General features: G+C 58.1%; 53 protein-coding genes and 1 tRNA gene. 34 read left to right on the plus strand and 20 right to left on the minus strand.

Translation table 11 applies throughout. The features are described 5' to 3' along the window. Positions 1–343 precede the first annotated feature (343 nt). Complete coding sequence (locus BIS10_RS01660) at positions 344–532, plus strand: hypothetical protein (RefSeq protein ID WP_044630706.1); 189 nt, start codon at positions 344–346, stop codon at positions 530–532. Positions 533–649: 117 nt separating this feature from the next. Here the strand turns inward: BIS10_RS01660 and BIS10_RS01665 are convergent, their stop codons facing one another. Then, entirely contained in the window at positions 650–1,501 is an 852-nt protein-coding gene (locus tag BIS10_RS01665; RefSeq protein WP_083023241.1) for a Tim44 domain-containing protein, read from the minus strand. 142 nt (positions 1,502–1,643) lie between these two features. Between BIS10_RS01665 and BIS10_RS01670 the strand changes: the two genes are divergently transcribed. Beyond that, the gene (locus tag BIS10_RS01670; RefSeq protein WP_083023240.1) at positions 1,644–2,219 is read left to right on the plus strand and encodes an isochorismatase family protein; all 576 of its coding nucleotides are present in this window, start codon (positions 1,644–1,646) and stop codon (positions 2,217–2,219) included. 2 nt (positions 2,220–2,221) lie between these two features. Here BIS10_RS01670 and yaaA read toward each other — a convergent pair whose 3' ends face one another. Continuing rightward, positions 2,222–3,001, minus strand: a complete 780-nt coding sequence (yaaA, locus tag BIS10_RS01675; RefSeq protein ID WP_083023238.1) for a peroxide stress protein YaaA — start codon at positions 2,999–3,001, stop codon at positions 2,222–2,224. A gap of 123 nt (positions 3,002–3,124) precedes the next feature. Next, positions 3,125–4,156 (minus strand): NADP(H)-dependent aldo-keto reductase, encoded by a 1,032-nt coding sequence (locus BIS10_RS01680; protein ID WP_058579722.1) that lies wholly within the window; start codon positions 4,154–4,156, stop codon positions 3,125–3,127. Between the two features lie 249 nt (positions 4,157–4,405). Between BIS10_RS01680 and BIS10_RS01685 the strand changes: the two genes are divergently transcribed. After that, entirely contained in the window at positions 4,406–4,900 is a 495-nt protein-coding gene (locus BIS10_RS01685) for a tetratricopeptide repeat protein (protein WP_058579721.1), read from the plus strand. A 38-nt stretch (positions 4,901–4,938) separates the two neighbouring features. Then, a complete protein-coding gene (locus BIS10_RS01690) occupies positions 4,939–5,445 on the plus strand; it encodes a hypothetical protein (RefSeq protein WP_089674606.1) in 507 nt (168 codons plus the stop codon). 24 nt (positions 5,446–5,469) lie between these two features. Here the strand turns inward: BIS10_RS01690 and BIS10_RS01695 are convergent, their stop codons facing one another. From BIS10_RS01695 to BIS10_RS01715, 5 genes are all read right to left on the minus strand, one after another. Then, complete coding sequence (locus BIS10_RS01695; protein WP_058579720.1) at positions 5,470–6,015, minus strand: TIGR00730 family Rossman fold protein; 546 nt, start codon at positions 6,013–6,015, stop codon at positions 5,470–5,472. A 62-nt stretch (positions 6,016–6,077) separates the two neighbouring features. Beyond that, on the minus strand, positions 6,078–6,599 hold the full coding sequence (locus BIS10_RS01700; protein ID WP_062363181.1) for a DUF501 domain-containing protein: 522 nt from the start codon (positions 6,597–6,599) through the stop codon (positions 6,078–6,080). 12 nt (positions 6,600–6,611) lie between these two features. Then, on the minus strand, positions 6,612–6,914 hold the full coding sequence (locus BIS10_RS01705) for a hypothetical protein (RefSeq protein ID WP_044630715.1): 303 nt from the start codon (positions 6,912–6,914) through the stop codon (positions 6,612–6,614). A 40-nt stretch (positions 6,915–6,954) separates the two neighbouring features. Further along, complete coding sequence (locus tag BIS10_RS01710; protein WP_253501799.1) at positions 6,955–7,362, minus strand: thioesterase family protein; 408 nt, start codon at positions 7,360–7,362, stop codon at positions 6,955–6,957. A 73-nt stretch (positions 7,363–7,435) separates the two neighbouring features. Then, entirely contained in the window at positions 7,436–8,242 is an 807-nt protein-coding gene (locus BIS10_RS01715; RefSeq protein ID WP_044630717.1) for a hypothetical protein, read from the minus strand. 111 nt (positions 8,243–8,353) lie between these two features. Between BIS10_RS01715 and BIS10_RS01720 the strand changes: the two genes are divergently transcribed. Then, positions 8,354–8,713: a hypothetical protein gene (locus BIS10_RS01720; protein WP_253501802.1), complete on the plus strand. Its 360-nt coding sequence runs from the start codon at positions 8,354–8,356 to the stop codon at positions 8,711–8,713. Between the two features lies 1 nt (position 8,714). On the opposite strand, the gene BIS10_RS01725 is transcribed toward BIS10_RS01720, so the two are convergent. Continuing rightward, complete coding sequence (locus BIS10_RS01725) at positions 8,715–9,146, minus strand: hypothetical protein (protein WP_253501805.1); 432 nt, start codon at positions 9,144–9,146, stop codon at positions 8,715–8,717. Between the two features lie 39 nt (positions 9,147–9,185). Here BIS10_RS01725 and BIS10_RS01730 point away from each other — a divergent pair, with 39 nt between their 5' ends. Further along, positions 9,186–10,349, plus strand: a complete 1,164-nt coding sequence (locus BIS10_RS01730) for a MalY/PatB family protein (protein ID WP_083023228.1) — start codon at positions 9,186–9,188, stop codon at positions 10,347–10,349. Positions 10,350–10,370: 21 nt separating this feature from the next. Here BIS10_RS01730 and BIS10_RS01735 read toward each other — a convergent pair whose 3' ends face one another. Next, complete coding sequence (locus BIS10_RS01735; RefSeq protein ID WP_253501808.1) at positions 10,371–11,315, minus strand: tetratricopeptide repeat protein; 945 nt, start codon at positions 11,313–11,315, stop codon at positions 10,371–10,373. A 287-nt stretch (positions 11,316–11,602) separates the two neighbouring features. Beyond that, positions 11,603–11,679 (minus strand) — tRNA-Met (locus tag BIS10_RS01740). A gap of 276 nt (positions 11,680–11,955) precedes the next feature. Here BIS10_RS01740 and phbB point away from each other — a divergent pair. Further along, positions 11,956–12,702 carry an acetoacetyl-CoA reductase gene (gene phbB, locus BIS10_RS01745; RefSeq protein ID WP_083023226.1) on the plus strand — a complete coding sequence of 249 codons (747 nt, stop codon included), beginning with the start codon at positions 11,956–11,958 and terminating at the stop codon, positions 12,700–12,702. Positions 12,703–12,807: 105 nt separating this feature from the next. Here the strand turns inward: phbB and BIS10_RS01750 are convergent, their stop codons facing one another. Next, entirely contained in the window at positions 12,808–15,615 is a 2,808-nt protein-coding gene (locus BIS10_RS01750; protein WP_253501810.1) for a DUF349 domain-containing protein, read from the minus strand. A 181-nt stretch (positions 15,616–15,796) separates the two neighbouring features. Here BIS10_RS01750 and minC point away from each other — a divergent pair, with 181 nt between their 5' ends. From minC to sbcB, 4 genes are all read left to right on the plus strand, one after another. Further along, complete coding sequence (gene minC, locus BIS10_RS01755) at positions 15,797–16,534, plus strand: septum site-determining protein MinC (RefSeq protein ID WP_054640813.1); 738 nt, start codon at positions 15,797–15,799, stop codon at positions 16,532–16,534. Between the two features lie 156 nt (positions 16,535–16,690). Continuing rightward, the gene (minD, locus tag BIS10_RS01760; protein WP_253501812.1) at positions 16,691–17,509 is read left to right on the plus strand and encodes a septum site-determining protein MinD; all 819 of its coding nucleotides are present in this window, start codon (positions 16,691–16,693) and stop codon (positions 17,507–17,509) included. Further along, a complete protein-coding gene (minE, locus tag BIS10_RS01765) occupies positions 17,506–17,757 on the plus strand; it encodes a cell division topological specificity factor MinE (RefSeq protein WP_016915987.1) in 252 nt (83 codons plus the stop codon). Before minD ends, minE begins: the two co-directional genes overlap by 4 nt. A gap of 128 nt (positions 17,758–17,885) precedes the next feature. Continuing rightward, positions 17,886–19,379 (plus strand): exodeoxyribonuclease I, encoded by a 1,494-nt coding sequence (sbcB, locus tag BIS10_RS01770; RefSeq protein ID WP_253501813.1) that lies wholly within the window; start codon positions 17,886–17,888, stop codon positions 19,377–19,379. A gap of 13 nt (positions 19,380–19,392) precedes the next feature. Here sbcB and BIS10_RS01775 read toward each other — a convergent pair whose 3' ends face one another. Together BIS10_RS01775 and BIS10_RS01780 are read right to left on the minus strand one after the other, a co-directional pair. Next, positions 19,393–22,233, minus strand: a complete 2,841-nt coding sequence (locus tag BIS10_RS01775; protein ID WP_253501815.1) for an insulinase family protein — start codon at positions 22,231–22,233, stop codon at positions 19,393–19,395. After that, complete coding sequence (locus BIS10_RS01780; RefSeq protein WP_253501817.1) at positions 22,233–22,919, minus strand: SOS response-associated peptidase; 687 nt, start codon at positions 22,917–22,919, stop codon at positions 22,233–22,235. The genes BIS10_RS01775 and BIS10_RS01780 overlap by 1 nt, the downstream gene beginning before the upstream one ends. A 189-nt stretch (positions 22,920–23,108) precedes the next feature. On the opposite strand from BIS10_RS01780, the gene BIS10_RS01785 reads away from it, so the two are divergent. Next, a complete protein-coding gene (locus BIS10_RS01785) occupies positions 23,109–23,723 on the plus strand; it encodes a TetR/AcrR family transcriptional regulator (RefSeq protein WP_253501819.1) in 615 nt (204 codons plus the stop codon). After that, entirely contained in the window at positions 23,720–24,400 is a 681-nt protein-coding gene (locus BIS10_RS01790; protein WP_253501822.1) for a 1-acyl-sn-glycerol-3-phosphate acyltransferase, read from the plus strand. The genes BIS10_RS01785 and BIS10_RS01790 overlap by 4 nt, the downstream gene beginning before the upstream one ends. Here the strand turns inward: BIS10_RS01790 and BIS10_RS01795 are convergent. Beyond that, positions 24,397–25,671: an HlyC/CorC family transporter gene (locus BIS10_RS01795; RefSeq protein ID WP_253501825.1), complete on the minus strand. Its 1,275-nt coding sequence runs from the start codon at positions 25,669–25,671 to the stop codon at positions 24,397–24,399. The genes BIS10_RS01790 and BIS10_RS01795 overlap by 4 nt on opposite strands. Before the next feature lie 102 nt (positions 25,672–25,773). Further along, a complete protein-coding gene (locus tag BIS10_RS01800; RefSeq protein ID WP_062374909.1) occupies positions 25,774–26,571 on the minus strand; it encodes an inner membrane protein YpjD in 798 nt (265 codons plus the stop codon). A 273-nt stretch (positions 26,572–26,844) separates the two neighbouring features. On the opposite strand from BIS10_RS01800, the gene ffh reads away from it, so the two are divergent. The 11 genes from ffh (at position 26,845) to BIS10_RS01855 (ending at position 37,817) form a co-directional block, all read left to right on the plus strand. Continuing rightward, the gene (ffh, locus tag BIS10_RS01805; protein WP_253501828.1) at positions 26,845–28,257 is read left to right on the plus strand and encodes a signal recognition particle protein; all 1,413 of its coding nucleotides are present in this window, start codon (positions 26,845–26,847) and stop codon (positions 28,255–28,257) included. 294 nt (positions 28,258–28,551) lie between these two features. Further along, positions 28,552–28,800, plus strand: coding sequence for a 30S ribosomal protein S16 (gene rpsP, locus BIS10_RS01810; RefSeq protein ID WP_009098555.1), 249 nt, complete (start codon positions 28,552–28,554; stop codon positions 28,798–28,800). A gap of 58 nt (positions 28,801–28,858) precedes the next feature. Beyond that, positions 28,859–29,404, plus strand: coding sequence for a ribosome maturation factor RimM (gene rimM, locus BIS10_RS01815; protein WP_253501831.1), 546 nt, complete (start codon positions 28,859–28,861; stop codon positions 29,402–29,404). An 89-nt stretch (positions 29,405–29,493) separates the two neighbouring features. Continuing rightward, a complete protein-coding gene (gene trmD / locus BIS10_RS01820) occupies positions 29,494–30,270 on the plus strand; it encodes a tRNA (guanosine(37)-N1)-methyltransferase TrmD (RefSeq protein WP_253501876.1) in 777 nt (258 codons plus the stop codon). A 152-nt stretch (positions 30,271–30,422) separates the two neighbouring features. Further along, on the plus strand, positions 30,423–30,779 hold the full coding sequence (rplS, locus tag BIS10_RS01825) for a 50S ribosomal protein L19 (RefSeq protein ID WP_054640811.1): 357 nt from the start codon (positions 30,423–30,425) through the stop codon (positions 30,777–30,779). A gap of 105 nt (positions 30,780–30,884) precedes the next feature. Next, positions 30,885–31,766, plus strand: a complete 882-nt coding sequence (xerD, locus tag BIS10_RS01830) for a site-specific tyrosine recombinase XerD (RefSeq protein ID WP_253501834.1) — start codon at positions 30,885–30,887, stop codon at positions 31,764–31,766. Then, the gene (locus BIS10_RS01835) at positions 31,741–32,532 is read left to right on the plus strand and encodes a DsbC family protein (protein ID WP_253501837.1); all 792 of its coding nucleotides are present in this window, start codon (positions 31,741–31,743) and stop codon (positions 32,530–32,532) included. The genes xerD and BIS10_RS01835 overlap by 26 nt, the downstream gene beginning before the upstream one ends. A gap of 85 nt (positions 32,533–32,617) precedes the next feature. Beyond that, positions 32,618–33,934 carry a homoserine dehydrogenase gene (locus BIS10_RS01840; protein ID WP_253501840.1) on the plus strand — a complete coding sequence of 439 codons (1,317 nt, stop codon included), beginning with the start codon at positions 32,618–32,620 and terminating at the stop codon, positions 33,932–33,934. Between the two features lie 3 nt (positions 33,935–33,937). Continuing rightward, on the plus strand, positions 33,938–35,326 hold the full coding sequence (thrC, locus tag BIS10_RS01845) for a threonine synthase (RefSeq protein ID WP_253501842.1): 1,389 nt from the start codon (positions 33,938–33,940) through the stop codon (positions 35,324–35,326). Between the two features lie 6 nt (positions 35,327–35,332). Next, the gene (locus BIS10_RS01850) at positions 35,333–37,129 is read left to right on the plus strand and encodes a DHH family phosphoesterase (protein WP_253501845.1); all 1,797 of its coding nucleotides are present in this window, start codon (positions 35,333–35,335) and stop codon (positions 37,127–37,129) included. A 70-nt stretch (positions 37,130–37,199) separates the two neighbouring features. Continuing rightward, positions 37,200–37,817 (plus strand): YitT family protein, encoded by a 618-nt coding sequence (locus BIS10_RS01855; protein ID WP_253501848.1) that lies wholly within the window; start codon positions 37,200–37,202, stop codon positions 37,815–37,817. Positions 37,818–37,892: 75 nt separating this feature from the next. Here BIS10_RS01855 and BIS10_RS01860 read toward each other — a convergent pair whose 3' ends face one another. Both BIS10_RS01860 and BIS10_RS01865 read right to left on the minus strand, forming a co-directional pair. After that, positions 37,893–40,418 (minus strand): heavy metal translocating P-type ATPase, encoded by a 2,526-nt coding sequence (locus tag BIS10_RS01860; protein WP_253501851.1) that lies wholly within the window; start codon positions 40,416–40,418, stop codon positions 37,893–37,895. Next, complete coding sequence (locus tag BIS10_RS01865) at positions 40,385–40,843, minus strand: MerR family transcriptional regulator (RefSeq protein ID WP_253501855.1); 459 nt, start codon at positions 40,841–40,843, stop codon at positions 40,385–40,387. The genes BIS10_RS01860 and BIS10_RS01865 overlap by 34 nt, the downstream gene beginning before the upstream one ends. Before the next feature lie 261 nt (positions 40,844–41,104). Here BIS10_RS01865 and BIS10_RS01870 point away from each other — a divergent pair, with 261 nt between their 5' ends. The 8 genes from BIS10_RS01870 to rimI all read left to right on the plus strand — a co-directional run bounded on the left by BIS10_RS01870 (position 41,105) and on the right by rimI (position 48,922). Further along, positions 41,105–42,457, plus strand: coding sequence for an OmpP1/FadL family transporter (locus BIS10_RS01870; protein ID WP_253501858.1), 1,353 nt, complete (start codon positions 41,105–41,107; stop codon positions 42,455–42,457). A 260-nt stretch (positions 42,458–42,717) separates the two neighbouring features. Continuing rightward, positions 42,718–43,816, plus strand: a protein-coding gene (prfB, locus tag BIS10_RS01875; protein WP_392567145.1) for a peptide chain release factor 2 whose coding sequence is annotated in 2 segments (ribosomal slippage) — positions 42,718–42,792 and positions 42,794–43,816 — 1,098 coding nt in all. Because the reading frame shifts where the segments join, the coding sequence is not laid out codon by codon here. Positions 43,817–43,850: 34 nt separating this feature from the next. Next, a complete protein-coding gene (gene lysS, locus BIS10_RS01880; RefSeq protein ID WP_253501860.1) occupies positions 43,851–45,362 on the plus strand; it encodes a lysine--tRNA ligase in 1,512 nt (503 codons plus the stop codon). Positions 45,363–45,451: 89 nt separating this feature from the next. After that, complete coding sequence (locus BIS10_RS01885; RefSeq protein ID WP_044629610.1) at positions 45,452–45,838, plus strand: hypothetical protein; 387 nt, start codon at positions 45,452–45,454, stop codon at positions 45,836–45,838. 88 nt (positions 45,839–45,926) lie between these two features. Next, entirely contained in the window at positions 45,927–47,330 is a 1,404-nt protein-coding gene (locus BIS10_RS01890) for an MFS transporter (RefSeq protein WP_253501863.1), read from the plus strand. A gap of 40 nt (positions 47,331–47,370) precedes the next feature. Continuing rightward, entirely contained in the window at positions 47,371–47,679 is a 309-nt protein-coding gene (locus BIS10_RS01895) for a BolA family transcriptional regulator (protein ID WP_054640807.1), read from the plus strand. After that, a complete protein-coding gene (locus BIS10_RS01900) occupies positions 47,676–48,479 on the plus strand; it encodes a hypothetical protein (RefSeq protein ID WP_083023207.1) in 804 nt (267 codons plus the stop codon). The genes BIS10_RS01895 and BIS10_RS01900 overlap by 4 nt, the downstream gene beginning before the upstream one ends. Positions 48,480–48,505: 26 nt before the next feature. Beyond that, complete coding sequence (gene rimI, locus BIS10_RS01905) at positions 48,506–48,922, plus strand: ribosomal protein S18-alanine N-acetyltransferase (protein WP_253501867.1); 417 nt, start codon at positions 48,506–48,508, stop codon at positions 48,920–48,922. On the opposite strand, the gene BIS10_RS01910 is transcribed toward rimI, so the two are convergent. Beyond that, positions 48,919–49,113, minus strand: a complete 195-nt coding sequence (locus BIS10_RS01910) for a cell division protein ZapB (protein WP_044629605.1) — start codon at positions 49,111–49,113, stop codon at positions 48,919–48,921. The two genes, rimI and BIS10_RS01910, sit on opposite strands and share 4 nt — an antisense overlap. A gap of 116 nt (positions 49,114–49,229) precedes the next feature. After that, on the minus strand, positions 49,230–49,814 hold the full coding sequence (gene rsmD / locus BIS10_RS01915) for a 16S rRNA (guanine(966)-N(2))-methyltransferase RsmD (protein ID WP_228168866.1): 585 nt from the start codon (positions 49,812–49,814) through the stop codon (positions 49,230–49,232). Positions 49,815–49,940: 126 nt separating this feature from the next. On the opposite strand from rsmD, the gene ftsY reads away from it, so the two are divergent. Together ftsY and BIS10_RS01925 are read left to right on the plus strand one after the other, a co-directional pair. Beyond that, on the plus strand, positions 49,941–51,323 hold the full coding sequence (gene ftsY / locus BIS10_RS01920) for a signal recognition particle-docking protein FtsY (protein ID WP_253501870.1): 1,383 nt from the start codon (positions 49,941–49,943) through the stop codon (positions 51,321–51,323). Next, positions 51,320–51,845, plus strand: a 526-nt coding sequence (locus tag BIS10_RS01925) for a cell division ATP-binding protein FtsE (RefSeq protein WP_253501873.1), incomplete at its 3' end; no start/stop codon positions are given. The genes ftsY and BIS10_RS01925, both read left to right, overlap by 4 nt.

The raw sequence follows: 51,845 nt of genomic DNA on the forward strand, positions 1-51,845 counted from the left end.
GAACTCAGCAGTGAAACCGCTTAGCGCCGATGGTAGTGTGGGGTCTCCCCATGCGAGAGTAGGTCATCGTCAGGCACTTATACCGCAAAGAACCCAGCCCATCGGCTGGGTTTTTTGTTGCGCGCTCGATAAGCGCGCTATGCCCCAAGCCCCGTGCAACGCCTGCTCGGGGCTTTTTGCTTTCTCTAATGTATACAGCGATATGCACAAAGCTTCCTTGAAACGACCGTTTTAAGAAATTAAATAACAAGGAGTTACTAGGCTGTGGTGGCGATAGGCGTGGCGAGCAACTAGTATGAGTGGGTACCTATTATTGAAGCACCATCTCAGGAGGAGAGGCGATATGAGTACCCCACTAATGAAGAAGCTTGCACTCGCATTACTAATGGCCATGATGATGGGCGGTTTGGCTGCTTGTGATAATCAAGGCCCAGCGGAAGAGGCTGGTGAGAATATCGATGAGAGCATGGAAGACGCTGGCGATAGCCTAGAAGAGATGGGTGAGAATATTGAAGAGTCCGCCGAGGACTAAGCGAGCCTGTCGCTTATCATGATGCTATCGAGTAGCTTGAAAGAGTATCGATACAAAAACAGCCGCTAAGAAGCGGCTGTTTTGTGTTTTAGGGCTTATTAACCTATGTAGCTAGGTTTATGCGCCTGGGTTTTGCTCAATACCCTGCAAATACCAAGGTGCTTGATCGCGCATGGCACGGGTCAAATGCCACGTTTCGTTAAACTCAGTTTGCTCACCATTCTCTTCCAAAATGCCGTGGAAAATGACGGTAGCTTCGGCGTGGCCGTCGTACTCATTAATATCGCCAAGCTCCGCAAACAGACGCACTACCTCTGTACGGTTATTGGCAGGCTGCTCGGCACGTTCTTGACGCAGCAGGTTGTAAAGCTCTGGCGTAACGTACTCTTGAATTTGGCTGAAATCGTTATTATCCCAAGCGCGCTGAAGCGTCATAAAATGCTCTTTTGCACCGCCGAGAAAACGCTCTTTATCAAACCAGTCCGGCGTGCTCTGCAAACCGCTTGCAAGGCTGCCAGGCGCTGCTGTGAAGTTACTGGTAGGTGCGTGCTGAGTCTCCTGGCGTTCACGCTGATAGCCAGCCGCGTTGGCAGATGCAGGACGTCGCTGCCGCATAAAGGCGCGGAAAGCGAAGATGGCAAGCGCTGCGATGCCAGCCATCAGCAGGAGATCCATCATGCGCAGTTCATCGAACGCGCCTCCAAAGAAAAGCGCCGCTAGCAGGCCGCCTGCCAGTAACCCACCCATCATACCGCCCATACCACCACGGCGAGCGGTGGCAGCACCTGCTCCCTGTTGCTGAGTGCCCTGCGCCTGTTGCTGTGCAGGTGTACTGGCTGGGCGGTCAGCGGAGCGCGAGACGCTGCCCATACTGCTGCCGCCGCCTAAACGGCGTGCTTCAGCGTGCTCAATTGCGGCGCTAAAGCCCATGACGCTCACCAGTAGCATGACAAAGAATTGCCTTAACATGTTGATTCTCCAATAAGGATACAGGTAATGCCCAACGCCTCTGAATGAAGCGCATAGAAAATAGTCAATCGCCAGTTTACCGTGTAACGCACCGCGTGGGTTATGGTGGAATTCACTATAAAGACAAAAGTAGGAGCAAAAAGTGCGTTTAGATCAGACCCAAAGTGTGTTTCTCATGGTTGATTTTCAGGCCGGATTGCTGCCAGTGATAGAAGGGGGCGACAACGCTATCCAAGAGGCGGCGTGGCTGGCAGGCATTGCCAACTATTTGCAGGTGCCAGTATGGCTTACCGAACAGTATCCCGAGCGTCTGGGCGGAACCGATGCCCGACTATTGAGTGGTTTAGGGGCGCACCAGACGTGGCAAAAGCTACACTTTAGTGTGACCGAGGAGCCTGCGTTTACACAGGCGCTGGCAGCCCTTGGCCGCAAACAAGTGGTGATATGCGGAACCGAAGCACACATTTGCGTGCTGCAGAGCGCGCTTGGTCTATTAGAAGCGGGATATAAAGTGTTCTGGCTCAGTGAGGCGGCCGCCAGCCGCCGCCCAGAAGAGGCGCGCCTTGCAAGAGAGCGTGCCTGTGCGAATGGCGCGACGGCGGTCTCCGCCGATATGGTGGCCTATGAGTGGCTTTACCGTTGCGACACAGCCACCTTCAAAGAGATCCATCGACACTTTCTGAAGCCGCGAGCAGCTCAAACAGTGACGTTCTATTGATCTTAACGGTCCGTTTCACGGCGAGTGAACACTAGCGTATTGCCTTCTGAAGCCGCTGTATCAAAGCGGTATCCTGCCACGTCGAAGCCCTGGAGCGCCTCCGGGCTATTGATCTGCTGCTGAATGATCCAAGCGCTCATCAATCCCCGGGCTTTTTTGGCGTAGAAACTGATGATTTTGAAGGTACCGTTCTTTTCATCCTTAAAGACTGGCGTTATTACTTGAGCATCCAGCTTTTTTACATCTATGGCTTTGAAGTACTCGTTGGAGGCTAAGTTCACCAGCACTTTCGAGCCGCTCTCAGCGATGGCGCTGTTCAGTGCACGCGTGAGCGTCGGCTTCCAATAAGCGTAGAGGTCCTTACCTGCGTCATTAGGCAGTTTGGTGCCCATCTCCAGCCGGTAGGCCTGGATGAGATCCAGAGGCCTCAGTAAGCCATACAGGCCCGATAAAATACGTAAATGCTGCTGGGCGAACTGGTTATCCGCTTCGCTGAAGGTGTCGGCTTCAAGGCCGGTGTACACGTCCCCCTGAAAAGCCTGTACGGCGGGTTTCGCATTATCGAGAGAGAAGGGGGGCTGCCAATCAGCAAAGCGAGCCGCATTCAGCCCGGCCAGCTTATCGCTAATCCCCATGAGATCGCTTAGCTGCTGTGGGGAGTAGTCGCGCAAGATGTCGATCAATGGCTGGCTATAGTCGAGGAAGTCCGGTTGGGTGACGTTCTGAGTGGTGGAGGGTGTTTCAAAGTCCAGCGTTTTGGCGGGGGAAATAACGCTCAGCATGGCGTGCTCCTTGTGCCGTGGCAAAAGAGGGTCGTTACTCGAAATGAGTAACGAAAAAAGAGTACGTCGAAAGATTATACCAAGCCTCGGCGGTGGCCGAGGCTATCGGCACGATAGGAGCCGTTAAGGGCAAGGGTTGGGCATGCGACGATGGATGTCGTCGATGGCGGTTAACACTTCCTCATCCAGCTTCAAGCTCTCGCTGGCCAAGTTGCTTTCCAACTGATCCATGGTGGTAGCACCAATAATATTGCTGGTAAGAAAGCTGCGCGAGTTAATAAACGCCAGTGCCATCTGCGCTGGGTCGAGCCCGTGCTCTTTGGCTAGGTTGACGTAAGCCTGCGTAGCGGCCTCTGCCTCGGGCGAGGTATAGCGCTTAAAGCGCTCATAGAGCGTCAAGCGGCCCTTTGGCGGTTGAGCGCCGTTAAGGTACTTGCCTGATAGCACGCCAAACCCCAGCGGTGAGTAGGCCAGCAGGCCCACATCTTCACGATGTGCAACTTCTGCTAAGCCCACTTCAAATGAACGATTCAGCAGATTGTAGGGGTTTTGGATGGAGGCAACACGAGGCAGGCCTAGTTGATCAGAGAGCTGTAACATCCGCATGACGCCCCAAGGGGTATCATTTGAGAGCCCTACAGCGCGAATTTTTCCTGCATCGACCAGCTCTTTAAGTGCGGAGAGCGTCTCTTCCAGCGGAGTGGCGTCTTCCTGCTCAGCGTGGGTGTAGCCAAGTTTGCCGAAAAAGTTGGTGTTACGATCAGGCCAGTGCAACTGATACAGATCGACGTAATCCGTTTGCAGACGCTCAAGGCTGGTATCAATGGCTTGATGAAGGTGGTCCCGGCTCATTTTGGGGCCGCCGCGGATATGCTCCAAACCTGGGCCTGCCGCTTTGGTAGCGATGATGACATCGTCGCGAGCGCCCCGTGCTTTTAGCCAACTACCGATATAAGTCTCTGTTAACCCTTGTGTCTCTGCTTTTGGGGGAACTGGATACATCTCCGCCGTGTCGATAAAGTTAATACCGAACGCCACCGCGCGGTCGAGCTGTTCATGAGCCTCAGTTTCGCTGTTTTGCTCACCAAAGGTCATGGTGCCTAGACAGAGTCGGCTGACCTCAATTCCGGTTCTACCCAGTGGGCGCGTTTGCATGATTGTCTCCTCGCTAAGGCGAAAATGTGTCTGGAAAGGTGGCGATCCATATCGCCGATACCAGCCTGTGGGAGGCATGTTAGCGAGGGTCTACAAAAGCAGCAAATCAATAGGGTTGAGTCACGACGAAGGCAGGCGTATGCTTGCCAGCCCATCGACCGGCCAAGCGCCGGTTTATCGTATGGTTAGCCGTCGCGGAAGGTGAGATGGTTAGCCGAAGGTCTCAACAGATAGGCAGGGTGGTTTGCCATGCCGCAGGCATCATCATTGTTTACACGGTTAGAGTTTCGACTGGCCGAACAGTTGTTCCATACTCGTTGGTTACTACCGCGCTCACCGCGCACGCAGCGCCTTACCATGCGACTGTTTAAACGGTGTGCAGAAGCGGGGCACCCAGATGCGCAGTCTATTTACGGGCATATGCTGTTCCATCGCAGTTTATCTCCACAAGATAAAGCTCGTGGTGCGCGCTATGTGCTAGAAGCCGCCCAGGCGGGCGATGTAAAGTCGCAGTATCAGGTTGCGCAAATTCACGAGCACGGCTGTGTACAGTACCCCCGTCGTGAGGATTATGCGGTCACCTGGTATGCCCGTGCGGCACAGGCAGGGCACTACTTAGCGGCTGAGCGCCTGGCGCGTGCTTACCGAATCGGTGAGTTAGGCTTGGCGGTAGATCACGAGCAGGCCGATTACTGGCAGCGCATGGCAGAGCAACAGCCAGCAGTGGAGATGGCTGCCGCCTAAATCGTCAGTCAGGTTGCGATACGTAAAAGAGGAAGTCAGTGTCCGAGACGCTACCCACAGTGCTAGATATTGAAGCGTCCGGATTCGGGCGCGGCAGCTACCCGATTGAAGTTGGCATTGCGCGTGCTGACGGTAGCTGCTGCGCGTTTCTTATTCAGCCATTAGATGAGTGGACCCATTGGGATCCAAAAGCTGAGCTACTGCACGGTATTTCTCGTGATCGGCTGATGAAAGAGGGCTACCCGGTGCGCCAAGTTGCCCAGTGGCTTAATGATGAACTGCGGGAGCTAGGTAAGGCTTATAGCGATAGTTGGGGCTACGATAATACCTGGCTGTCGTTACTGTTCCACCATGCTGGCATGCTGCCACGCTTTCGCCTGGAAGCGCTACGCATCCTGCTCAGCGAAGAGCAACAGGCGCTGTGGAGCGATACCAAAGAGGCGGTAGTGGCCGAGCGTGGCATCCACCGCCACCGTGCTGGGGAAGATGCTCGCTTGCTCCAGCTCACCTATCAGCGTACGCGCACGCTGACTGCCAACGTATAAATTTCCGTTCTACTCTGCTCGTACTCAGCTTAGTTCTGCTTCTAAAGCGTCTAATAGCTGGCTGGGCGTCGGTGCATCAAGCAGCATGTCTCGTGTAGCTTGCGCCAGAAAACCGTGGCTGACCGTGCTGTCTAAAAACGCCAGCAGTGGGGCGTAAAATCCATCGGTATCTAGCAGGCCCATCGGCTTGTCGTGTAGCCCCAAATAGCCCCAGGTCCAGATCTCAAACAACTCCTCAAACGTGCCAATGCCACCGGGCAAGGCGATAAAGGCGTCAGCGTTCGCCGCCATGGTGGCTTTACGTTCATGCATATTAGGCACGCGAATCAGCTCGGTTAAGCCGAAATGTGCCTGTTCACGCTCAACGAGATGGTCGGGCATAACGCCGATGACGCTGCCGCCCGCGTTTAGTGCTGCATTGGCCAGTTCCCCCATTAGTCCGACGCGTGCCCCGCCGTATACCAAGGTGTGCCCGCGTTGCCCAAGAGCCGTGCCAAGCGTATGGGCGGCTTGGCGGAATGCTGGGCTGTTGCCCTCTCTTGAGCCGAGGTAAACACAGATGCGTGACATAGTCGGGGTGTCCTTATCGCAGAGGAGTTAAGGGTGAATCAGCGGGAGGCATTGCAGGACATCTAGCCTAGGCAGCGCTGTACGTCGTAGTGTTCGTCCATCCACTGTCCAATCACATTGTTACCGCACAGATGATGGGCGTATTGAGTATGTAGGCAGCGCACCTGCTGCCAGTTGCTGATGCCGCCTACACCGCGTTCGGTGAGGACATCGGTGTAGCCCAGGCGTGCCACTTCTTCGCGCTGAGCCTCGCTCATAAAGCGCCAGCGGGCATCAACGTAATCGCGATGGCTCTGTTGGTAAGCGGCTAAGAAGTCAGGTTCTTCCTGCAGACGCTGTTCTAGCGACTTGATCACGCCCACGGCTTCAATGCGCGAAATCTCGATTTTAAGCAGGTCGGAACAGAGCCAGTAAAGCGTGGGGAAAGGCTTGCCATCCACAATCGGTGACATGCGCAGCACTAAAGGGGTGCCCTGTGTATCCGTGGCTGCAACGGCTTCGATACCGCGAGGCGCTCGCCCGAGCTGTTGGGTAATAATCGCCAGCTGGCGCTCGTCGGGTGCTTGGTCGGTACGAATTACCATTGCGTAGAACTCTCACTTTCGGTCGTCTTGGACAAATTTATTTGAGCGGCCAACGGCGCGGAAAAAACAGCGATTGAGCTGTTCTGGAGAAGCGACATAGCGCCATTTCTCCTCGCAATACTCAGCTGCGCGGGCCATTAGCACGTCGTAAAGTCGATTGAATGGGGCATCATAATCGTAGGGGTCTGCGCCGAACAAGCGGATATGCGGGTAATCAGCGAAGCGCTCCATGAAGTAGCGTTCAAGGTCGGCTTCCACGGCGCGGTGCTGCGCCGTGTTGTCAGGATCAATCCAGAGATTATAGCGAATAGCCATGGTGACTCCTGGAAGGCCCCACCATATATGGCAGGGGGAATTAAGAGGAGGCGGGCGCGGTATCCAAATGTGCTGTCAGCGCCTCGCGCAGCTCACCCTCAATAGGAACGGCGCGCTTCTCCTGATGGTTGTACTGCACCATTACCGTATGCCCTAAGTTGGTCAGCGTACCATGCTGCCGCGCTTCCTGGGTGACGGTAAACGAGCTGTTGCCCAAACGGGTTAGATAGGTACGGATTTCGATGTCATGGCCGTAAAACAGTTCAGCGCGGTAATCCACTTCCATGCGCGCCATGATTAATCGCCACTGTTTAGGGTTCAGGTCGGGCGTAAACAGTTTGAACAGGTCGTTGCGTGCCAGCTCAAACCAAGCGGGGAGCCGCGTGTTATTAATATGGCCAAGGGCATCCGTATCGTAAAAAGCGGGCTCAATGGTGCGAGTGAACATAGCGCTATCCTTATTATTAGAGGGAACGAGGGAGGTAAGAACCCTCCCAGAATTAACCCAAGCGAGCGCTTGGTCAAGCGTTACGGCGCTGTTGCCAAGCAGTGAACTGCATCCAGCCAAGCAGCCATAGGGTCGCGGCGAGAAATCCTGCCAGCGTTCCCCAGAAAAGCCCCAGCGTGCTGTAAGTGTATGAAACGCATAGGGTATAGCTCAGCAGCGAGCCAAGGCCCATGGGATAATGCTTAATGACTGTGGCGACGGGGGCATACCCATGCCCCACGTGCAGGATTAGCAAAAATGGCAGCATGGTGACGGGAAATGCAGCCAGCGTGCCTGCCCACTCTGGGGGGAGCCAGTGGGCGATACGGGTGATAGCAAAAATAATAACAGTGGCAAGCCCCGCGCGTGCCGCTAGCGCGGGCCAAGAAAAGGCGCTGCTCGCGGTACTCTTCACATCGGGAATGGAGCGGAACAGCCAACTGAAAACGCCAATGGCACAAAGCGTTACTAGCGTGCCGCTGAAGCGGGTGAAGCTGAATTGCGCCAGCAGGGTGCTCATGACCAGCCACGCGGCAAAGCCTCCCAGCACACCGCTAATAACGCCCTTGATGCCAGGCTGGCGGCCTGTGACCACATAACCTGCCCCCAATGCCATTGTCGCGGTAAACCCGGCTAGCGTATGCACGGCGCTCTGGGTAGCGAAGGCGGGCGAGATCTCTAGACCGATAAAAAACAGCGCTAGTGCGGTGCCTAAAGGATAACCTGAGAGTAGTCCTGCAATACGCGGGCTAGCACGGACAGCGATAGCGCTTAAGCCCAAAACCATGCTGACGGAGAGCCCCAGCTTTGCTAACTGCCAAGTGAGTGGTACTTCTACCATGCGGCGTTTTCCTTACGTTTATTATGTGGTTACTATTATTATGTCGCTGATTTTTAGCACATTAGGTGTTATTAACCGTTAAGACGCTGCTAGCGTGCGAGGCTGTTTACCGTGTCCCTTTCACCGGATTCCGGCACCCACGTGCTCTCTCCGCCGCCTAAACCCAGTGGCTGCGAACTGTGCCAGCGTGCATCGCCGCTCACCAAGCACCATCTCATTCCAAGGACGCTGCATAACAAGCCGCGTTATCAAAAGCGCCATAGCCGTGAAGAGCGGCTAACGGCCATTGTGTGGCTGTGTCATCCCTGCCATAAGCACATTCACCGTCTCTACAGCGAGCGCGAGCTGGCCGACCGCTTGGCTAGTTTGGAAGCGTTGATGAACGATGCCGATATTCGCGCTTTTGTCGATTGGCTTGCCACCAAGCCTGCGGGCTTCAAACCGAAATCACCGGGGCGCAAACGGCGCTAAGCTATACCAGCCTCAGCCCCTGTTGGTCGCTCCAGGCAGCTGCCAGGGCCTCGTCCAGCGGTTCGGCTAAGTGGGCAGGCAGGGCGGCGCGGGCTGCGTCCAGCGAATCAAACGAGCGGTTACGCAGCCAGCAGTACGCCCAGGCGCAGGCTTCTTCATCGCTTTGTGGGGTAGGCCGGGCGGGCATCTGGTTGAGCAGAAACACCGCCGTGCGTGGCGCCCACAGCGGCATCTCGCCCTGCTGGTCTTGGCTCCACTGCTCCAGCGTGGCGCCACTTGGCGTGGCATCGGGGGTGCCTAGTTTAGCGACCCTAGCGGTTTCTGCCAGGATGAGTGCCAGCTGGTCGGCATCTGCCTGACCCAGCGAGCGCCACTGCCGCAACAGCGCCGATAGGCCAGCGCGCATCTTGGTATAAAAGTCATCTTGCGGCATGCTCAGTGTTTACTCCCGTGGAAATAAGTGAGATTTGTTATGGCGTTCGATTTTGCCACGCCCGTCGAGCGACGCGCTCCCGAAGGAAATTACGCCTCGCAGAAATGGCACCGCTATGCGCAGGATGTGCTGCCGCTATGGGTCGCCGATATGGACTTTCATTCGCCGCCTGCGGTAATCGACGCGCTCCAACGGCGTGTGGCCCACGGCGTTTACGGCTATGGCGAAGTGCCCGCCACGCTCACCGCGGCCCTTTGCCAGTGGAGCGCTCACCACTATGCGTGGACCATTGAGCCCGAATGGCAGCAGTGGCTACCCGGTGTGGTGCCCGCGCTGCACTTTGCTGCCATGGCATTGACCCAGCCGGGAGAGGGCGTGCTGACCATTGCACCTATTTACCCGCCCTTCCTGGCCGTGGCTGAACGCACTGGGCGGCTAGCGCAACAGGCGATGTTAGCGGAGCCAGCCGCCCCTGGCGAGCCTTGGCGGCTGGATATCGAGGCGCTGGAGGCGGCCATTACCCCGCAAACCCGGCTACTGCTCTGGTGCCACCCTCATAACCCGACCGGGCGCGTGTGGACGCTGAGCGAGCTTGAGCAGTTAGCCGCCTTGGTCGAGCGCCATGATTTATGGGTAGTCTCCGATGAGCTGCACTGTGATTTGCTGCTGGATGAAGGAGCACGCCATCGCCCCCTGGCGGCGCTGTTCCCTGAACTGGCCAAACGCACGATTACTCTATGGGCGCCCTCAAAAACATTTAACGTGGCCGGGTTAACCAGTGCCTGCGCGGTCATTCCCGACGCCACGCTACGAAAGCGCTTTGCCGCAGCCACAAAAGGGTTTTTACCGGATGGTAACGTGCTGGGCTTAGTGGCCGCCGAGGCAGCGTATCAAGAGGGCGAGCCTTGGCGACAAGCACTGCTGGACGTTCTACGCAGCCATCGCGCAGCGTTAGAAGCACGTGTGGCAACGTGGCCTGGGGTGTCGCTGAGTGCGCCAGAATCGACTTATTTGGCGTGGCTAGATATGCGTGAAGCGGGCCTGGGGGCATCTCCCGCACAAACGCTGTTGGAGCAGGCGGGTGTGGCGTTGTCAGACGGCGCGGCTTTTGGCTGCCCAGGGTTTGTGAGGCTTAACTTTGGAACCACCGCTTCCCAATTGGAAGCGGCGTTATCGCGGATGGATACGCTGTTAAAAGCGTAACGTTGCCTTCGTCAGGCGCTATCAATAGAGCAGGGCGAACAGCTTGCGGCGGTAGATGACCGTTAGAGGGTGGTCGGCTCCCAGCGCGTCAAAGACCTGTAGCAGAGTTTTGCGGGCCGCGTCGTCGTTATAGGCGCGGTCCTGATTCATCAGCGCCAGCAGAGCTTCCAGGCCTGCGTCGTACTGGCCATCGGCCACTTGGCGTAGCGCCCGCTGGTACTGCGCTTCGCTGTCAGCGCGATCACCCAGCGCGGCGATCTCTTCTGTTGAGAGTGCCTGCTCGCTGAACTCGATGCTGGCGCGAACGCCACGGGCGGGTGCTGCATCGCGCTCCTCTGGCGGCAGGTTATCCAGCACGCTACGGGCTTCGTCACCACGCCCTTCCGCCACCAGCGCTTTGGCAAGGCCAATTTGGTAGGCGTAATGTTCCGGGTATTGGCCAATCAGCGTTTGGTAAATCTCCCGCGCGCCTGCGGCATCGCCAGTGCTCAAGGCTTCCTCTGCCTGCTCTTCAGGGCTGGGCGGTGCGTCACTGGGGGAAGGGAAGTAGCGGTTGAGCCACTCGCGCACTTCTTTCTCTGGCAGGGCCCCTTGGAAGCTGTCTACTAAGCCGCCTTGGCTAATGAGCTTCACGTCAGGCACCGAGCGCACGCCCAATTGCCCAGCGATCTCTGGATTGGCTTCCACATCCAGCGTTGCCAGCAAGAAGGCACCGGCGTACTCCACCGCCAGTTTTTCAAGTACAGGCATCAGGTTCTTGCAAGGCTCACACCAGGGAGCCCAGCAGTCCATCAGCACTGGCACCTGCATAGAGGCTTCCAGTACTTGCTGAATGTTACCTGCGTTGAGCTCAATGATGACCTCTTCGCGAGTCACGCTAGGGCGCTCGCCACTGGTGGGCGCATTATTGCTCGCGACAGGGTCGGCAGTCATCGGGTTGCCGGTACGGGGATCAATAATCGACATGGGTAAACTCTGCATCGCATTAAAAAGGTTACTCCATGATATGCAGGCAGCCGCCCAGGGATTCAAGGAAGTGAAAGGAAATAAAGCGCTGAGCCGGAAGAGCGCACACAAAAAAGCCGATCCCCTAAAGAATCGGCTTTGCTATGTTTGGTAGCGGGGGCCGGACTTGAACCGATGACCTTCCTGGGGTGATAAAGAGCTGAGCCCGACGAGCTGCTTCCCCAAGCATTGCTTACCGTACACGCACAAAAAAGCCGATTCCCTAAAGAATCGGCTTTTTCTATGTTTGGTAGCGGGGACCGGATTTGAACCGATGACCTTCGGGTTATGAGCCCGACGAGCTACCAGACTGCTCCACCCCGCATCAATGTGTGGCGTATTCTACGCATTTTTGACGCTAAGTCAACCCCTCATATAAATCGCTTTCTTGCTGGCAGTCATCTTCATCGTGCTGCAACATTGAGAGAGTAAAGCTATGCTTTCAATCAGCATAACAAAAAGCTTACTGTCGGTGTGTCGCCCAATAGAACAAGCGGCGTGCTGTGAGTGAAAGAGGCGCGAATGCGCTTATTCAGAGTGGCTTGCGACGCCATAACAGTGATTAAGGTCCAAGCCATTTGTCTTATCAGGGAGGTAGTCAATGGCCAATCAAGCCCCCGTCGCCTGGGTAACTGGTGGAACTGGTGGAATCGGAACGGCAATTTGTCGTTCGTTGGCAGATGCGGGTTATCTGGTGGTGGCGGGGTACCATAACCCCGACAAAGCCAAAACCTGGCTGGAAACCCAGCAAGCCGACGGCTATAACAACATCGTATTATCGGGTGTTGATTTGTCCGACCATAACGCCTGTCTCGAAGGCGCCCGCGAAATCCATGAAAAACATGGGCCGATCAGCGTGCTGGTCAACTGCGCAGGCATTACCCGCGATGGCACCATGAAAAAGATGTCCTATGAGCAGTGGTATCAAGTGATTGATACTAACCTTAATAGCGTCTTCAACACTTGCCGTAGCGTCATTGAGGGAATGCTGGAGAATGGCTATGGGCGCATTATTAACATCTCATCCATCAACGGTCGTAAAGGCCAGTTTGGTCAGGTGAACTACGCAGCGGCCAAAGCGGGGATGCACGGGTTAACCATGTCGTTGGCGCAGGAAACGGCCACGAAGGGTATTACCGTGAATACCGTCTCCCCCGGCTATATCGCCACCGACATGATTATGAAAATTCCGGAGCAGGTTCGTGAAGCGATTCGCGAGACGATTCCGGTAAAACGCTACGGCACCCCAGAAGAGATTGGTCGTTTGGTGACGTTCCTGGCCGACAAAGAGTCCGGCTTTATCACAGGTGCCAACATTGATATTAACGGCGGCCAGTTTATGGGCTAAGCCCTACCATTAAGCACCAGCGATCTTTTCACAAGAAAGAAAGCGAAAAACGGGGGGCGATGCGCCTCCCGTTTGCTTTGTGTGCTAGCGCTATGTGTAAGCGAGTTATGGCTGGGGCGGGCGGGCCAAACGGCTCAGTAGGTTATCCAGCTCATTGACTTCTTGCAGCCATAAGTTGTGAGGCATTGGCCCTAGCGCCAACAGCGCCACCAGTACCTCGTCCAGCTCATCCGCTTTACTGCGCTCAGTATGAATGCCGCTGTTTAAGCGCTCAACTTGAATGGCGAGTCGCAGTGGTTCATCACGCTGTTTGACGCTGCCTAAGGCGAGCAATGAAAGATGGACTCTTAGGCGTGCCAACTGCTCTTCTAACGCACTCTGTTGCTCACTTGAAAGTGGCAGTGGGGTAGAAAGGCGAGCGTGATTGCGCTGCTGGTGTGCTTCGCTGAAGGCCTCTGTTAGCTCAATGGATATCTCGCTGGTAGCCTCCACGGCCTGTGCGCCCTCACCATTGAGCGCTTGCTGGTCAGCATGTAAGTGCGCATTCACTAGCGGTAGTAAGGCATGCCACTGCTGCACCTTGCCAACAATTTCTAGGCGGCTTAAACGCTCTCGTTTGGCTCGCACAATGCCGCTGAGGCGGCGCTGCATCCCTTCGCTACGGCGATTGCGGGGCATAGGCTCTAGCTGGCTGATACTGGCAAGGTAGGTATCTAGCCGCTCCGATTCATCTGCCTGGGTAGGTTGCCAGCCATCCATTTCATCAATAATGGCCTGCAGTTGGTCAAGCGTTTGCTGCTGGCGGTTGGCTTGTTCGTGCTTATGCGCGTCGCGCTGAGCAAACAGCTGGTCGCAGGCGCTGCGGAAGGTCTTCCATAGTGCTTGCTCCTCCCCTTTGGGCGCGCGGCCTAACGAGCGCCATTGCTGCTGTAGCTGCTTGGTGCGCGCAATGCGCGTTGCCAGTGGCTGTTCACTATCGTTTTGCAGTGCTTGCACTTGCTCAATCAGCTCACGCTTTTGTGCGGCGATCTGCTCAGCACGCTGGTCAATGAGCGCCTGCAGGCGGTGACGGATTGCCCCAAAACGGCGGCCAATGGCCTCGGAGCGCTCCCGGGGCACCGGAGAGTAGTGGCGCCATTGGTGGCGCGCTTTATCACGAATCTCCCGCAGCATATCGGGGTCGGCATCTTCAGCGGGTTGAGCAAGCAGCGTTTCCAGCTGCTCGCACAGCGCTTCGCGGCCGTGCAGGTTGGCCTCTCGTTCCTGGTCAAGCTGTGCACGCCATGGCGCTAGGCGCTCATGGATCCGGTCAGAGGCCGCTCGAAAGCGGGCTGACTGCTCACGGTTCGCTGCCGCATCACCAAGCGCTTTCCACTCTTTCACCAGTTGGCGGTGGTGCCGGTCAAGCGCAGACTCCGCCATATGCGGATCGTCTGCCAATGCCTCAATGCTGGCGCAGAGCTGCTCACGTTTAGGGCCTGCTACAAAGCCGCGCCAGTCGCGCAGTTCGGCAAGCCGCGCACCCAGGTGCTTTAAGCGGCTTTTTAGCGGTTTGGCATCGCCGCTTGTCAGCGCTTCAATGGCGGGCTTTAAACGCTGATGTAAACGGCTGGCACTTTTAAATGCTCCACGCTCTAACAGGTGTTCAAAGTTATCCAACTCAGCGCTAAGCGCATTAAGGGAGAGGCCTGGCTGCTGGGGCGGAGCATGTTGTGTGGCAAGCTGCTTTTGCGCCTGAGCGAGCAACGATGGGGCCGTCAGCGTCGCTGGCCAGCGGCACTGGGCGACGTGCTCTGCTAGCCCATCGTGATCGCTGTTGGCCAAGGCTTGCTCTACTGCAAGGCTCACGGTTTGCCAACGCTGCCAGGCTTCCATGCTCTGCTCATACTGCTTGAGCGCTTGGCTGTAGCGCTGCTGGGTGGCCTCATTCGGCGGGTGAAGGTCCGAGAGCGACTGCCAGCGCTGGCCCAAGAGCTGGCGCTGAGCGCGCAGGCTGTCAATGTCCTGAGCGGTCAGCTCGTTGGCGTGGGTGAGCCCCTCTAGCGTCTCTTCTAGCCCTTCCAACAGCTGATCGCGGGTGTTTTCTGCTTCAGCGCGGCGGGCAAGGCTTTGCTGGCGGGCCTGCTCTTGAGTTTCATGGTCGTGGAGCGTTTTGCGGCAGCTCAGCACCGCTTGATGAAAGCGCTGCTCCTGGCTAACGCTGGGCGGATGACTGAGGTGTTGCCACTCTCTTTCTAAATGGCGGAAGCGGCCACCGTAAAGCGGTTCCCAGGGGGCGCGGGCATGCTGCTCTAACTGGGTGAGCAGGTGCTCCCGCTGGGCCTGCTGTTCTGCAAGCCATTCAGCATCGTTACGCAGCTGGGTGAGCTTCTCTTTAGCGAAGCGAACCACCTGGCGGTCACGGCGCGCCTCTTTAAGCAGCCTCTTGAGGTTCTCTTCGTCGTTGACCCGCTCTGCTGCTTGATGACGCACCGCCGCGACGCTGTTATGACACGCCTGCTGCACCCAGTCTTCTTCACTCGTCAGCTGCTTTAGTGCGGTGAGACGTAGCCCCAGGTTATCGCCCTGCATGGCAATCGTATTCAGCACTCGTTGATCGGTCAGGCTCTCCACGTGAGCTTGGCGTTGCTGCAAGTCTACATGGCCCTCAGCCCCGGTGAGCCGCTGGCAAACGGCGTTGAACCATGCTTCGTCCTGGCTGTGCTGCTCATAGGAGACAAGCAGGCCATTGAGATCGTCAAGCGCGAGCAGCGCCGCTAACTGAATAGTGCTGTCGCTATCGTTGGCGAGAGCGTGTAGGGCCTCCCGCTGCTCTGTTTGCTGAGGGTCAAGCTGATGGAGTACCTTGCGGCGCACCTCGGGATCGGGGTGTTGCCACCGAGGAGCGAACAGGCGTCGTAACAGTCCGTGCATGGATCATCCTGCTAAGAGGTGCGTAACGTGAAAAAAATAAGACATCGATGAGCAGGCGGTTGCAGTCCTCGTCGCTGTCGCTTAGCTTTGCCGTAGCGCTGTGGGTTTTCCAGCGATTCACAACGCAAAGCGCGAGATTGCGCTACCCTTATCTTACCTGAACATGACATGGAGTTCGGCCATGAGCCTCAACGCCAACAGCGCCGACGTAGCCTTTACCTTCAAGGGCGGCATGCTGCCGATGACCGTCATGGAGTTAACGAGCGCTGACCCGGAGCGTATCCGGCGGCAGCTTGCTGGCAAACTGTCGCAATCTCCCGCTTTCTTTCAGCATACACCCGTTGTGCTTAGCGTGGAAAAACTCGATGAGCCCCACCTTGCGTTAGAGCGGATTTGCGCCGTATGCCGCGACCACAAGCTGTTACCCGTGGCCGTACGTGGTGGTGCTGAGCCGATTCGCCAATCGGCATGGGCGCTGGGGCTCGGCTGGTTCGCGCCAGTTGAAGAGGGGCGCGCACGAGCGTTGGAAACTGTCGCTCCGTTGAACGAGCCAGAAGATGATGACATTAAGCCCGCTACTGCCGTTTCCGTAACCACTCGGCTTTACCGGGGGACAGTGCGTTCCGGCCAGCAGGTCAGCGCTGCAGGTAGTGACCTGATTGTAATCGGTGCGGTTAATGCCGGTGCTGAAGTGCTCGCCGCTGGCAGTATTCATGTTTATGGTGCCCTGCGCGGGCGCGCGCTGGCGGGTATTCATGGCAATACCCAGGCGGGCATTTACTGCCGCGAACTTGAAGCAGAGCTTTTATCTGTAGCGGGTAACTATAAGCGGCTGGAAGATATCGACTCGCAGCTTTTAGGGCGCGCTGCAGAAGTCCATTTCATAAAAGAGCAGCTGGAAATTAAGCCATTGGGGTAAGCCGCTTGGCTGAGAGGCGGTTAATGCTTCATGCCTAGCGACGCCACGGCCGCTATCCGTTACAGTGTGCTGTTTTGATGACATTGATGTTCCCGTTATGCGCGTAGCGCAACGTAATCGTGCTCGCAATGAACGACTTCAAGAAGGAAGTGACTCTTGGCCAAAATTATTGTTGTGACCTCAGGTAAAGGGGGGGTCGGTAAAACCACTAGCGCCGCAGCGATTTCGACGGGGCTTGCGCTACGTGGCAAAAAGACGGTCGTCATTGATTTCGACGTAGGCCTGCGCAACCTGGATTTGATTATGGGCTGCGAACGCCGGGTGGTGTACGACCTCGTCAACGTGATTCAAGGAGAGGCCGGGCTAAACCAGGCGCTGATCCGTGATAAACGTGTCGAAAATCTGTTTATTCTCCCCGCCTCGCAAACCCGGGATAAAGACGCCTTAACCCAAGAGGGCGTCGAGAAGATTCTTGAACAGCTTAAAGGTGATTTTGACTATATTTTATGCGATTCGCCCGCGGGGATTGAGCGTGGCGCGCAGCTGGCTATGTACTACGCCGACGAAGCGATTGTCGTGACTAACCCGGAAGTCTCTTCCGTGCGTGACTCTGATCGTATTCTGGGGCTGCTAGGTTCGAAAACCCAGCGTGCTGAGCAGGGGCTTGACCCGGTGAAAGAGCACCTGCTGATTACTCGCTACAATCCTGCTCGAGTGACCTCTGGGGATATGCTGACCCTGGACGATATCCGCGAGATTCTGGCGATTGATCTGCTCGGCCTGATCCCCGAATCAGAAGCGGTGTTGCGTGCGTCTAACCAGGGTGTTCCGGTCACTCACGATGCTTCAAGTGACGCGGGCCAAGCCTACACTGATACCGTTTCGCGCCTGCTAGGTGAAGAGATGCCGCTGCGCTTCCATGAAATGCAGCGTAAAAGTCTGCTGAGCAGGATGTTTGGGGGTAGTCGTCGATGAAACTGCTGGAGTTCTTGAAGCGTGAGCGCAAGAAATCCGCCTCGGTGGCCAAAGAACGGTTACAAATCATCGTGGCGCATCAGCGTAGCCAACGTGGTCAGCCTGACTACATGCCGCTGCTTGAGCGCGAACTGCTCGAAGTGATCCGTCGTTATGTGCATGTGGATGACGACGCCATTCAAATTTCGCTGGATAGCGAAGATAACTGTTCGGTGCTGGAGCTTAACGTCACGCTGCCTAAAAGCTAAACGTTAAGGAGCGCTCAGAGGGGCGGCGGGAAGCGTCGCGAGTGTGCTAGGCTTGAGCTTTTGTTCCCATCCAGCGAAAGATGTCACGGCGCATGGGTGGGCTGTCACGCTCAAGGGAGTTTGCATCCATGGCGCCACCGAATGCCGCCCCTGCCAGTTTTCTCTGGCACGATTATGAGACCTTTGGTGCCGATCCGCGTCGCGATCGGCCCGCTCAGTTTGCTGCATTACGCACCGATGCCGACCTCAATGAAATCGGCGACCCTATCGAGCTGTACTGTAAGCCCGCCGATGATTACCTGCCGCACCCCGCCGCCTGCCTGATTACCGGCATCACGCCTCAAAAAGCGCAGCGTCGTGGGCTTCCCGAAGCCGAGTTTGCCCGTCAGGTGCAGAGCGCCATGAGCGAGCCCGGCACCTGCGTGGCAGGCTACAACAGCCTGCGTTTTGATGATGAAGTCTCCCGCCATCTGTTTTATCGCAACCTGCTTGATCCCTATGCCCGCGAGTGGCAAAACGGCAACTCCCGCTGGGATTTGATCGACGTGGTACGGGCGTTCTATGCGCTGCGCCCAGAGGGTATTGAGTGGCCGCTGCGGGAAGATGGTGCTCCCAGCTTTAAACTGGAACACCTCACCGCTGCGAACGGCATTGCCCATGAGGGCGCCCACGACGCGGTGGCAGATGTGCGCGCCACCATCGCGCTGGCGCGGCTGTTGAAAGCGCGTAACCCTAAACTGTTCGATTACCTGCTTGGCCTGCGCGGCAAGCGCGCGGTGGCCAAGCAGCTGGACCTGCCCAGCGCCAAGCCGCTGCTGCATATTTCCCGCCGCTATCCTGCCAGCCGAGGCTGCAGCGCGCTGGTGATGCCGCTGGCGGAGCACCCCACGAACCCTAACGGGGTGATCGTTTACGATTTAAGCGTCGACCCCGGCGATTTACTGTCGCTCAGCGCCGAGCAGATTCGTGAGCGGGTGTTCGTCAGCCAGCAGGATCTTTCTGAAGGAGAAGCGCGCATTCCGCTCAAAGTCATTCATATCAACCGCTGCCCGGTAATCTTTCCAGCCACGGTGTTGAAAGATGTTGAGGGCGAGCAGAAAGGTGAGTACGGCGCGATTGTCGCGCGTCTGGGCATCGATATTGCCGCCTGCCGAGGGCACTGGAAAACCCTACGTGAGGCTAGCGGTGTAGCGCAGAAGGTGGCCGAGGTGTTCAGTGGCGGCTACGAAGAGTCGCCTCAAGACCCTGACTTAATGCTCTACTCCGGCAGTTTTTTCTCTGCCGCTGACCGTCAGCAGATGGAGCGAGTGCTGGCCATGGACCCCTGGGACTTAGTGGGGCAGCGCTTCGCCTTTCAAGACCCACGCCTGGAAGAGATGCTGTTTCGCTTTCGCGCCCGCAGCTACCCCGACACCTTAGAGGGCGAGGAGCGAGAGCAGTGGGAGGCGTTTCGTTGGATGCGCATGAATGACCCGGCACTATCAGGCTTTACGCTCAAGGCATTTGCTCGGGAAATCGAGCGTTATAATCAGCAAACGCTAACAGACCGAGAGCGCCAGATACTCGAAGAGTTGGTGATGTTTGTTGAGGCTATGATGCCAGCCCAGGCATTTGATGCCTGAGCTGGCGATGGGGCTAGCGCGCGTCGAACGGCGTGCGCGCCTCACGGTAGACGGCGATATCGCTGGGCGAGTCGCCGGGGTTGAAGCGAATATCTAACTGGTGTGAAAGCAGCGCAGGCCACAGCGCCTGCAACTCTTCAACGCTGACATCCAGCGCCAGCTCAGCGATCTGCTCGCGACGGTCAAAGCGTACCTCATCTAGCGCGGTGGCCTGCCAATAGCGGTTGGCCATGCTCGGCAGGCTAGTGTCCCGCTGGTTCAGGCGGTCATGGACTGCTTGGCGATGGGCCGCTAGTTCCTCATCGCTCAGCGCATTAAGACGCGTTTTCGCGTCGTTCATAAAGGCATCTATGCGCTCGGCAATCGTACCGCTGTCCACGTCCGGCGACTGCACGATCAGACCAATACCGGGGGCTTCCAGCAGCGGCGAATAACCCGCATTAACGATGTAGCCAAGCTGCTCTTCGGTGCGTAGCTGCTGGTAAAACGGTGTATCCAGCCACTGGGCCAGCACGCTCAAGCGAGCTTGCTCCTCAACGCTGGTATCGCGCCCCTGCAGATAACGCAGCACCAGCGACTCTTCGCGGGTACTGTGAGGATGCAGTATTTCTGACTCATCACTGACTTCCAGCGGTGTCAGCGGCGGAATGTCGTTGCGTGTCAAACGTGGCGTAAGCGCACCGCGAATCAGATTGGCCTGTTCCTGCGCCTGCTCGGCGTTCAGGTTGCCCACCGCCATGGCGTCGATGTACAAATCATCCAAGAAGCGCTGACGGAAATTCTCCAAATGGCGCTTCTCTAGCCGCTGGCTCGCTTCCAGTAGTTCAGCAGTGGACCACTGCGGCGTCAGTAGCGCTTCACCTAGTGCGCGGCTTGCCTGACCCGTCAACGACGCTTGAGGGGCGTTGCGCCACTCCCGCTGTAGCTGATAGCGCACCCGCTCAAACGCACCGGTAGAGATATCCGCCTGCTGAAGCTGTTCAAGGGCTTGCTCGATCAGCGGTGTTTGGCCATCACGCCAGCCAGAAAACGACAGCGTCATACCGCGCGCATGGGCGTAAGCGCTAAACGACTGCCCGGCGATCCACGCGGGGTAGAGCGACTCATTAAGGCTGTCGTTTAGCCAGCCTGCCAGCAAGCGCGTGAGTACCGCTTCTTCCACCGAGTAGCTGGCGCTGGGATGCTGCAAGCTCACCCGCCACTCGACGCTGGGCGTATTAAAACGGCTGTCCTGCATGTGCCAAGCGGTAAACGTAGGCGTCTCGATCAAGGCAGTAGGCTGCTCATCCTGGCCTCCCTGAAGGGTGAGGTCGCTGGCAATAAAGGGGTTAGGTTCTGGTAAGGCTAAGCCGCTCAGCGCCTGACCGGTGGTGGTCGGCGACTGCTCTTTCCACTGGGTGTTAAACCACGGCGATATGGTGTCGCTTTCGACATCCGGGGCAGAGTAAAAACGTAGCATGTTGTCCTGAGTCAGCGCGTCCAAGTAGCGCTGCTGGCGCTCACTGTCCATGCCGTCCATCCGGTACGCGGCGTACTGCACGTCCTCGACCGGGTAGCGGGAGAGGCTCATGGCTAGGCGGGTGGCCTCTTGCTGAGGAGCGCCGTGCTGCTGAAAGCGAAATGCCTGCTCGCTAAGGCTTTTCTGCTCGTCATAGCGCCATTCGGCTAGGCCTGTGTCGCGTATTTGCTCAATGGCGGCAAACAGCGACGCTTCGATATCGTCCAGGCGTTCGGCGCCCGCCGGAGTGAGGCTGATGGAAATGGTAAACAGCGCTTCGTTACCATCGCCACGGCCCACACCTGCGGAGAGCCCGTCGGCCAAGCCTGACTCACGCAGTACCGACAGCAAGCTGCCATCACCCTCATCGCCCAGTAAATGCGCGATGAGCTGAGTTGGCTTGGTGCGATACTCGTCGGTAGGGTCAGGAACAGGGAAATAGAAACGCAGTTGGCGACGATCCTGCAGCGATTGTCGCTCTACGTAGCGCGGCAGCGTGTCGGGGTCGATCAGCGGCGCATCAATGGTGGGGGCGCTTAGGTCATTATCAGGAATGTCGGCAAAGCGCTCGATTACTAGCTCTTCCAAGGTGTCCAGCGGTTGCGGAGCCACAATCGTCAGGTTCATGACGTTGGCATCGTAGTAGCGGTGGTAGAACTCGATCACCCGCTCGCGCAGCGTTGCCTCGCCTTCTGGGTTGGCCAGCGTGTCTCGGCTGCCCACCGCAAACCCTGTAATGGGATTGTCAGGGTTGAGCAACTGGTTTAGCACATCGTTCTCGCGGCGTGATTCATCGCGAATACGCGCCATATACTCGGAATGAACGATATTGCGCTCGCTCTCTAGGTGATCAGCATTAAACAGCGGCGAGAGGAAAAACTCGCTAAAGCGATCTAATGCGCCAGGCAGCGCTGAAGGCTCAATATCGAAAAAGTAGTTGGTGTCCTGCTGGGCAGTAAAGGCGTTGTGGGAGCCTGCATTGTCGGAAATATATTGCTGGTAAGCATCCGATTGTGGATAGGGCTCGGTGCCCAAGAACAGCATATGTTCCAAAAAGTGCGCCAGCCCCTGTAGGTCGTCTGGGTCCTGGGCGCTGCCGACCCGCACGTTCATGGAAGCAGCGGCCTTGTCGGCATCGGGGTCGCTGACCAGCAGCGCCTGTAGGCCATTATCGAGCGTTACCACGCGGTAGTCGCGATCATCGAAGGGGCTGATTGTGGGTGTGATGACCTCGGCAACCGGGCTCTCTTCCGCCCAAAGGCTAGGGGCAGGGGCCAAGAGCAGGCCGATGGTTAGGCCAAAAACGGCGCGCCGCGCCTGAAGGCGAGGCGGAATAGCAGACATGGTTGGCAACATTACGGCTCCTGTGACACGGTCCAGCGCAGCATTGGCCCTGTGGGGTGCGCGCAAGAGGGTGACTGGTAGGCAGGGTTATTCACATGCTTTGATACCGGAAAAGCGCCCAACAGTTCCAGCGGTGCCGGCATCAATAGTGGTGTTAGCGACGTAAGCTCAGTGCTGGGGTCTAACCATTGATGTAGCGCTTCCGGGGGAATAATCACCGGTAAACGGTCAGTCAGTGGTGACAGGCAGGCATTGGCAGGCACGCTGATCAGCGCCGTCGAATCGGTAAAAGTGGTGAGAGTTGTGTGGTAACGGCACCAGAGCGCGCCGAGCAGCAGCGGGCCGCGATTCACTTGGGTGACTAGAAACGGCTGCTTACTGCGCGCCTGCGGCTTCCAGATATAAAAGCCGCTGACAGGAATTACGCACCGTCGAGCGCTAAACGCCTCATGAAACATGGCCCGCTTGCTAAGCGTTTCCGCTCGCGCGCAGTGAGGAGCGTGGTCGAGCACTTTGAGCCACGGCGGCGTCAGCCCCCAAAAAAGAGGGGTGTGCGTTAAGCGCCCCTGCTCAAGGCGGAAGGCCGACACTGGTTGACGCGGGGCTAGATTGGGCGACTCAATGAGTGGCTCGGTGCTCTTTAGGTCTGGCGCAAGGCGGGCGAGCGATAGGCGCTGTACGTGTAGGCGTCCCGTCATGCCGATCTCCTTAATGCGCGATGCCTGCGGCGCTGATACAAAATGGCGAGGGGGAGTAGTAATACGTTAAATGTCGCGTTTTAGTGTCGAAAACAGTGTTCGATGTAAGGTATCCTATCGTATACCTTGCTCACGCTAAAGCGCGATGAGGCATTCTTCCCTGTTTGCCGTTGACCTGAAGAGATCGCCATGGCCCGTCCTAGACAGCATGCGCCCGATGCCCTCCACGCGCAGGTCATGCACGCTTGTGATGAGTGGTTGGCTAAGCAGCCAGTCCATGGTTTATCACTACGTGCCCTGGCCAGAGAGGTGGGCTGTGCGCCCAGTACGCTGCTAAAACTATACGGCAGCTTTAATAATTTATTGCAGCACGTCAACGTCGAAACCCTCGCACGTTTGCAGCATACCATTACCAGCCTGGCTGAGGATGCCCCGGAGCCGTGGCTGCGTTCCCTGGCACACGCCTATTGGCGGTTTGCGGAGCAAGACTGCTACCGTTGGCAGCTGCTGTTTGACTACCCGCTCGCCCAGGAAGGGGAGTTGGACCAGCGCCAGAGCGACCTGATTGAAGCCCTGTTTACCCAGGTGGAGACATCGTTAAAGCAGTATCAACCTGCGCTGGATGACCTGGAAGCACGCCGCCTTGGCCGTACCTTGTGGGGCAGCGTTCACGGCTTGGTGCAGCTTGGCTTGAACGAGCGGCTAGGCTACTGGCAGGGGCAGCAACTCAAAGTCGATGAGCTATTGGATCAACTCATGAGCACCGTGCTGGCCGGGTTGCGACACCGGGGGGCGGTGACGTGACATGGGGGATCAAAACCACCCGCTGCTTGCTGCGCCGCGTGATCTATGTGGCCATGCGCGGTTGCTACCGGCTGTCGGTGCATGGCCAAGGGCACGTACCCAAACGGGGCGCTGCGTTGGTCGTCTGTAACCACGTTAGCTTTATGGATGCACTGGTGCTGGGCGGTGGAAGCCCTAGGCCGCTACGGTTTGTGATGGATCAGCCCATCTTCGAATCCCGCTGGCTGAAGTGGTGGTTTCAACTGGTCGGAGCGATTCCGATCGAATCGGAACGCCATAGCCCGGGAGCGCTGCGGCGCACCCTGGATGAAGTGAGCAAGGCGCTGCGTGAGGGCGATATCGTGATGGTGTTTCCGGAAGGGCGCTTAACCCCAGATGGCGACATTCATACCTTTCGCCGTGGGCTCGAAACCATTCTCGCCCGAGACAACGTGCCGGTAATTCCGGCAGGCTTGGCGGGGCTCTGGGGGTCGTGGACCTCCCACTACGGCGGCAAAGCACTAAAGAAGTGGCCTTCGCGGTTTAGAGCGCCAGTGAGCCTACACTTTGGTCCGCCCATTTTAGTGCATGAAGTCGAGGGTGTGGCGTTAAGGCGCTTCTTGGAGCAGCGGGTTAGGGCATTGAAGGCCGCGGGCGATAGCGAGATCACCCGTTGCCAACCGCGACAGCAGGATTAGCGACGGGCCAGGCGCAGCTTTTGCCAGCAGCGCGCTGAGGTGATCAGGTTATCGCGAATTTCCAGAATCTCCATCCGTGTGTTGCCGATCTGCAGGCAGGCTGGACCTTCTGGGAAAGCTTCTAAGTGCTCAAGAATTAACCCGTTTAACGTCTTTGGGCCGTCGGTCGGCAGTTGCCACCCCAGCATCTTATTGATCTCACGAATGTTAGCCGTGCCTTCAATGACATGGCTACCATCATCCTGCTGGTGAATCTCGTCATCTTCAGAAACGTCGGTGGTGAACTCGCCGACGATCTCTTCGAGAATATCCTCAAGTGTCACCAGCCCCTCTACATCGCCGTACTCATCCACCACGATGCCTATCCGCCGCTTCTGCTTCTGGAAATTCAGCAGCTGGGTATGCAGCGGTGTGGATTCGGGAATGAAGTAGGGCTCGCGTGCCTCTTGAACAATCGCCGCTTTAGTGACTTCGCTGCGGGATAAAAAGCGCGCCGCGTTGCGCAGGTGGAGCATACCAATAATGTTGTTGATATCGCCCTTATAGACCGGCAGGCGTGTGTGCTGGCTGGTGCGGATCTGGGTCAGAATATCTTCCAGTGAGTCGTCCAGGTCGATGCCCAACACTTCGTGGCGGGGCACCATGATGTCGTTCACCGTCACGTTCTCAAGATCCAGAATCGACAGCAGCATGGCTCGGTGGCGATAGGGAATCAGCGTACCCGCTTCATGTACCACGGTGCGCAGCTCATCACGGGTCAGGCTATCGCCGCCGTTATCCACGCTTTTCACGCCAATCAGTCGCAGCAGCCCGTTAGACATCACATTGACCAGCCACACCAAGGGGTAAAGCAGCTTTAGCAGCGGCTCCAGGGCGTAGGAGGTGGGGTAAGCAATGCGCTCAGGCTTAATAGCGGCGTAGGTTTTGGGCGTCACTTCCGCAAAAATCAGAATGGTAATGGTGAGCAGCGCGGTGGAAATAGCCGGGCCGGACACATCGCCAAAAAAGTGGATGGCAATAATCGTGGCAATGGAGGCTGCCAAGTTATTGACGAAGTTATTGCCAATCAGAATAACGCCAATGAGTCGATCGGGGCGGGTAAGCAAGCGCATCACGCGCTTGGCGCTACGGTCGCCGCTGTTGGCTTGGTGGCTAAGTCGATAGCGGTTGATCGACATCATGCCCGTTTCAGAACTAGAGAAGAAGGCAGACAGCAGGATGAGTAAGGCTAGCAGGCCGAACAGTAACCCCAGGGGGAAGTCGTCGCTCAAGTCGAAAGTTCCTTTATGGCGTATTAAGCTCGATTTTTAGAAGCATGGCAGTGGCGTGTCAAGCGCGCGTTTACTGACGCGATCACCACTAAGCCCGCAGGCTTAGCGGTTAAGCAGAATTTCCAGCACGAATTTACTACCAAAGTAGGCCAACAGAAGAAGGGCGCAGCCACCGAGGGTCCAGCGCACGGCTCGCATGCCGCGCCAGCCAAAACGGTAGCGGCCCACCAGTAGCGTGGTGAAAATGATCCATGCGCCCAGTGAGAGAACAGTTTTATGAACCAAATGCTGAGCAAATAGATTATCGAGGAAAATTAAGCCGCTAATAATTGACAAGGTCAGCAGCACAATACCCGCCCATACCAGCTCAAACAGCACACGCTCCATGGTGGTGAGCGGCGGTAAAGACTGGACGATGCCGCGAATATGGTGATGACGCAGCGCCTGATTCTGTAATCCCACCAGCACCGCCTGCACCGCGGCAATGGCCAGCACGGCAAAGGCCAGCGCTGAGCTCACGGCATGCAGCAAAATACCCGGTGTTAAGCCGCTATGGCTGCCCTGGCTAGGCAGCCAAGTGGCCACAATCAGGGCAATGCCAGCAAGTGGAAACAGCGCGATGCCCGCATTAAGCACTGGCTTGAATAGGCTGGCCACCAGTACCACATTCACCGCCACCGCCATCAATAACGTGGCACTGGTGGTAAAGCCGGGCAGCAGCCCCGGTGATTCCCCCACCAACTGCACGACCACAGGAATATGCAACAGCAGGCCCAGCGCGCCTAGCAGACGTACCATGCCTTGGCGGGGAGGCACCCGGCGAAACAGCGTCATGCCCTGCCAAATAGCAGCGGCGACATAGAGAATAAAAGCGATCGTGGCGAACGGGAGCGCCTGCATGATGCTATCCATGCGCCTTGCAGCGCGTTGTTGAGAAAAATAGGGTCAGAACAGCGCCTGTATCCGAGTGGCAATACCTCCCAGTCAGGACGCCTCAATGTATTTTCCGGTCAATCTAGATCGGCTCGCCTACTATAACCAATCAAGGCGGCGTCGCACAGCCATCGAGCGCCAACGCTGACGCCCATGGAGACTCAGGCCGCGAGCGCGTATAATCGCGGCCACATTCGTCCGGTGAATACGCCCGGCGACAGCGACGGAGGCAGAGGCCCCATGTTTCAGAATCTGAGCGAGCGTCTTTCCCAGACGCTGAAGTCGATCAAAGGCCAAGCACGGCTAACCGACGACAATATCAAAGATACCCTACGTGAAGTACGCAAAGCGCTGCTTGAGGCAGACGTAGCGCTACCGGTAGTTAAAGCCTTTATTGAGCGGGTGCGCGAGCGTGCGGTCGGCCAAGAGGTGTCGAAAAGCCTCTCGCCGGGCCAACAGTTCGTCAAAATCGTCCAGCAAGAGCTGGAAGCGATTATGGGCGAGGCCAATGAAGGCCTTAGCCTAAAAGGCTCTCCCGCTGTCGTGCTGATGGCCGGTTTGCAGGGGGCGGGTAAAACCACCTCCGTCGCCAAGCTGGCCCGCTATCTGCGTGAGCGCGAGAAGAAAAAGGTGCTGGTGGTCTCGGCGGACGTCTACCGTCCGGCGGCCATCGACCAGCTTGAAACCCTGGCGAAAGAGGTTCAGGTCGACTTCTTCCCCTCCCGCTCTGACCAGAAGCCGGTCGACATCGCCAACGCGGCCATCAAGCACGCTAAAATTCAGTTCCACGACGTAGTGCTAGTCGATACTGCAGGCCGCCTTGCCATCGATGAAGCGATGATGGCGGAAATTCAGGCACTGCATAAGGCGGTTTCTCCCCAAGAAACGCTGTTTGTCGTCGATGCCATGACTGGCCAGGATGCGGTAAATACCGCCAAGGCGTTCAATGAAGCGCTGCCCTTGACCGGTGTGATCCTGACCAAGGCTGATGGTGATGCAAGGGGTGGTGCTGCACTGTCTGTCCGTCATGTCACGGGTAAGCCGATCAAGTTTATGGGGGTTGGTGAAAAGGTCGATGCGCTAGAGCCTTTCCACCCCGACCGGGTCGCGTCTCGAATTCTTGGCATGGGCGACATGCTGTCGCTGATCGAAGAGGCCGAGCGCACCGTCGATAAGGACAAAGCTGCCCAGCTTGCCAGCAAGGTGAAGAAAGGTGACGGCTTTGATCTGGAAGACTTTCGCGACCAGCTTCAGCAGCTCAAAAAAATGGGCGGCATGGGCGGCCTGCTCGGCAAGCTGCCGGGTATGGGCCAAATGGCCGAACTGGCGCAAGGCCCCGGCCCTGAGAAGGAGCTAGGCAAGCTAGAAGCGCTGATCAACTCCATGACGCCCAAAGAGCGCCGCAAGCCCGACATCATTAACGGTTCGCGCAAGCGCCGCATAGCAGCGGGGGCGGGCCTGCAGGTGCCTGACTTGAACCGCCTGCTAAAGCAGCACAAGCAGATGCAGAAGATGATGAAGAAAGCGGGCAAGAAAGGTGGCATGCAGAAAATGATGCGCGGTATGTCGGGCATGATGGGTGGCGGCGGCGGCCCGGGTGGTCCCGGTGGTATGGGCGGCATGGGTGGTCCTGGCGGCTTACCCTGGCGCTAAATGGTACCTGTCGTCGCGTTCTGATGCGCTTGGTAAGGTTGACGGCCTGTGAGTTTTCTGGCTGTCAGGCTTTCCAAGCCGAGCGCATTTGCGTAGAATGCGGCCTCTTCATGCGTGGGTGTTGGCAAAATGTGCGTTAGCACGGCCCCAATACTTGCCAGTGAAGGTCCTGATGGTGTGTCGCCTTGGCTTATATAAGCAGGTGGTGCGCCAAGAAAACAGTATGACGAGTGTTCTGATAGCGGTTTGCGCTATGCCCCACTCTCGTAACCTCAACCGAAGGATAGTTATCGTATGGTTACCATTCGTTTGGCACGTGGTGGCGCCAAAAAGCGTCCCTTTTATCACCTGACTGTTACCGATTCTCGCAACGCCCGTGACGGCCGTTTCATCGAGCGTATCGGCTTCTTCAATCCGGTTGCCCGTGGTCAAGAAGAGCGTCTGCGTGTTGATCTGGATCGCGTTACTCACTGGCAGAGCCAAGGCGCCCAGCTGTCTGGTCGTGTTGCTGAGCTGGTTAAAGAAGCGCGCAAGCAGGCCTAAGCCTGTTGCCCGTCGCAAGTCATAGCAATAGATGCTGTTGTAGCTGGAGTGGTCGTCAATGACGCGTTTTAACACTAGCCATACTGACGACACACATGTGGTGCTTGGTAAGCTAACTAGCCCTCACGGGATTAAAGGTTGGCTGAAGGTGTACTCCTATACCAACCCCATGGACAGCATTCTAGAGTACCCTGAGTGGTGGGTGCGCCAAGGGGAAAACCTAACGCGCATGAACGTTGTTCAGGGAAGTCGGCAAGGTAAAGGGCTTGTCGTGCAGCTGAAAGGTGTGGGTGACCGAACGGCAGCCGAAGCGCTGGCGCAAGCGGACATCCTGATGCCGAAAGAAGCACTGCCTGAGCTTTCCGACGATGAGTACTACTGGCATGAGCTTGAGGGCCTTACTGTCTTCACTCAGTCAGGCGAGCGGTTAGGGCAGGTCAGCTACCTGTTTGAAACCGGCGCGAACGATGTCATGGTGGTACGCGGTGATAACGACGCAATCGATAAGCGCGAGCGGCTGTTACCCTTCCTGCCCGATGATGTGATCGTTGAGATCAGCCTGGAATACGGCCGTATGGTGGTTGACTGGGACCCTGAGTTTTGATGAGCCAAGACGCTTTGAACGAACTTACGGCGACGGATGCAACGGTGGCAGCAGAGGAGTCTGCAGGCAGCCAAACAGACGCACCAGCGATGTGGATTGGTGTGGTATCGCTGTTTCCTGAGATGTTCGATGCGATTACCCAGCAGGGCGTGATCGGTCGGGCGGTAGAGAAACAGCGCATTGCCCTAGAGTTTTGGAATCCGCGGGATTATGCCACCGACCGCCACCGCAGCGTGGACGATCGCCCCTATGGCGGCGGCCCCGGTATGCTAATGAAGGTAGACACCCTCCGGGCGGCTATCTTTGATGCTCGCCAACGTGCCGAGCAGGCAACCGGTCTCACGCCGACGGTGATCTACCTATCGCCCCAAGGGCGCCGGTTAGATCAGCAGGGCGTTCAAGTGCTCGCCTCGGCAGGCCCTCTTGTAGTGGTTGCCGGGCGCTATGAAGGCATCGACGAGCGCGTGGTGGAGAGTGACATCGATGAAGAATGGTCGATTGGCGACTATGTGCTGAGTGGCGGTGAGCTGCCCGCGATGGTGCTGATCGACGCAGCGGCAAGGCTGGTACCCGGCGTGCTGGGCCACCAGGATTCCGCTATCGAAGACTCGTTTAATGACGGCTTGTTAGACTGCCCGCACTATACCCGTCCTGAAGTCATCGACGGGCGCCAAGTGCCTGAGGTGCTGCTAAGCGGAAATCATGCAGCCATCAAGCGCTGGCGGTTAAAGCAGTCGCTGGGGCGTACCTGGCAGCGTCGTCCTGATCTGTTAGCAGGGCGAACCCTTAACGCCGAGCAGCAAGTGCTGCTAGACGAGTTTATCGAGGAACACGCTCTGTCCGCTACGTTGGGTAACGCGGAGTAGGCAGAGCGGCGGTGCAGGACGGATACAGTAGTAAGCTTACGTACCTGCGTCACCCATAACGACTCCCGCGTAGCTCGCTTCGAGCGCCGGGATCACGGTTTGCCCCTTCCACGACTGCGTGGCAAGCCATTACGTTATTTAGGAGTATGAAGATGAGCAGCAAGAACAAGGTGATCCAGGCGATCGAAGCCGAGCAAATGAGCAAAGAGATTCCTGCTTTTGCACCGGGCGACACCATCGTCGTTCAGGTTAAAGTAAAAGAAGGTACTCGTGAGCGTCTGCAGGCGTTTGAAGGTGTGGTCATCGGTAAGCGTAACCGCGGCCTGAACTCCGCTTTCACCGTACGCAAAATCTCCCACGGTGTTGGCGTTGAGCGTACCTTCCAGACCTACAGCCCGCTGGTTGACTCTATCGAAGTCAAGCGTCGTGGTGACGTTCGTCAAGCCAAACTGTACTACCTGCGTGAGCGCAGCGGTAAGTCGGCGCGTATCAAGGAAAAACTGGCTTAATCGCCACTTTTTTCACGGGCGCACGGCGCTCGGATACGGAAAACCCCGTCACCGCTTTGCGGGGCGGGGTTTTTGTTTGTCGCCTTGCAGTGAGACCGTTAGCCTATGAGCGTGATTGATGCTTATCTGGATGCTCTGTGGTTAGAGCAGGGAGCCAGCGACCATACGCTAGCGGCCTATCGGCGCGATTTAACCGCTTGGCAGCAGCAGCTTGAACGCGATGATGAAACGCTGCTCACAGCCTCGCCAACGCGTTTTAGCACTTGGATGGAGCAGCGTCGCGAGCAAGGCTACCAACTGCGCAGCAACGCCAGAATGCTTTCGTCACTGCGCAGTTTTTATCGCTGGGCACGGCTCTATGGACATATAGACAGCGACCCGCTTGCCAATGTATCGCTTCCCAAGGTACGCCCTAGCCTGCCCAATACGCTTGAGGAAGACGAGGTTGAGCGCCTGCTGCTGGCCCCGGATGTGGGCACGCCGCTTGGCGTGCGTGACCGCACCATGCTGGAGCTGCTCTACGCCTGCGGGCTGCGGGTGTCTGAGCTTGTTGGCCTGACCGGCGATGCAGTCAACTTGCGCCAGGGGGTGGTGCGCGTGCGCGGCAAAGGGGATAAAGACCGCCTAGTGCCCATGGGGGAGGAGGCCGCCGAGTGGCTGGCGCAATACTTAAAAACAGCGCGCCCGGCGTTAATGCAGGACCCAACGCGCCCAGCGCTGTTCCCCGGGCGAGGCGATAACTCAATGACGCGGCAGACATTTTGGCACCGTATTAAAGCCCACGCCATCACGGCAGGAATATCGCGGCCGCTGTCGCCTCACACGTTGCGCCACGCATTCGCGACTCATTTATTGAATCATGGGGCTAATTTACGGGTCGTACAGCTGCTGTTAGGTCATAGCGACCTATCCACCACACAAATTTATACTCACGTTGCCCAGGCGCGCCTGGAGCAACTGCATGCTGAACACCATCCACGAGGTTAATCAAAGAATGCGCCAACGTATGCCCTCAGCTGCGAAATCCTGTGCCCCCTGGCTGGTGCTGGCGGGCAGTTTACTGCCTGCTTTTGCCTACGCCGATGATGTTGCCGAGCGCTTGGCTGAAAATTTACAGGTCAATGGGCAGGCGATGCCGGTCGAGCAGGTGAATGCCACGCCGATGGAAGGGGTTTATCACGTTCGCCTGGAGAGCGGTGAATCGTTTTATTCAAATGCGGACGGCAGCCACTTTTTGGTAGGGGACCTCTACCAAAATGCGGATAATGGGCTGGTAAATTTGACTGAGCAGTCCCGCAACCAAGAACGCGCGTCGGCGCTGGCGGCGATTCCTGAGAGCGAGCGCGTGGTGTTTAGAGGGGTGGATGAGCCGAAGGCTACGGTGGTGGTGTTTACCGACCCCACCTGCCCCTATTGCGAACGCCTCCATGAGACCGTACCCGAGCTCAACGAGCGGGGCATTGCGGTACACTACCTAGCCTTTCCAAGGGCCGGTATGGGCAGCGGTGCAGCCAACACCCTGCAGCAAGTCTGGTGCTCTGATAACCGCAGTGAAGCGATGAATCAGGCCAAAGAGGGACAAACGATTGCCGCAGAGGCCAGCTGCGATAACCCGGTGGCAGATCAGTACGCCCTGGGACAAGCGCTAGGGGTTCAAGGTACGCCAGCCATCATCCTGCCCGACGGGCAAATGGTGCCTGGATTTGTACCCCCCGACCGGCTCGTTGCCATGTTAGGTTTGAAAGATGAATAACATCACTTAAGTAACGAACGAACACGCTGAGACACTGATTTAAGAAGCGGCACCTGCGGGTGCCCAACACGAAAGGGGAAGTATTTTGAAACCGGTAAGAGTAGGCATTTGTGGGTTAGGTACTGTGGGTGGCGGCACCTTCAACGTATTAACGCGCAACGCGGACGATATTAGCCGCCGCGCAGGCCGCCCGATTGTGATTGAACAGGTTGCCCACCGCAGTATTCATCCTGACTGCGATATTACCGGCATTAACGCGACGACCGATGTGTTTGAAGTCGCGAACAACCCCAACGTGGATGTGCTGGTAGAGCTGATCGGCGGCTACGATATTGCCCGCGAGCTGGTGCTCACCGCAATTGCCAACGGCAAGCATGTAGTCACCGCCAACAAGGCGCTGATCGCCGTTCACGGTAACGAGATTTTCCGTGCGGCCCATGAAAAGGGCGTGATCGTTGCCTTTGAAGCCGCCGTCGCGGGGGGGATTCCCGTCATCAAATCGCTGCGTGAAGGCCTGGGGGCCAACCGGATCGAGTGGGTCGCGGGCATTATCAACGGCACCGGTAACTTCATTCTGACCCACATGCGCGACGAAGGCCGTGCCTTTGAAGACGTATTGGCCGAGGCCCAGGCGCTTGGCTATGCCGAAGCCGACCCGACGTTCGACGTGGAAGGCATCGATGCCGCCCACAAGCTGACCATTCTGGCTTCCATTGCTTACGGCGTGCCGCTGCAGTTTGAAAAAGCCTTCACCGAAGGCATTTCGCGTATCACCGCCGAAGACGTGGAACAGGCCGACAACCTCGGTTACGTCATCAAGCATCTGGGTATCTCCAAGCGCACCGATCAAGGGCTGGAGCTGCGGGTTCATCCCACGCTGATCCCCAAAGAGCGCCTGCTGGCCAATGTGCATGGTGTGAAAAACGCCATTGCGGTGATGGGTGATGCGGTTGGTCCCACGCTGTACTACGGAGCGGGTGCCGGTGCCGAGCCAACGGCGTCAGCCGTGGTGGCGGATCTGCTGGACGTGGCGCGCGACATCGCCACCGACCACCACTACCGCGTGCCTTACCTGGCGTTTAGCGGCATCGATGAAGATGTTAGCCAACTGCCGATTATGCCGATGGAAGAGATCACCACGGCTTACTACCTGCGCCTGCTGGCGGTGGACCGCCCCGGCGTACTGGCCCGTGTAGCGACCATTCTGGCCGAGCAGGGCATCTCCATTGAAGCGCTGATTCAGAAAGAGGCCACCGAAGGCGAGCTGGTACCGATCATTCTGCTGACGCATCGCACCAAAGAGAAGCAGATGAACGAAGCGATCCGCGAGATCGAAGCCATGGCCGATATCGCAGGCCCAGTCACGCGTATTCGCGTGGAAAGCCTGGACGAAGGAGAGTAACCGATGCGCTATATCAGCACGCGTGGGCAAGCGCCCGCCCTCTCGTTTGAAGAGGTGGTGCTCACCGGTATGGCCAGCGATGGCGGTCTTTACGTCCCGGAAACGCTGCCTGAGTTCTCCAAAGAGGAGCTGGCCGACATGGCCGGGCTCTCCTACGCCGAGATCGCTTTTCGGGTGATGAAGCCGTTCGTCAACGGCGAGATCGACGACGAGACCTTCCGCCGTTTGGTGACCGAGGCGTACGCCACGTTCAACCACGACGCGGTGGTGCCGTTAAAACAGTTGGATGCCAGCCACTTCCTGTTAGAGCAATTCCACGGCCCGACGCTGGCGTTTAAAGACGTGGCGCTGCAGTTGCTGGGGCGACTGCTGGATCACTTCCTGAAAAAGCGCAACGAGCGTGCGGTGATCATGGGCGCCACCTCTGGTGACACCGGCTCGGCGGCCATCGAAGGCTGCCGCCACTGCGACAACCTCGATATTTTCATACTGCACCCCCACAACCGCGTCTCCGAAGTGCAGCGCCGTCAGATGACCTCGGTGCTCGCCGACAACGTCTTCAACATCGCCATCGAGGGCAACTTCGATGATGCCCAGGCGATGGTGAAAGCCAGCTTTGCCAATCAAGACTTCTTGAACGGTACGCGGCTCGTGGCGGTGAACTCGATCAACTGGGCGCGTATCATGGCCCAGATCGTCTACTACGTGGCCGCAGGCGTGGCGTTGGGCGCTCCCCAGCGGGAAGTAAGCTTCTGCGTGCCATCGGCTAACTTCGGCAATGTCTTTGCGGGCTACATGGCTTACAAGATGGGCCTGCCGGTGAAGCAGTTCATCATCGCCACCAATGCCAACGATATTCTGCACCGCACGTTGGCGGCTAACGACTTCTCCAAGAAAGAGCTGGCGGCCACGTTAGCGCCCTCGATGGATATCGTCGTGTCGTCCAATTTCGAGCGCCTGCTGTTCGATGCCTACGACCGTGACGGTGCCGCCGTGGCTGCCCTGCTGGAACGCTTCCAGCAAGAGCCTACTGCGCTTGCCGGTGCGCCGCTGGCTAAGCTGCGCGAGAAGTTCGCCAGCTACAGCGTCGATGACGAGACGATTCTGGAAGTGATTCGGGAAGCGCATCATCGTACCGGCGAGATTCTCGATCCGCATACGGCGACCGGCTACCGAGCGGCCGAGCGGGCACGTGTAGACACCTCCACGCCGATGATCACCCTGGCCACCGCCCACCCGGCGAAGTTCGCCGAAGCCGTGGTAAAAGCGGGCTTCCAGGGCGTGCCGCTGCCGACCCACATGGACGACCTGCTGGAGCGTAAAGAGCGCTATACGGTGTTGCCCGCAGAATTGAGCGCGGTACAGCAGTTCGTCGCTGACAACCGTCGCTGAGGTGATATGACCCAGGTGTCACCCCTTTCTCAGCAGAGTAACCAGCCCCGCCTAGAGCCTCGTCCCCTGGACGAGGCTGTTTATTTGCGTGCGCAATCCGAAGGGCTGAGCGAGCTTCAGGCAAGGCTTTTGGCATCGCGGCTGCCCGGCTATACCGGGGAGCTTGCGCCGCTGGTGTCGCCCAGCCTGCGCTATCTCGTGCATCCTGAAAAACTCGCCGATGGTCGCCGCGCGGCGGAGCGAATTGCCCAGGCAGTCGCTGAAGGCGAGTCCATTGGTATTCTGACCGACTACGATGTGGACGGCATCACCTCACACGTGGTCATTCGGCGCACGCTGGTGGAGCTGTTTGGTGTGCCTGAGCACAAGCTGCACAGTCTGATTGGCCACCGTATTCACGACGGCTACGGCATCAGCCTGCCGTTAGTGGAGCGAACGCTCAGTTTAAAGCCGCTGCCCACACTGGTGATTACCGCCGACTGCGGCAGTTCTGACGAGCCGCGCATTGCGCGGCTGAAAGCAGCCGGTATCGATGTGGTGGTCAGCGATCACCACGCGCTGCCCCTGGAAGGTCCGCCGCCCTCCGCGTATGCCTGTGTGAACCCGACTCGTAGCGATTGCGACTATCCGGATAAAACCATTGCGGGCTGTATGGTGGCCTGGCTGCTGATGTCGCTCGCCCGCGGCGTACTGGTGGAGTGGGGAGCGTTGCTGGAGGCCACGCCGAAGCTCTCGCCGTGGCTCTCCTATGTGGCGTTAGGCACCGTGGCGGACTGCGTCTCGCTGGGTGGAAGCCCCGCCAACCGTGCGGTGGTGAGCTACGGCTTAACGCTGATCAATCGTATGGATGCCGCCTGCTGGCGGGCCATGGCAGCGCGGTTAGGGGCTGACAGCGTGCCCTTCAACGCCGAAACACTGGCGTTTCAGATGGGCCCGAGGATCAACGCCCGTTCGCGGCTAGATGACCCCTACGCGGCGCTGCACTTTATGCTGGCAGAGAGCGACGGTGTCGCGAACCGTCAGCTTGAAGTGCTTGACCAGGATAACCAGTCCCGCAAGGCGATTGAGGCGGATATGACCGAGGAGGCGCGGGCGCTGGCCGTTCCCGCCTTGGAGGCCAACGAGCCTGCCGTCGTGGTGCTGTTGGAAGATGGTCACCCCGGCGTGCAGGGCATCGTCGCCTCGCGGCTGGTGCAGGCCTACGGACGTCCAGCCGTAGTGCTTACGCGGGCAGCCGCGCCCAATATGCTCACCGGCTCTGGCCGCTCCATTGAGGGGCTGCACCTAAGAGATGCCCTGCAGCGTACTTTTGAGCTTGCTCCTGAGTCGCTGCCGCGCTTTGGGGGGCACAGTGGTGCCGCAGGTGTAGGCGTGCCACGGGAGCAGCTAGCGGCCTTTAAAGCCGCGTTTTTGCAAGCGGTTGGCGAGCAACTTGGCGATACACCGCTCTACCCGCGCCTATGGACCGATGGCGAGCTCTCGACCGCCCAGCTCTCGCTGGCGACGCTGGTGGAAATCGAGACGTTAGGCCCCTATGGGCGGGAGTTCGACCCGCCGCTATTTGAAGGGCGCTTTATTGTGGAAGCGCTGCGCCCGGTGGGTGCAGAAGGTTCGCACTTGATGATGGAGCTCTCCATGGGGGCCGTCACCAGCAAAGCGATTTGGTTTCGCGCGCTCACACCGGGGGAACTGCCCTCGTTTAGCGTGGGCGATACGCTGCACTGCGCTTACAAGCTCAATCGCAACCGCTGGCGCGGTCGCGAGTCATTGCAGCTTATGGTGGAGCACGCTAGCCCCGTTTAATACTCTCCGCTATCCTCGCGTCCTTGGCCGCTTAAGCGGCCGCTCTAATAATCCTAAAAAGGACGCACTCATGCGCATGGAAGACCTGCCTAAAGACCCTCACAAGCCCTATGAAGACATCATGGCGATGCTGTTGGGCACGCTGTTTGTGGCGCTGGGGGTGACGTTTTACACCCACGCGGTGCTGCTCACCGGCAGTACTGCAGGGCTTGCACTGTTGCTGAACTATGTAACGGGGTGGGGGTTTGGCATCTGGTTTTTTGCTATCAACCTGCCGTTTTACTATCTGGCGATCAAACGCATGGGGTGGAGCTTTACGCTGCGCACTTTTGCGGCCATCGGCCTGGTATCGCTGTTCTCCGAACTCACCCAAGGGTGGGTCGAGTTTGCCAACGTGCCTTCGCTCTACGCGGCGCTGATGGGCGGCGCATTAATGGGAATTGGCATGCTGATGCTGTTTCGCCACCGCACCAGCCTCGGCGGTATCAACATTCTCGCCCTCTACCTCCAGGATAAGCACGGCCTGCGGGCGGGCTATGTGCAGCTCGGCATCGATGGCGTGATCCTGCTGGTGGCACTCACCCAGCTAGCCCTAGACCGCGTAGGCTACTCGGTGCTGGGGGCGCTGACGCTCAACTTGATTATCGCCCTGAACCACAAGCCAGGGCGTTATATCGGGGTTAGCTAAACGGTTGCTAGTTAAGCCAAAACCACCAGACGATCAAGCCAATGACTGCGATACCCGCAAGATTGATCAGTAAACTCATACGGCCTCCTGCTGGGTGGGCTTCCATAACCGCAGGCGGTTGGCGTTGCTGACCACGGTGATGGAGGAGAGCGACATGGCCGCGCCGGCAATGATCGGTGACAGCAACATGCCGGTTACGGGGTAGAGCACGCCGGCGGCAATCGGGATACAAAGTACGTTATAGCCAAATGCGCCTACTAGATTCTGCTTGATGTTGGTGAGCGTGGCCCGGCTAAGCTCAATCGCCGTGGCCACGCCGTGTAGTGAGCCGCGCATCAGCGTAATACCGGCGCTCTCCATGGCGATATCGGTACCCTGGCCAATGGCAAAACCCACGTTGGCGCGGGCCAGCGCGGGGGCGTCGTTAATACCGTCGCCCACCATGCCGACCACTTCGCCTGCCGCTTGGCGGCGCTCAATTTCTGCGTGCTTGTCGTCGGGCGTCATGCCTGCCTTGAACTCGCTAATGCCTACCTCGCGGGCCACCGCAGCGGCGGTATGTTCGTTATCGCCCGTCAACATCACCACGGTTAATCCGTCATCCTGCAAGCGCTTCACGGCGGCGGCGGCATCTTTGCGCAGCGGGTCGCTAACGCCGAAGAGGGCGGCCAGCTTGCCATTCACCGCTAAATAAACCAGCGAGCGCGCCTTGGCTTCCAGCTGGCGAATGCTCTCGTCTGCTGGGGAAAGGTCGACGCCAGACGCTTCCAATAAGCGCGCATTGCCTAGCAGCAGCGTGTCATTAGCTTGGCTGGTGCCTTTAACACCGCCGCCGGTCACGCTATCAAAGCTAGCCAGCGCATCGGGGCGGGCGTTGTGCTCTTCGGCGTAGGCCGTCAGCGCTTTGGCAAGGGGGTGCTCCGAGCGGCTCTCTAGGGCGGCCACCCAGGCCAGCACTTGGGCGCTATCATCGTGCAGCACCGTTGCCTCGGTGACGCGCGGTTTGCCTTCGGTCAGCGTTCCCGTTTTATCGACGACCAGCGTGTTCAGGCGGCTCGCGGTTTGCAGCGCTTCGCCGCTACGCACCAGCACGCCATGCTCGGCGGCTTTGCCCACGCCAATCATGGTGGAAATGGGAGTGGCCAAGCCCAGCGCGCAGGGGCAGGCGATAATCAGTACGGTGGTGGCAGTGACCAGCATATGAATAACCACTGGAGCGGGTCCGAGGTTGTACCAGGCAAGGGCCGTTAGCACCGCAATAATCATCACGGCGGGTACAAATATGCCTGAGATCGTATCGGCCAGCTCGCCAATCGGTGGGCGGGAGTTTTGTGCGCTGGCCACCTGCTCGGTGATACGTCCCAGGCGGGTATCGCGGCCGATGCGGGTGGCGCGGTACACCAAGCTGCCGCTGCCATTCACCGTGCCTGCGCTTACCTCTTCATCCGCTGCTTTGTGCACCGGCACGGGTTCGCCGGTGAGCATCGACTCATCGATATAGCTCTGGCCGTCGAGCACTACGCCATCTACCGGCAGCCGCTCACCGGGGCGCACGCGAATATGGTCATCCAGCGCTACATCGTCCACCGCGACCTCCTGCTCCACACCGTTGCGTATTACTCGGGCAGTTTTTTCCTGTAGGTCGAGCAGCCGTTTAAGGGCGCTGCTGGTGCGGCCTCGGGCGCGTAGCTCCATGGCGTTGCCGAGCAGGATTAACCCCACCACCATCGCAGAGGCTTCAAAGTAGATGCCCTGGGCCACTTCGGGTAGCCAGGGGGCGAAGAGCACTACCATCATCGAGTAGAGCCAGGCGGTGCCGGTGCCCATGGCCACCAGGGTGTCCATGTTGGCTTGGTGGTGCTTGAGTTGTTTCCAAGCGTTGGTGAAAAAGTGCCGCCCAGGAAAGGCCAAAATAGCCAGGGTCAGCAGGCCTATTACTAGCCAATAGAGGCGGCCCAGGCCCATTGGGTGCGGATGGTAAACGAACATGCTCAGCATCAGTGGAATCGCAAGGGCAAGCGATAGAATGCTGCCCTTGAGGCGCTGACGGTAGGTTGCCGCTTCCTGGGCTTCACGGGTGCGCTCCGCTTCGCGCATATCCACGATGGGTTCAGCGTGGTAGCCCGCTGCGGCGACGGCTTCAATCAGCGCATCGCGCTTGGCACTGCCCGTTACCTGGGCGGTGTGGGTGCCAAAGTTCACAGACGCGGCACTCACCCCGGGGGTATTCGCCAGCGCTTTCTCAACGCTTTTCGCACAGCCCGCACAGGTCATACCGCTAATCAATAGCCGCTGTTGGGGGGCGTCAGTGGGCACATTTTGGCCTTCGGCCACCTCGGAAGTTGGGGCCGACTCGGCAGGTAAAGGATCTTCACTCGGCGCTTCATCGGGTGGGTAGCCTGCCTCGCTAAGCGCACTATCTAGCGCGTTGCCATCTAGCGAGCTTGTGACCTCTAGGCGCTTCTCGGCGGGAAATCCCTCCACACTGGCCGACGGATCTTTGGTGTGAATAGCCTCGCGCATACGCTTGACGCAGCCCTGGCAGTTCATGCCGGGCACGGTGCGCGTTAGCGTTTGTGACTGCAGGGTGTGTGACTGCATGGTGCCTCCTCGGGAAAACTTTCGATTAAGCGGCACAGGCTATGGCCATCGGGGGTGCCGTCAGGCATGTCGCGCCAGCTCTCCAGTGCCTGCTCCATTCGCTGGGCAAGTGCCTCTAGCTCGGCAATCCGCGCGCGTATTTGCGGCAGCCGGTGGGCAAGCAGATCGCGCACTAGCGGGCAGGGGGAGTCGCCCTGGTCGGCATGGGCTAGGATGTCGCGGATTTCCGCCACGCTAAACCCCAGCTTGCGCGCCCGCTGAATAAAGTGCAGACGCTCCAAGTCGGTGGCGGAGTAGAGCTGGTAACCGTTGTCGGGATGGCGTTGGGGAGATAGCAACCCTTCTCGGGTGTAATGGCGGACGGTTTCAGCAGTGACGTGACCGAGTTTGGCAAGCTCGCCAACTTTTAAATCGCTTAACGACATAACCTCCCCCCGATTGGTGGTAAATGTTCAAACTGTAGTGTAAAACCTTTGGGTAACCCATAGGTCAAGCAGGCGTGATCGACTCAGTCGAAATGACTAAAACACTGATTTAAAACGAGCGTGCGACTAATGTATAAGCGGAAAATAAAATAAAACGCTCGTTTGCACTTGAACCGGACCAAGCATTGGGCGAAAACTGAGGTGTAGGAACAACGCGGATGGATGGCACAGTCCGCCGGATCATCGGGAGAGAGGCCCACAATGCATAATAACTTCAAGAAATTAACCCTAGCGGCCGCGGTTGCAGCAGTTACCTTTGCAAGCCAAGCCAACGCAGGCGGATATCAGATTAACGAGCAGAGCGTCAGTGGGCAGGGGTATGGCCATGCGGGACGTAGCTCAAACGTACACGATGCTACCATTGTGTATGGCAACCCGGCGGGTATGTCGTTCCTCGACCGCGCTCAGATTACGGCGGGTGGTACTTTTTTAAGCGTCGATACGGATATTAGTAATGTCACGGCGAACCGCACCTTGGATGCCGGTGTTGCCCAAGGCGGCGCTCCGGCGGGTGTTCAGGTGCCGGTAGGCACGATTCCTGGCACTAACGATGGCGATATGGTGCCGGGTACGCTGATACCTTTTGCGTTTTATGCCCAACCCGTGAATGAACGTCTGGCATTTGGTTTCGGTGTTTATGCACCTTTCGGTTCTCAGACAGAGTATGAAGATACCTTCCAAGGCCGCTATTTCGGTGACTATACCGAGCTGCGTGTAGTGAGTGCCCAGCCAACCGTGTCTTACCGCTTTAACGACCAATGGTCAGCCGGTATCGGTGTCACGTACAACCAAGTGGAAGGCGAGCTACGTCGTCAACTGCCTACTAGCGCTGCCTTTAATGCGGCCGGTGATGTGGATTCACGGGTAGAGGGTGACGACGACGGCTGGGGCTATAACTTGGGCGTGATTTATCAGCCGGTGCCAGAAACAACGCTGGGCCTGACCTATCGTTCTGCAGTGGATTATGAGTTGGAAGGCACCTTCCAAGCCACAGACCCGCTGGGCAACGTGGTGCGTGCGGATACCGCTAACCTGGATTTGACCACCCCTGAAACGGTTAACTTCTCGCTGACCCAGCAGATGACTGACCGTTTGAAGTTGATGTTTGGCGCCTCCTGGGTTCGTTGGAGCCAGTTTGAGGAAATTTCGATCTTAGGTAGCCAGGGCAACGAGATTACCAACGAGCAGCAAAACTACTCAAACGCCTGGGCCTTTGCCTCTGGTGGTGAGTATCAGCTAACGCCGACCTTAGCACTGCGCGCAGGCGTGACGTTAGACTTCACCCCCACCAATGACCAAGACCGCAGCGTGCGTATTCCGTCCGATGAGCGTCGTATCTTCTCTATCGGCGCTGGCTGGAGCCCGACTCCGGACCTAACGCTGGACTTCGCTTACTCCTATCTCTCCGAGCGCAGCACCTTTATTGAGCAGGATCGCCAAGACCTGCTCGCTAGTGCTCAAACAGGAGGAGTACCCGTCGGTGGTGCTACTTACGCCGCTGACTACAAAAACCAAGCCCACGGCTTCGGTGCCCAGCTGACCTATCGGTTCTGATCGACTGCTCGCGCTTACTGATCGGTCTTCGACCTACTGACCCGGCTTCGGCCGGGTTTTTTACGTTAGCAACGAAGGGGGGGGTGGATGCGGTATGCGCTGGGTTTCGTTACAATGCGTGCCAGAATTCCGCCGCTGGGGTGGCTCGCGAAGGTGTTAAACGCCAAGCGGTGAGTCACCTCAGCGGCGCCTGTCTCTTTTAAGCCGCGTTTTAGCGCGCATGAGACCCCGCTATTTACTGACCAAGGCTAGGGCGATCCATGTTGGAAACCAACCCGATTCATAACCAGATCAAGGACCTGTCTGAGCGGACAGACGTTCTTAGGGGGTATCTTTGACTATGCCGAGCGTAAAGATCGGCTAGAAGAAGTATCCCGCGAACTCGAAGACCCCAACGTCTGGAATGATCCAGACTACGCTCAAAAGCTAGGCAAAGAGCGTGCCTCCCTCGAAGCCATTGTGGCCACCATTGACGAGTTGGATCAGGGCCTGGCCGATAGCCGCGACCTGTTGGAACTCGCCGAGATGGAAGAGGATGAAGGCACCGTCGAGGAAGTACGCAAAGAACTCGATGGCCTGCAGGGCGCCCTGGAAAAACTCGAGTTTCGCCGCATGTTCTCGGGAGAAATGGACGAAAACAACGCCTACCTGGATATTCAATCGGGTTCCGGGGGCACCGAAGCCCAGGATTGGGCCAACATTTTGCTGCGCATGTACCTACGCTGGGCCGAGAGCCACGGTTTTAAAACCGAGATCATCGAGATTTCTGCTGGGGAAGTAGCGGGCATTAAATCGGCGTCGCTGCATATCCAGGGCGACCACGCTTTTGGCTGGCTGCGCACGGAAACCGGTGTTCACCGCTTAGTGCGCAAAAGCCCGTTCGACTCCGGTGGCCGCCGTCACACCTCGTTTGCGTCGGTGTTCTTGTCTCCTGAAATCGACGATAGCTTCGAGGTTGAGATTAACCCATCCGACCTGCGTGTCGATACGTACCGCTCTAGCGGCGCCGGTGGTCAGCACGTTAACACCACCGACTCGGCGGTGCGGATCACTCACGAGCCGACCGGCATTGTGGTGGCGTGCCAGAGCCAGCGTAGCCAGCATGCCAACCGCGACTTCGCCATGAAGCAGTTGAAGGCGAAGCTGTGGGAACACGAAATGCAAAAGCGCAATGCGGCCAAGCAGGAAGCGGAAGACTCCAAAGCCGATATCGGTTGGGGCAGCCAAATTCGCTCTTACGTACTGGATGATCAGCGCATTAAAGACCTGCGTACCGGCGTTCAGTCCAGCAACTGCGACAAGGTGCTCGACGGGGATTTAGATCAGTTTATCGTCGCCAGCCTGAAGCAGGGTTTGTAATCTTTTTAGCGTTTGAACATGAATAGGGTGCCCGATGGCTAACCAAGACGCGTCTTCTCTCGATAACGAAAATCACCTGATCGCCGAGCGCCGTGCCAAGCTGGCGGCCCGCCGTGAGCGGGCGGCCGAGCAGGGCAAAAGCGCTTTCCCGAACGATTTCCGCCGCGACAGCCTCACCGTTGAGCTACATAACCTGCTGGGCGAGAAAGACAAAGCCGAGCTGGAAGCGCTGGACCACCAAGCGTCGGTGGCCGGGCGCGTGATGCGCAAACGCGGCCCTTTTATCGTGATTCAGGACGTGGCGGGCCAGATCCAGCTCTACGTGGATAAAAAGGGGCTGCCGGAAGACGTTCTGGAAGACATCAAGGGCTGGGATATCGGCGATATCGTCGCCGCCCGTGGCCCGGTGCACAAGTCTGGCAAAGGCGACCTGTACGTGATGATGGTCGAGGCGCAGCTGCTGACCAAGAGCTTGCGCCCGCTGCCGGATAAGTTCCACGGCCTGACCGATCAAGAAGCCCGCTATCGTCAGCGTTACGTGGATCTGATCATGAACCCGCAGTCGCGTAAGGTGTTCGAGACCCGCGCGGCGGTGATCAGCTCCATGCGCCGTTTCTTCGAAGCCCGTGGCTTTATGGAAGTGGAAACGCCGATGCTGCAGCCGATCCCCGGCGGCGCGGCGGCGCGCCCGTTTATCACTCACCACAATGCGCTGGATATCGATATGTACCTGCGTATTGCGCCGGAGCTTTACCTGAAGCGCCTGGTGGTGGGTGGTTTCGAGAAAGTGTTCGAGATCAACCGCAATTTCCGTAACGAAGGGCTGTCCACTCGGCACAACCCGGAGTTCACCATGGTGGAGTTCTACTGGGCCTACGCGGATTACCGCGACCTTTTAGACATGAGCGAAGCCATGCTGCGCACGGCAGCTCAGGAAGTGCTGGGCACCACCACGATTACTTACCAGGGGGCCAGCTACGATTTTGGTCAGCCCTTCAAGCGTCTCACCCTGCGCCAAGCGATTCTGGATCACGGCGACGGCATCACCGATGCCGACCTGGATACCCTAGATGCTGCCCGCGCTGCGGCGGAAAAACTGGGCATCAAGGTCAAAGAGAGCTGGGGCCTGGGTAAAGTTCAAACCGAGATCTTTGAAGAAGTGGCGGAACACAAACTGGACCAGCCCACGTTCATCACTGAATACCCGGCAGAAGTTAGCCCGCTGGCGCGTCGTAACGATGCCAACCCCTTCGTGACCGACCGCTTTGAGTTCTTCGTCGGTGGTCGCGAGATCGCCAACGGCTTCTCGGAGCTGAACGACGCCGAAGATCAGGCAGAGCGTTTCCGTGAACAGGCCGCCGAGAAAGACGCCGGTGATCTGGAAGCCATGTACTATGACGCCGACTACGTGCGCGCGCTGGAGTACGGCCTGCCGCCCACGGCGGGCGAGGGCATCGGCATTGACCGCTTGGTGATGCTGTTCACCGACAGCCCCTCCATTCGGGATGTGCTGCTATTCCCGGCCATGCGCCCCGAGGTGGATTAACGCTCAACCAGGCGGTAGCGGACGAAAAGTTGGTAAGGGCGCGATTTAGCGCCCATAATGGTCAACGTTTCGACGGCGAGGAGAATCCCATGAAACTGCTAAATCGCTCTGCCCTGAGCGTCAGGCCGACCCAGACCTTCGTGGACTGGATCAATGCGCTCGAACCCACCATGGGAGACGACGACCTGACCCTGGACGACGTCGAACGTGAAAGTACGGTATACCTGATCCCCGAGATGGATACCCCTGAGGCGTTAGAGACGTTTGTCCGCGAGCGTCACGTAGAAATCCTGGAGACCGAGCTACGCGCCTGGGAAGAGGATGAGCGCCAGTGGCCAGAAAAATTAGATTGGTCGCTGTTTCAGGAATTCCTGCGCGTTGAGCACAGCTACTTAGCCATTGACCTGGACGACGAAACCGCCCTGGAAATCTCGGATGTTGACGACGCGCTGCTGCTCGACAACGAACAAGATTAGCGTGCTACTATTTTAGCGTAAGCGCACAGTGAAACCGGCTTCGGCCGGTTTCGCCGTTTGTAAGGGGTCTGTTTAGGAATTCACTACCATGCGACTGTTTGAAACTCGCCCTGGCGACGATGGGCTGCCGGGGCCTGAGCGCCTGCTCGCCGTGCTGGCGCTGGTCACCGGTACGTTGATGGCGGTGGTCGATACCACCATGATCAACCTCGCCCTGCCCACCATTGCTGCCGATCTGAATGTGCCGGCCTCCAGGGCAGTATGGATTACTAACCTGTTCCAGGTCGTGTGTGCTGCGTTCTTACTGGTATTTGCGGGCATCAGCGAGCTCATTACTCGCAGGCGGCTCTACTTGTTTGGCCTTGGGACGTTTGTGGTAGCAGCACTAGGGGCGGCACTGTCGCGTAATTTAGAAACATTGCTAGTGTTTCGCGCCTTCCAAGGCCTTGGGGCAGCCGCGACCCTTTCTATTGGGCCGTCCCTCTATCGAGCTATTTTTCCATCCCGCTTGTTAGGCAGCGCGCTCGGTCTAAGTGCTCTAGTGGTAGCGGGTGGTTATGCCGCAGGCCCCACGCTCAGCGGGGTTATTCTCTCGTTTGTGGATTGGCCGTGGTTGTTTGCGCTCAACGTGCCCCTCGGGGTGTGCTCGCTCTGGCTAGCCAGCCGGGCGTTGCCGCGGGATACGCCTCGCCAGGGTAGTTTTGATACGCTGGGGGCACTCTACTCGATGTTGATGCTGGCGAGCTTCTTTGTCGCTATGGACGCCGTTGGTCACGCTGCGCCTATCTGGCAAAGCGGCGGTTGGGCCATGTTGGCAGTGGCCGCGTGTACTCTATTTATCCGGCGCCAGCAGCGCGCTCCTTATCCACTGCTGCCGCTGAGCGTGTTTGCTGAAAAGCGCTTCACGCTGGCGGTTTCCGCCTCGGGATTAGCGTTTATTGGGCAGGGACTCACCTTTGTAGCGCTATCGTTTTTCTATCAAGAACAGATGGGCTTTTCGCCACTAGAAACCGCTTGGCTATTCACGCCGTGGCCCCTGGCGATCATGCTAGTGGGGCCGTTGGCGGGGCGGTTGGCGGATCGAGTTAATCCCAGCCTGCTATCTAGTGCCGGGCTGGTGCTACTGATTATTGGCCTAGTCGCGCTGGCGCTGGTGGATGAGAGCACCGGCGTGGCGGGCAGCCTGTGGCGCACGGCGCTGTGTGGTATTGGGTTTGGACTTTTCCAGCCGCCGAATAACCGTGAAATGATGGGCAGCCTGCCACCTGAGCGCAGTGCCAACGTTTCAGGGGTGATGAGCACCACGCGTACGGTGGGGCAGTCATTCGGAGTGGCTCTCGTTGGGGCAGCGCTGGCGCTGGGGTCGCCAATTCAGGTCACGCTCTGGTTGGGAGCGGGGACCACCCTGTTAGCGTTGCTGGCGAGCCTTTCGCGGGTGTCGCTTGCCCAGAGGGCGCTGGTTGAGCGGCGGGCATCGTCTGTTGGAAAGTAAGGGCGTACAATAAACCAGTTGCTGACTGAAGGAGAGTCCCATGGCGATACAGACACAAATTGAGCAGAAGTTGGCGGCCTTAACCCCTGACGTGCTGCAGGTCGAAAACGAAAGCCATATGCATAACGTGCCGGCCAACTCTGAAACTCACTTCAAAGTGACGCTGGTAAGCGATAGCTTCGATGGCATGATGCCGGTCAAGCGCCACCAACAAATTTATGCCCTGTTGGCGGATGAGCTCTCTGGTCCGGTGCACGCCCTGGCGCTGCACCTCTACACACCCAAAGAGTGGCAGGCACGGGGCAGCGAGCGCCCGAACTCCCCCAACTGCCGTGGCGGCGGCCAGTGACCCCGGAGGTTGTTCGTCGGCACTACCTGGATGCTATGGGTATTACCGCCTGGGCATGCCGCTACCAGCTGCCCAACGCCCGCCCGACGGAAGCCTGCGAGTGGGAAGAAACACCGACCAAAACACCACCACGGGAGCGGTTGCATGCGCTGCTGGATGATGCACCAGCACCGCGAACACGTAGCCAGCCTGCCGCTGTCGAGCAAGGAAACACTTCCCCAGTGGCATCGCCCTCGGCGGTCAAGGCGCTCTTAGGTCATTCGCCTGCTGCGGCACCCACCTCGGAGGCGAGCCCGGTACCAGAACCCAGAGTACCGCCTGCGCAACCCGCCAAGCCGCTGAACTTTAGTCTCTCCTGTGCTTGTGTGGGAGGACGCTGGCTTAGCGTATGTGAAGGGGAAATGTCTCCGGTTGAACAGCAGTTGCTTGCCAATATGCTGCGGGCGGCTGGTGTGTTGCGCGGCGAACTGCCAACAGTGACCCACTTCAAATGGCCGCCCATGGCCACAGCCTTTGCGCCGGAAGAGCCGCTTGAGGAAGCTCAGGAGGGTGTGGCAGCGTTTGTTGCTGGGGCCGCGAGCCGACAAGGCTGGCAGTTAGAGCAAGTGCTCTGGTGGGGCGCAGAGGAGACGGCTACTGACCTTGCTCGAGTCATGGCGCTTACCGACGGGCAGAGCCAAACGCTCGCACTTCCTGTGTGGCAAGGCCCGTCGCTGGCCGCGCTCACTCAGCAGGCCAGTGCTAAACGCGCGCTATGGCCGCGTTTGGTGGCCTTAGGACAGCAGTGGAGTGCTGAGTGATCTGCCGGTTAAACGCTGCGCATCGAGTGCCGCTACATACTTTAGAAGCCGCCGCACACAGCGGGGCAAGCCCCCAGCAGTTAGATGAAGCGCTGGCCGATGAGCAGGCCTGGGTAGTGGGCTATTGGCAGGACGACGTGCTAATGGGTTATGCGTTGTTGGCGAAGTTGCCGTTTGACGCTGAGCTACAGGCGATTGGTGTACTGCCCGCTTGCCAAGGGCAAGGCATAGGCCAGCGGCTGCTTAACAAAGTGGTCGCGGTGGCGAAGCAGTGGCAAGCTGAGCGGCTGCTGTTGGAAGTGCGTGCTGGAAACCAGCGAGCGATTGCGCTGTATCAGCAGGCGGGGTTTGGCGAAGATGGTCGTCGGAAGGAGTACTACCCGGCCGTGAAAGGCACGACCGGGCGGGAGGATGCGCTGTTAATGTCGCTGCCGTTGGCTTAGGACGCGTTGCTATCACTCATGCCATCGAATTTGCTAAGCACACCTTGTAAGCGGCTTTCCCACTCTTCACGCTCTTGTTTTAACTGAGCATTTTCGTTACGCAGCTCTTCGTTTTCCAGCTTCATCATCTCCAACGCCTCAACAGTGTCGGTGATTTTCTGTTCTAACTGATTAAAAAGCTCAAGGCTCATGCCTACCTCCAGTAACGGACGACAGGCGGCTGCCTATCGTCATGAAATAAAATGGGCCATCAATGTGTGACTCAATCGAGCGAGCGTAACGCTGCTGTCAGTTGGCGGCAAGCGCTTTACGAGGGCAAGCGTTGATAGAGCCTGGCAATACTCTCACCTGCCTGAGTTTCACGGTGTAAATGCCAGTTAGCCGGTACCGCTGGCGTTAGGCTCTGTTCGGTTTCCAGGTAGATCATCGCATCGCTTGCCAGCCATCCGCCCGCTTCCAGCGCGGCACAGCAAGACGCGGCTAACCCTTGGTGGAACGGCGGGTCGAGAAACACCAGATCAGCAGGTTGGCTAGGCTTTTCAAGAAACGCCTGGGCATCAGCAGTCACTACCTGCCCCTGCGTTGCACCGAGGGTGGCAAGATTGTCGCGAATCAGCGCGGCAACGTGTGTATCGCGCTCGACAAAGGTGACCTGCGCAGCCCCCCGAGAGAGCGACTCGATGCCAAGCGCGCCGGTACCGGCAAATAGGTCCAGCACCTGCTTGCCATGCAGCGCTTGGCCCAGCCAGTTAAACAGCGTTTCACGTACGCGATCCGGCGTAGGGCGTAGGCCCGGGTGGTCGAGCACAGGCAGCATGCGGCGGCGAAAATCGCCGCCGATAATGCGCAGTTTCCCCGGCGGTTTGGCAGTTCCGCGGCGGGGAGTCGACATGCGAGATGATGAGCGAGAGGAGCGTTGTCGTTTCATAACGCGGATTGTAGCGGGCTACTTATCCAAAGTCTTGGTCTGCGGTGGTAGGATAATCGCAATGTTCACCTATTTAGTCGGATGACACCTATGTTCGGTTTTTTCAAACGTAAGAAAAAGCACGACTCCCAGCAGGAGCCTCAAGACGCCCAAGAGCAGCCAGCGCTGCCAGACGAGCCCGAAGGCGCACCTGATAAGGAGCCTGCTGCTGATGTATCAGCGCCTTCGGAGACGCCGGCTGAGCCCAAAGAGCCGCCTTCCGAATCGCTGGCAGAAGAGCCGCCCAAGCCCGCGCCGGAGCGCGAAAACGAACCCACTGAGGTGCTCGCTCAGGAGCAGTCGCCTGAGCCGGTGAGCAAAGAGGACGTTCAGCCAACGGGCGTTGACGAGGAAGTCACCCCCGCGCCAATCATGGACACTGTGCCAGAGCCAGAGCCAGAGCCAGAGCCAGAGCCAGAGCCAGAGCCAGAGCCAGAGCCAGCCGCGAAGCCCGCTCTGCAAGAGAAGCCAGTATCCGAAAAAGGCGAGAAGAAAGGCTGGTTTGCGCGCATCAAATCTGGCCTGGGGAAAACCCGCGCCAATCTTACTGACGGCTTGGCCGACCTGTTCCTTGGCAAAAAGCATATCGATGACGAGCTGCTGGAGGATCTGGAAACTCAGCTGCTCATGGCCGATGTGGGCATCGAAGCGACGAGCGAAATCATCGAGCGCCTTGAGGCACGGGTCTCCCGCAAAGAGCTGAACAACCCCGAGGCACTCTACCGAGGCCTACAGGAGGAGCTGGCCGCGCTGCTGGCACCCGTATCTGAGCCGCTCAGCTTCGAGAAAGAGAGCGACGGCCCCTTCGTTATTCTGGTGGTGGGGGTCAACGGCGTGGGTAAAACCACCACCATCGGCAAGCTCACCCAGCGTTTCCAGCGCGAAGGCAAGAGCGTCATGCTGGCAGCCGGGGATACCTTCCGTGCGGCGGCGGTGGAACAGCTTAAAGTGTGGGGCGAACGCAACAGTGTACCGGTGATTGCTCAGCACACCGGGGCTGACAGCGCCTCGGTGATTTACGACGCAGTGGCGGCTGCCAAAGCCCGCGGCGTGGACGTGCTGATCGCCGACACCGCCGGGCGGTTGCACAACAAGAGCCACCTGATGGAAGAGCTGAAAAAGGTGCACCGTGTGATGCAGAAGCTCGATGACACGGCGCCCCATGAGGTCATGCTCGTGCTGGATGCAGGCACGGGGCAGAACGCAATTTCCCAGGCCACTACTTTTAATGAGGCGGTGCCGATTAGCGGCATTACTTTAACCAAGCTGGATGGCACCGCCAAAGGCGGGATTATCTTTGCCCTGGCGAAACAGCTAGAAACGCCGATTCGCTTTATCGGGGTGGGTGAGGGCCTGGACGACTTGCGCCCCTTCAACGCTAACGACTTCGTCAACGCGCTGTTTGACCGACAAGGGGATGATGGTCGCGCATGATTGCTTTTGAGCATGTGGGGAAGCGCTATGGAGGGCGCTTTGACGCGCTGGCGCACCTGAACTTTCGCGTGGCGAGAGGCGAAATGGTGTTTCTGACTGGCCACTCCGGGGCGGGAAAAAGCTCGCTACTGCGGCTGATTATGCGCCTAGAAAAGCCCAGCCGTGGGCGAGTGGTGGTAGCCGGGCATGACATTGCCCAGCTCCACGCCAGCCAGGTGCCGTTTTATCGTCGCCAGATTGGCGTGGTATTTCAGGACCACCAGCTGCTATTTGATCGCAGCGTGTTCCATAACGTTTCGCTGCCGCTAGAAATTCAGGGTGTAGAGCCCCGAGAGGCGGCGAGGCGGGTGCGGGCAGCACTGGATAAAGTCGGCCTGTTGCACCGCGAAAAAGCCCTGCCCATCGAGCTTTCCGGCGGTGAGCAGCAGCGGGTGGGCATCGCCCGCGCCGTGGTCAATAAGCCCGCGCTGCTGCTTGCCGATGAGCCCACCGGTAACCTAGACCCACAGCTCTCTGCCGATA

Origin of the sequence: Halomonas sp. 707B3, from assembly GCF_024158645.1 — a bacterium.
In the GTDB taxonomy this organism is placed as follows: Bacteria; Pseudomonadota; Gammaproteobacteria; order Pseudomonadales; family Halomonadaceae; genus Vreelandella; species Vreelandella lionensis.

What these genes read in the sequence shown, in the direction of transcription:
- rplS (WP_054640811.1), top strand. Translation starts at nt 30,423, where the DNA reads ATGAGCAGCAAGAACAAGGTGATCCAGGCGATCGAAGCCGAGCAAATG.
- BIS10_RS01865 (WP_253501855.1), bottom strand. Translation starts at nt 40,843, where the DNA reads ATGTCGTTAAGCGATTTAAAAGTTGGCGAGCTTGCCAAACTCGGTCAC.
- BIS10_RS01695 (WP_058579720.1), bottom strand. Translation starts at nt 6,015, where the DNA reads ATGTCACGCATCTGTGTTTACCTCGGCTCAAGAGAGGGCAACAGCCCA.
- rsmD (WP_228168866.1), bottom strand. Translation starts at nt 49,814, where the DNA reads ATGTCGACTCCCCGCCGCGGAACTGCCAAACCGCCGGGGAAACTGCGC.
- BIS10_RS01860 (WP_253501851.1), bottom strand. Translation starts at nt 40,418, where the DNA reads ATGCAGTCACACACCCTGCAGTCACAAACGCTAACGCGCACCGTGCCC.
- minE (WP_016915987.1), top strand. Translation starts at nt 17,506, where the DNA reads ATGAAACTGCTGGAGTTCTTGAAGCGTGAGCGCAAGAAATCCGCCTCG.
- phbB (WP_083023226.1), top strand. Translation starts at nt 11,956, where the DNA reads ATGGCCAATCAAGCCCCCGTCGCCTGGGTAACTGGTGGAACTGGTGGA.
- BIS10_RS01775 (WP_253501815.1), bottom strand. Translation starts at nt 22,233, where the DNA reads ATGTTGCCAACCATGTCTGCTATTCCGCCTCGCCTTCAGGCGCGGCGC.
- BIS10_RS01710 (WP_253501799.1), bottom strand. Translation starts at nt 7,362, where the DNA reads ATGTTCACTCGCACCATTGAGCCCGCTTTTTACGATACGGATGCCCTT.
- BIS10_RS01855 (WP_253501848.1), top strand. Translation starts at nt 37,200, where the DNA reads ATGCGCATGGAAGACCTGCCTAAAGACCCTCACAAGCCCTATGAAGAC.
- BIS10_RS01725 (WP_253501805.1), bottom strand. Translation starts at nt 9,146, where the DNA reads ATGCCGCAAGATGACTTTTATACCAAGATGCGCGCTGGCCTATCGGCG.
- BIS10_RS01780 (WP_253501817.1), bottom strand. Translation starts at nt 22,919, where the DNA reads ATGACGGGACGCCTACACGTACAGCGCCTATCGCTCGCCCGCCTTGCG.
- BIS10_RS01680 (WP_058579722.1), bottom strand. Translation starts at nt 4,156, where the DNA reads ATGCAAACGCGCCCACTGGGTAGAACCGGAATTGAGGTCAGCCGACTC.
- BIS10_RS01835 (WP_253501837.1), top strand. Translation starts at nt 31,741, where the DNA reads ATGCTGAACACCATCCACGAGGTTAATCAAAGAATGCGCCAACGTATG.
- BIS10_RS01885 (WP_044629610.1), top strand. Translation starts at nt 45,452, where the DNA reads ATGAAACTGCTAAATCGCTCTGCCCTGAGCGTCAGGCCGACCCAGACC.
- BIS10_RS01660 (WP_044630706.1), top strand. Translation starts at nt 344, where the DNA reads ATGAGTACCCCACTAATGAAGAAGCTTGCACTCGCATTACTAATGGCC.
- minC (WP_054640813.1), top strand. Translation starts at nt 15,797, where the DNA reads ATGAGCCTCAACGCCAACAGCGCCGACGTAGCCTTTACCTTCAAGGGC.
- xerD (WP_253501834.1), top strand. Translation starts at nt 30,885, where the DNA reads ATGAGCGTGATTGATGCTTATCTGGATGCTCTGTGGTTAGAGCAGGGA.
- ftsY (WP_253501870.1), top strand. Translation starts at nt 49,941, where the DNA reads ATGTTCGGTTTTTTCAAACGTAAGAAAAAGCACGACTCCCAGCAGGAG.
- BIS10_RS01705 (WP_044630715.1), bottom strand. Translation starts at nt 6,914, where the DNA reads ATGGCTATTCGCTATAATCTCTGGATTGATCCTGACAACACGGCGCAG.
- lysS (WP_253501860.1), top strand. Translation starts at nt 43,851, where the DNA reads ATGGCTAACCAAGACGCGTCTTCTCTCGATAACGAAAATCACCTGATC.
- BIS10_RS01895 (WP_054640807.1), top strand. Translation starts at nt 47,371, where the DNA reads ATGGCGATACAGACACAAATTGAGCAGAAGTTGGCGGCCTTAACCCCT.
- sbcB (WP_253501813.1), top strand. Translation starts at nt 17,886, where the DNA reads ATGGCGCCACCGAATGCCGCCCCTGCCAGTTTTCTCTGGCACGATTAT.
- ffh (WP_253501828.1), top strand. Translation starts at nt 26,845, where the DNA reads ATGTTTCAGAATCTGAGCGAGCGTCTTTCCCAGACGCTGAAGTCGATC.
- rimM (WP_253501831.1), top strand. Translation starts at nt 28,859, where the DNA reads ATGACGCGTTTTAACACTAGCCATACTGACGACACACATGTGGTGCTT.
- BIS10_RS01665 (WP_083023241.1), bottom strand. Translation starts at nt 1,501, where the DNA reads ATGTTAAGGCAATTCTTTGTCATGCTACTGGTGAGCGTCATGGGCTTT.
- BIS10_RS01700 (WP_062363181.1), bottom strand. Translation starts at nt 6,599, where the DNA reads ATGGTAATTCGTACCGACCAAGCACCCGACGAGCGCCAGCTGGCGATT.
- BIS10_RS01715 (WP_044630717.1), bottom strand. Translation starts at nt 8,242, where the DNA reads ATGGTAGAAGTACCACTCACTTGGCAGTTAGCAAAGCTGGGGCTCTCC.
- thrC (WP_253501842.1), top strand. Translation starts at nt 33,938, where the DNA reads ATGCGCTATATCAGCACGCGTGGGCAAGCGCCCGCCCTCTCGTTTGAA.
- BIS10_RS01850 (WP_253501845.1), top strand. Translation starts at nt 35,333, where the DNA reads ATGACCCAGGTGTCACCCCTTTCTCAGCAGAGTAACCAGCCCCGCCTA.
- BIS10_RS01750 (WP_253501810.1), bottom strand. Translation starts at nt 15,615, where the DNA reads ATGCACGGACTGTTACGACGCCTGTTCGCTCCTCGGTGGCAACACCCC.
- BIS10_RS01730 (WP_083023228.1), top strand. Translation starts at nt 9,186, where the DNA reads ATGGCGTTCGATTTTGCCACGCCCGTCGAGCGACGCGCTCCCGAAGGA.
- BIS10_RS01910 (WP_044629605.1), bottom strand. Translation starts at nt 49,113, where the DNA reads ATGAGCCTTGAGCTTTTTAATCAGTTAGAACAGAAAATCACCGACACT.
- BIS10_RS01800 (WP_062374909.1), bottom strand. Translation starts at nt 26,571, where the DNA reads ATGCAGGCGCTCCCGTTCGCCACGATCGCTTTTATTCTCTATGTCGCC.
- yaaA (WP_083023238.1), bottom strand. Translation starts at nt 3,001, where the DNA reads ATGCTGAGCGTTATTTCCCCCGCCAAAACGCTGGACTTTGAAACACCC.
- BIS10_RS01785 (WP_253501819.1), top strand. Translation starts at nt 23,109, where the DNA reads ATGGCCCGTCCTAGACAGCATGCGCCCGATGCCCTCCACGCGCAGGTC.
- BIS10_RS01735 (WP_253501808.1), bottom strand. Translation starts at nt 11,315, where the DNA reads ATGTCGATTATTGATCCCCGTACCGGCAACCCGATGACTGCCGACCCT.
- trmD (WP_253501876.1), top strand. Translation starts at nt 29,494, where the DNA reads ATGTGGATTGGTGTGGTATCGCTGTTTCCTGAGATGTTCGATGCGATT.
- BIS10_RS01685 (WP_058579721.1), top strand. Translation starts at nt 4,406, where the DNA reads ATGCCGCAGGCATCATCATTGTTTACACGGTTAGAGTTTCGACTGGCC.
- rpsP (WP_009098555.1), top strand. Translation starts at nt 28,552, where the DNA reads ATGGTTACCATTCGTTTGGCACGTGGTGGCGCCAAAAAGCGTCCCTTT.
- BIS10_RS01870 (WP_253501858.1), top strand. Translation starts at nt 41,105, where the DNA reads ATGCATAATAACTTCAAGAAATTAACCCTAGCGGCCGCGGTTGCAGCA.
- BIS10_RS01890 (WP_253501863.1), top strand. Translation starts at nt 45,927, where the DNA reads ATGCGACTGTTTGAAACTCGCCCTGGCGACGATGGGCTGCCGGGGCCT.